At 65.9% G+C, this 55551-nt stretch carries 54 protein-coding genes, 1 tRNA gene and 1 pseudogene (2 of these 56 running past the window's edge); 22 read left to right on the forward strand and 34 right to left on the reverse strand.

The window, feature by feature from the left end; translation table 11 throughout:
• On the reverse strand, window positions 1–13 hold the 5' portion of the coding sequence (gene hemE / locus BUR94_RS18720) for a uroporphyrinogen decarboxylase (RefSeq protein ID WP_074257953.1). It extends 1022 nt beyond the left edge of the window; 13 of the gene's 1035 nt are visible here — the first part of the coding sequence; it begins with the start codon at window positions 11–13; its stop codon lies off the left edge, out of view.
• Between the two features lie 95 nt (window positions 14–108).
• On the opposite strand from hemE, the gene hemC reads away from it, so the two are divergent.
• Entirely contained in the window at window positions 109–1032 is a 924-nt protein-coding gene (gene hemC, locus BUR94_RS18725) for a hydroxymethylbilane synthase (RefSeq protein WP_074257954.1), read from the forward strand.
• A 3-nt stretch (window positions 1033–1035) separates the two neighbouring features.
• On the opposite strand, the gene BUR94_RS18730 is transcribed toward hemC, so the two are convergent.
• On the reverse strand, window positions 1036–1707 hold the full coding sequence (locus tag BUR94_RS18730; RefSeq protein ID WP_074257955.1) for an arylesterase: 672 nt from the start codon (window positions 1705–1707) through the stop codon (window positions 1036–1038).
• Between BUR94_RS18730 and BUR94_RS18735 the strand changes: the two genes are divergently transcribed.
• From BUR94_RS18735 to BUR94_RS18745, 3 genes are all read left to right on the forward strand, one after another.
• Window positions 1706–2401: an ABC transporter ATP-binding protein gene (locus BUR94_RS18735; protein WP_074257956.1), complete on the forward strand. Its 696-nt coding sequence runs from the start codon at window positions 1706–1708 to the stop codon at window positions 2399–2401. The two genes, BUR94_RS18730 and BUR94_RS18735, sit on opposite strands and share 2 nt — an antisense overlap.
• Window positions 2398–4920 (forward strand): ABC transporter permease, encoded by a 2523-nt coding sequence (locus BUR94_RS18740; protein ID WP_074257957.1) that lies wholly within the window; start codon window positions 2398–2400, stop codon window positions 4918–4920. Before BUR94_RS18735 ends, BUR94_RS18740 begins: the two co-directional genes overlap by 4 nt.
• Before the next feature lie 170 nt (window positions 4921–5090).
• On the forward strand, window positions 5091–5801 hold the full coding sequence (locus BUR94_RS18745) for a hypothetical protein (protein WP_074257958.1): 711 nt from the start codon (window positions 5091–5093) through the stop codon (window positions 5799–5801).
• A gap of 581 nt (window positions 5802–6382) precedes the next feature.
• Here the strand turns inward: BUR94_RS18745 and BUR94_RS18750 are convergent.
• The gene (locus BUR94_RS18750) at window positions 6383–7426 is read right to left on the reverse strand and encodes a serine protease (RefSeq protein WP_084193196.1); all 1044 of its coding nucleotides are present in this window, start codon (window positions 7424–7426) and stop codon (window positions 6383–6385) included.
• Window positions 7427–7442: 16 nt separating this feature from the next.
• Window positions 7443–9416: a caspase family protein gene (locus BUR94_RS18755; RefSeq protein ID WP_175570503.1), complete on the reverse strand. Its 1974-nt coding sequence runs from the start codon at window positions 9414–9416 to the stop codon at window positions 7443–7445.
• A 103-nt stretch (window positions 9417–9519) separates the two neighbouring features.
• On the opposite strand from BUR94_RS18755, the gene mnmH reads away from it, so the two are divergent.
• Window positions 9520–10560 carry a tRNA 2-selenouridine(34) synthase MnmH gene (gene mnmH, locus BUR94_RS18760; RefSeq protein ID WP_074257961.1) on the forward strand — a complete coding sequence of 347 codons (1041 nt, stop codon included), beginning with the start codon at window positions 9520–9522 and terminating at the stop codon, window positions 10558–10560.
• Here the strand turns inward: mnmH and selD are convergent.
• Window positions 10547–12700, reverse strand: coding sequence for a selenide, water dikinase SelD (gene selD, locus BUR94_RS18765; protein WP_074257962.1), 2154 nt, complete (start codon window positions 12698–12700; stop codon window positions 10547–10549). The genes mnmH and selD overlap by 14 nt on opposite strands.
• 197 nt (window positions 12701–12897) lie before the next feature.
• Between selD and BUR94_RS18770 the strand changes: the two genes are divergently transcribed.
• Window positions 12898–12974: transfer RNA gene (locus tag BUR94_RS18770), tRNA-Met, on the forward strand.
• A 57-nt stretch (window positions 12975–13031) separates the two neighbouring features.
• On the opposite strand, the gene BUR94_RS18775 is transcribed toward BUR94_RS18770, so the two are convergent.
• The 12 genes from BUR94_RS18775 to BUR94_RS20545 all read right to left on the reverse strand — a co-directional run bounded on the left by BUR94_RS18775 (window position 13032) and on the right by BUR94_RS20545 (window position 24441).
• Window positions 13032–13946 carry a tyrosine-type recombinase/integrase gene (locus BUR94_RS18775; protein ID WP_342745218.1) on the reverse strand — a complete coding sequence of 305 codons (915 nt, stop codon included), beginning with the start codon at window positions 13944–13946 and terminating at the stop codon, window positions 13032–13034.
• A gap of 125 nt (window positions 13947–14071) precedes the next feature.
• Window positions 14072–14287, reverse strand: coding sequence for a hypothetical protein (locus tag BUR94_RS18780; RefSeq protein WP_074257963.1), 216 nt, complete (start codon window positions 14285–14287; stop codon window positions 14072–14074).
• Window positions 14288–14493: 206 nt separating this feature from the next.
• The gene (locus tag BUR94_RS20965) at window positions 14494–16599 is read right to left on the reverse strand and encodes a DEAD/DEAH box helicase (RefSeq protein WP_074257964.1); all 2106 of its coding nucleotides are present in this window, start codon (window positions 16597–16599) and stop codon (window positions 14494–14496) included.
• Window positions 16600–17360: 761 nt separating this feature from the next.
• Window positions 17361–17648 carry a copper-binding protein gene (locus BUR94_RS18790; RefSeq protein WP_074257965.1) on the reverse strand — a complete coding sequence of 96 codons (288 nt, stop codon included), beginning with the start codon at window positions 17646–17648 and terminating at the stop codon, window positions 17361–17363.
• Between the two features lie 20 nt (window positions 17649–17668).
• Window positions 17669–18151, reverse strand: coding sequence for a cupredoxin domain-containing protein (locus tag BUR94_RS18795; protein WP_074257966.1), 483 nt, complete (start codon window positions 18149–18151; stop codon window positions 17669–17671).
• 30 nt (window positions 18152–18181) lie between these two features.
• Window positions 18182–19546 (reverse strand): multicopper oxidase family protein, encoded by a 1365-nt coding sequence (locus BUR94_RS18800; RefSeq protein WP_074257967.1) that lies wholly within the window; start codon window positions 19544–19546, stop codon window positions 18182–18184.
• Window positions 19543–20958, reverse strand: coding sequence for a TolC family protein (locus BUR94_RS18805; protein ID WP_074257968.1), 1416 nt, complete (start codon window positions 20956–20958; stop codon window positions 19543–19545). The genes BUR94_RS18800 and BUR94_RS18805 overlap by 4 nt, the downstream gene beginning before the upstream one ends.
• Window positions 20959–21234: 276 nt before the next feature.
• Window positions 21235–21621 carry a hypothetical protein gene (locus BUR94_RS20540; protein ID WP_139301358.1) on the reverse strand — a complete coding sequence of 129 codons (387 nt, stop codon included), beginning with the start codon at window positions 21619–21621 and terminating at the stop codon, window positions 21235–21237.
• Between the two features lie 125 nt (window positions 21622–21746).
• The gene (locus BUR94_RS18810; RefSeq protein WP_074257969.1) at window positions 21747–22181 is read right to left on the reverse strand and encodes a c-type cytochrome; all 435 of its coding nucleotides are present in this window, start codon (window positions 22179–22181) and stop codon (window positions 21747–21749) included.
• A gap of 39 nt (window positions 22182–22220) precedes the next feature.
• Complete coding sequence (locus BUR94_RS18815; protein ID WP_074257970.1) at window positions 22221–23615, reverse strand: multicopper oxidase family protein; 1395 nt, start codon at window positions 23613–23615, stop codon at window positions 22221–22223.
• Window position 23616: 1 nt separating this feature from the next.
• Window positions 23617–24051 (reverse strand): c-type cytochrome, encoded by a 435-nt coding sequence (locus BUR94_RS18820; RefSeq protein WP_074257971.1) that lies wholly within the window; start codon window positions 24049–24051, stop codon window positions 23617–23619.
• Between the two features lie 78 nt (window positions 24052–24129).
• Window positions 24130–24441 carry a hypothetical protein gene (locus BUR94_RS20545; RefSeq protein ID WP_139301359.1) on the reverse strand — a complete coding sequence of 104 codons (312 nt, stop codon included), beginning with the start codon at window positions 24439–24441 and terminating at the stop codon, window positions 24130–24132.
• 126 nt (window positions 24442–24567) lie between these two features.
• On the opposite strand from BUR94_RS20545, the pseudogene BUR94_RS18830 reads away from it, so the two are divergent.
• Window positions 24568–24831, forward strand: a pseudogene (locus BUR94_RS18830) (DUF305 domain-containing protein); the annotation flags it as partial.
• A gap of 46 nt (window positions 24832–24877) precedes the next feature.
• Here the strand turns inward: BUR94_RS18830 and BUR94_RS18835 are convergent.
• On the reverse strand, window positions 24878–27346 hold the full coding sequence (locus tag BUR94_RS18835) for a heavy metal translocating P-type ATPase (protein ID WP_074257974.1): 2469 nt from the start codon (window positions 27344–27346) through the stop codon (window positions 24878–24880).
• A gap of 64 nt (window positions 27347–27410) precedes the next feature.
• Window positions 27411–28055: a Crp/Fnr family transcriptional regulator gene (locus tag BUR94_RS18840; RefSeq protein ID WP_074257975.1), complete on the reverse strand. Its 645-nt coding sequence runs from the start codon at window positions 28053–28055 to the stop codon at window positions 27411–27413.
• Window positions 28056–28642: 587 nt separating this feature from the next.
• On the opposite strand from BUR94_RS18840, the gene BUR94_RS18845 reads away from it, so the two are divergent.
• The 7 genes from BUR94_RS18845 (at window position 28643) to BUR94_RS18875 (ending at window position 35353) form a co-directional block, all read left to right on the forward strand.
• Window positions 28643–29602: a DctP family TRAP transporter solute-binding subunit gene (locus BUR94_RS18845; RefSeq protein WP_074257976.1), complete on the forward strand. Its 960-nt coding sequence runs from the start codon at window positions 28643–28645 to the stop codon at window positions 29600–29602.
• A 90-nt stretch (window positions 29603–29692) separates the two neighbouring features.
• Complete coding sequence (locus BUR94_RS18850) at window positions 29693–30175, forward strand: TRAP transporter small permease (RefSeq protein WP_074257977.1); 483 nt, start codon at window positions 29693–29695, stop codon at window positions 30173–30175.
• Window positions 30172–31455 (forward strand): TRAP transporter large permease, encoded by a 1284-nt coding sequence (locus BUR94_RS18855; protein WP_074257978.1) that lies wholly within the window; start codon window positions 30172–30174, stop codon window positions 31453–31455. The genes BUR94_RS18850 and BUR94_RS18855 overlap by 4 nt, the downstream gene beginning before the upstream one ends.
• Window positions 31452–32510, forward strand: a complete 1059-nt coding sequence (locus BUR94_RS18860; protein ID WP_074257979.1) for an alcohol dehydrogenase catalytic domain-containing protein — start codon at window positions 31452–31454, stop codon at window positions 32508–32510. The genes BUR94_RS18855 and BUR94_RS18860 overlap by 4 nt, the downstream gene beginning before the upstream one ends.
• A gap of 12 nt (window positions 32511–32522) precedes the next feature.
• The gene (locus BUR94_RS18865; RefSeq protein WP_074257980.1) at window positions 32523–33539 is read left to right on the forward strand and encodes a LacI family DNA-binding transcriptional regulator; all 1017 of its coding nucleotides are present in this window, start codon (window positions 32523–32525) and stop codon (window positions 33537–33539) included.
• A complete protein-coding gene (locus BUR94_RS18870) occupies window positions 33536–34522 on the forward strand; it encodes a PfkB family carbohydrate kinase (RefSeq protein WP_074257981.1) in 987 nt (328 codons plus the stop codon). Before BUR94_RS18865 ends, BUR94_RS18870 begins: the two co-directional genes overlap by 4 nt.
• Before the next feature lie 3 nt (window positions 34523–34525).
• Complete coding sequence (locus BUR94_RS18875; protein ID WP_074257982.1) at window positions 34526–35353, forward strand: class II fructose-bisphosphate aldolase; 828 nt, start codon at window positions 34526–34528, stop codon at window positions 35351–35353.
• Window positions 35354–35441: 88 nt separating this feature from the next.
• Here BUR94_RS18875 and BUR94_RS21075 read toward each other — a convergent pair whose 3' ends face one another.
• Genes BUR94_RS21075 through BUR94_RS18890 form a run of 4 tightly spaced genes read right to left on the reverse strand, consistent with a single transcriptional unit; the run spans window position 35442 to window position 38478 of the window.
• Window positions 35442–35564 (reverse strand): hypothetical protein, encoded by a 123-nt coding sequence (locus tag BUR94_RS21075; protein WP_281249228.1) that lies wholly within the window; start codon window positions 35562–35564, stop codon window positions 35442–35444.
• A 13-nt stretch (window positions 35565–35577) separates the two neighbouring features.
• Window positions 35578–36885 carry a TRAP transporter large permease gene (locus BUR94_RS18880; RefSeq protein ID WP_074257983.1) on the reverse strand — a complete coding sequence of 436 codons (1308 nt, stop codon included), beginning with the start codon at window positions 36883–36885 and terminating at the stop codon, window positions 35578–35580.
• Complete coding sequence (locus BUR94_RS18885) at window positions 36885–37397, reverse strand: TRAP transporter small permease subunit (RefSeq protein WP_074257984.1); 513 nt, start codon at window positions 37395–37397, stop codon at window positions 36885–36887. The genes BUR94_RS18880 and BUR94_RS18885 overlap by 1 nt, the downstream gene beginning before the upstream one ends.
• Before the next feature lie 58 nt (window positions 37398–37455).
• A complete protein-coding gene (locus BUR94_RS18890; RefSeq protein WP_074257985.1) occupies window positions 37456–38478 on the reverse strand; it encodes a TRAP transporter substrate-binding protein in 1023 nt (340 codons plus the stop codon).
• A 162-nt stretch (window positions 38479–38640) separates the two neighbouring features.
• On the opposite strand from BUR94_RS18890, the gene BUR94_RS18895 reads away from it, so the two are divergent.
• From BUR94_RS18895 to BUR94_RS18905, 3 genes are all read left to right on the forward strand, one after another.
• The gene (locus tag BUR94_RS18895; protein WP_074257986.1) at window positions 38641–39312 is read left to right on the forward strand and encodes a GntR family transcriptional regulator; all 672 of its coding nucleotides are present in this window, start codon (window positions 38641–38643) and stop codon (window positions 39310–39312) included.
• A 16-nt stretch (window positions 39313–39328) separates the two neighbouring features.
• Window positions 39329–40423 (forward strand): isocitrate/isopropylmalate dehydrogenase family protein, encoded by a 1095-nt coding sequence (locus BUR94_RS18900; RefSeq protein ID WP_074257987.1) that lies wholly within the window; start codon window positions 39329–39331, stop codon window positions 40421–40423.
• A gap of 194 nt (window positions 40424–40617) precedes the next feature.
• The gene (locus tag BUR94_RS18905; protein ID WP_074257988.1) at window positions 40618–40920 is read left to right on the forward strand and encodes a putative quinol monooxygenase; all 303 of its coding nucleotides are present in this window, start codon (window positions 40618–40620) and stop codon (window positions 40918–40920) included.
• A gap of 271 nt (window positions 40921–41191) precedes the next feature.
• Here the strand turns inward: BUR94_RS18905 and BUR94_RS18910 are convergent, their stop codons facing one another.
• From BUR94_RS18910 to BUR94_RS18960, 11 genes are all read right to left on the reverse strand, one after another.
• Window positions 41192–41407, reverse strand: coding sequence for a hypothetical protein (locus BUR94_RS18910; protein WP_074257989.1), 216 nt, complete (start codon window positions 41405–41407; stop codon window positions 41192–41194).
• Window positions 41407–42684, reverse strand: a complete 1278-nt coding sequence (locus BUR94_RS18915) for a hypothetical protein (protein WP_074257990.1) — start codon at window positions 42682–42684, stop codon at window positions 41407–41409. Before BUR94_RS18915 ends, BUR94_RS18910 begins: the two co-directional genes overlap by 1 nt.
• The gene (locus BUR94_RS18920) at window positions 42681–43112 is read right to left on the reverse strand and encodes a hypothetical protein (protein ID WP_139301360.1); all 432 of its coding nucleotides are present in this window, start codon (window positions 43110–43112) and stop codon (window positions 42681–42683) included. Before BUR94_RS18920 ends, BUR94_RS18915 begins: the two co-directional genes overlap by 4 nt.
• Window positions 43113–43238: 126 nt before the next feature.
• Window positions 43239–44090: a bacteriophage T4 gp5 trimerisation domain-containing protein gene (locus BUR94_RS18925; RefSeq protein ID WP_139301361.1), complete on the reverse strand. Its 852-nt coding sequence runs from the start codon at window positions 44088–44090 to the stop codon at window positions 43239–43241.
• Window positions 44075–45064 carry a hypothetical protein gene (locus BUR94_RS18930; protein ID WP_074257993.1) on the reverse strand — a complete coding sequence of 330 codons (990 nt, stop codon included), beginning with the start codon at window positions 45062–45064 and terminating at the stop codon, window positions 44075–44077. Before BUR94_RS18930 ends, BUR94_RS18925 begins: the two co-directional genes overlap by 16 nt.
• On the reverse strand, window positions 45057–45722 hold the full coding sequence (locus BUR94_RS18935; RefSeq protein ID WP_074257994.1) for a hypothetical protein: 666 nt from the start codon (window positions 45720–45722) through the stop codon (window positions 45057–45059). Before BUR94_RS18935 ends, BUR94_RS18930 begins: the two co-directional genes overlap by 8 nt.
• On the reverse strand, window positions 45719–46810 hold the full coding sequence (locus BUR94_RS18940; protein WP_084193205.1) for a type VI secretion system tip protein TssI/VgrG: 1092 nt from the start codon (window positions 46808–46810) through the stop codon (window positions 45719–45721). The genes BUR94_RS18935 and BUR94_RS18940 overlap by 4 nt, the downstream gene beginning before the upstream one ends.
• Window positions 46785–47000, reverse strand: a complete 216-nt coding sequence (locus BUR94_RS18945; RefSeq protein WP_074257996.1) for a hypothetical protein — start codon at window positions 46998–47000, stop codon at window positions 46785–46787. Before BUR94_RS18945 ends, BUR94_RS18940 begins: the two co-directional genes overlap by 26 nt.
• A complete protein-coding gene (locus BUR94_RS18950) occupies window positions 47000–47953 on the reverse strand; it encodes a hypothetical protein (RefSeq protein ID WP_074257997.1) in 954 nt (317 codons plus the stop codon). Before BUR94_RS18950 ends, BUR94_RS18945 begins: the two co-directional genes overlap by 1 nt.
• A gap of 12 nt (window positions 47954–47965) precedes the next feature.
• Window positions 47966–50101, reverse strand: a complete 2136-nt coding sequence (locus BUR94_RS18955) for a type VI secretion system Vgr family protein (protein ID WP_074257998.1) — start codon at window positions 50099–50101, stop codon at window positions 47966–47968.
• Between the two features lie 164 nt (window positions 50102–50265).
• Complete coding sequence (locus BUR94_RS18960; RefSeq protein WP_074257999.1) at window positions 50266–51195, reverse strand: LysR family transcriptional regulator; 930 nt, start codon at window positions 51193–51195, stop codon at window positions 50266–50268.
• Between the two features lie 84 nt (window positions 51196–51279).
• Between BUR94_RS18960 and BUR94_RS18965 the strand changes: the two genes are divergently transcribed.
• The 5 genes in view from BUR94_RS18965 to BUR94_RS18985 are tightly spaced (at most 23 nt apart) and all read left to right on the forward strand, a layout consistent with a single transcriptional unit that may run on beyond the window.
• A complete protein-coding gene (locus BUR94_RS18965; protein WP_074258000.1) occupies window positions 51280–52464 on the forward strand; it encodes a CaiB/BaiF CoA transferase family protein in 1185 nt (394 codons plus the stop codon).
• Window positions 52461–53405, forward strand: coding sequence for a beta/alpha barrel domain-containing protein (locus tag BUR94_RS18970; protein WP_074258001.1), 945 nt, complete (start codon window positions 52461–52463; stop codon window positions 53403–53405). The genes BUR94_RS18965 and BUR94_RS18970 overlap by 4 nt, the downstream gene beginning before the upstream one ends.
• Before the next feature lie 23 nt (window positions 53406–53428).
• Window positions 53429–54409: a TRAP transporter substrate-binding protein DctP gene (gene dctP / locus BUR94_RS18975; RefSeq protein ID WP_074258002.1), complete on the forward strand. Its 981-nt coding sequence runs from the start codon at window positions 53429–53431 to the stop codon at window positions 54407–54409.
• 12 nt (window positions 54410–54421) lie between these two features.
• Window positions 54422–54955 (forward strand): TRAP transporter small permease, encoded by a 534-nt coding sequence (locus tag BUR94_RS18980; protein WP_074258003.1) that lies wholly within the window; start codon window positions 54422–54424, stop codon window positions 54953–54955.
• Window positions 54952–55551, forward strand: the 5' end (the start) of a protein-coding gene (locus BUR94_RS18985; RefSeq protein WP_074258004.1) for a TRAP transporter large permease. Its footprint extends 687 nt past the window's final position; only the first 600 of its 1287 coding nucleotides appear in the window; its start codon is at window positions 54952–54954; the stop codon falls past the right edge of the window. Before BUR94_RS18980 ends, BUR94_RS18985 begins: the two co-directional genes overlap by 4 nt.

The raw sequence follows: 55551 nt of genomic DNA on the forward strand, positions 1-55551 counted from the left end.
TGTTTTCGGCCATGCGCTGTCTCCTCGCTGGCCGTATGGGTCGCCGCGCCGCGCCCGAGTGTCAAGTGCCGCATTGTCACGCCGAGGTGCCCGCGCTATCCCGCGAGCATGACCAGCACGCTCAAGATCGGCACCCGTGGCAGCCCGCTCGCCCTCGCCCAGGCCCACGAAACCCGCGCCCGCCTCATGGCCGCCCATGGCATGAGCGAAGAAAGCATTGAAATCGTGGTGATTTCCACGACCGGCGACAGGGTGCAAAACCGCGCCCTGCGCGAGATCGGCGGCAAGGGCCTGTTCACCCGCGAGATCGAGGAGGCGATGCTGGCAGGCGAGATCGACATCGCCGTGCATTCCTCCAAGGACATGCCCACGCTCCAGCCGCAAGGCCTTGTTCTCGATTGCTTTCTTGAGCGCGAAGACCCGCGCGACGCCTTCATCACGCTGGACGGAACCGCCCTCGCCGACCTCCGCGAAGGCGCCGTCGTCGGCACCTCCTCGCTGCGCCGCAAGGCTCAGCTCCTGCACAAGCGCCCCGACCTCCAGGTGGTCGAATTCCGCGGCAACGTGCAGACCCGGATGAAAAAGCTGGCCGACGGCGTGGCCGAGGCCACCTTTCTCGCGCTCGCCGGACTCAACCGACTGAACGCGCAGCATATTTCGCGCCAGCCGGTCGAGCCTTCAGAGATGCTGCCCGCCATCGCCCAGGGCGCCATCGGCATCGAGCGCCGCGTCGACGACACGGCGACGGATGCGCTCCTCGCCCCCCTCCGCCACGCCGAAACCCACCACCGCGTCGCCGCCGAACGGGCCTTCCTCGCGGGCCTCGACGGCTCCTGCGAGACTCCCATCGCCGGGCTTGCCACGCTGGACGGCAACACCCTGACGCTGAAGGGAGAAATCCTGCGCACCGACGGCTCCGAAGTGCTCACCGGCAGCCGCACCGGCCCGACCGAACAGGCCGCCGAGATGGGCGCCAGCCTCGCTGTCGAACTGCTTGCCCAGACGACCGACGACTTCTTCGACTGGACGTAGCCGCTACTCGACCCGCTCGATCAGCTCCAGCACACGAGGCCCGATGTCTTGGACGATCAGCCGCACCCCCTCCGCCGAGGGGTGAATCCCGTCCCCCTGCATCAGCTCCCGCCGTGCCGCCGCCTGGTCTTCCCGGCCGGTCAGAACGGCAAAGAAATCGGGGTAGAGCAGGGTGCCATAGGTCTCCGCCAGCTCCGGGTACATCGCGTCGAAGGCGGCCTTGTAGTCGGGCCCGAAGTTGCCCGAGGCCGCCAGCCCCACCAGCAGCACCGGCAGGTCGCGCGCCTCCGCCGCCTTCAGGATTCCATCGAGATTTCCGCGGCTTGCCGCCGGATCCACCCCGCGCAGCATGTCGTTGCCGCCCAGTTCGACGATCAGCGCATCCACGTCCTCGGTCAGCGTCCATTCGACGCGGCTCAACCCGCCCGCCGTCGTGTCGCCGCTGACGCCCGCGTTGCGCAGCTCCACCTCAGCGCCCTGCTCTGAGAGCCAACCCTGCAACACAGGCACGAAGCCCTCCTCCTGCGGCAGCCCGTAGCCGGCCGTCAGGCTGTCTCCCAGCGCGGCCACCACGACAGGCTGGGCCGTGGCGACGGAAACCACAAAGAATGTCGTTAAAGCCTTGAGCGCCAGCAACCTGGCCCCATATCGGAATGAAACAAAAGGCGCCCGCATGACCGATCCGATCCTGTCCCTCCAAGATGTCACCTTCACGCTCGACGGCAACGCCGGCAAGGTCAACATCCTCAAGGGCATAAGCCTCGACGTTGCAAAGGGCGAAACGCTGGGGCTGATCGGGCCTTCGGGCTCTGGCAAAAGCTCTCTCCTCATGCTCATGGGCGGGCTCGACACCGCGACCTCCGGCACCGTCCGGGCGCTCGGCCACGATCTGACGGCGATGGGAGAAGACGCGCTGGCCCGCTTCCGCCTGTCTCATATGGGGGTGGTCTTCCAGTCCTTCCACCTTATCGGCACGATGACGGCGCTCGAAAACGTCGCCACCCCACTGGAACTCGCGGGATTGCCCGATGCCTACGACCGCGCCGAGGCCGAGCTCGATGCCGTGGGCCTGCATGACCGGGCGCACCATTACCCCTCGCAAATGTCCGGCGGCGAGCAGCAGCGCGTGGCGCTCGCCCGTGCTCTTGCCCCCCGGCCCGATATCCTTTTGGCCGACGAGCCCACCGGCAACCTCGATGCCGCCACCGGCGCCGCGGTGACCGACCTGCTCTTCGACCTCTCCGAGATGCACGGCGCCACGCTGGTGCTGGTCACCCACTCCCGCGCGCTCGCCGCCCGCTGCGGCCGGGTGGTGCGCCTCGCCGACGGGCTGATCTCGCCTGAAAAGCAAGCCGAGGCCGCCGAATGAGCCTTGCACAATCTGCCCGGATCGCCCGCCGCGAGCTGCGGGGCGGGCTGCGCGGCTTTCGCGTCTTCCTCGCCTGCCTCGCGCTCGGCGTGGCCGCCATCGCCGCCGTCGGTCTGGTGCGCGAGAGCCTCTCCGGCGGGCTGATGCGCGAGGGCGCCACCATGCTCGGCGGCGATGCCGAGCTGCGCTTCACCTACCGCGCGGCGGGCGAGGCGGAGCAGGCCTGGATGGCCGCCGAGGCCACCCGCGTGTCGGAGATCGTCGACTTCCGCTCCATGGCCCGCGCGGGAGAGAACACCGCGTTAACCCAGGTGAAGGGGGTGGATGATATCTATCCGCTCTATGGCGAGGTCCGGCTGGAGCCCGCCATGCCGCTCGATACGGCGCTCGCAGGCGCAAACGGGCTGCCCGGCGCGGTGATGGACCCCTCGCTGATGGCGCAGCTCGATCTCTCGGTGGGCGACACGTTTCAGCTCGGCACCGCGAGCTACCACCTCGCCGCCGCGCTCACGCTCGAGCCCGATGCCGCCGGCGCCGGGTTTTCGCTGGGGCCGCGCACGCTGCTTTACCGGGCCGATCTCGAGGGGTCGGGCCTGCTCGCCCCCGGCACGCTCTTTGAAACCAACTATCGCCTCGCCCTGCCGCAAGGCACCGACCTCGCCGCGATGCGCGAGGAGGCGCTGTCGCAGTTCTCCGATGCAGGCGTGCGCTGGCGCGACAGTCGCAACGGCGCGCCCGGCCTCAACCGCTTCGTCGACCGCATCAGCGCCTTCCTCGTGCTGGTCGGCCTTGCCGGTCTCGCCGTGGGCGGCGTCGGCGTGTCGGCGGCAGTCCGCGCCTACCTCGAGCGCAAGACAGCGGTGATCGCCACGCTGAAGACCCTGGGCGCCTCGCGCCGCACGATCCTCTGGGCCTACCTGCTCCAGATCGGCGTGCTCTCGGCGCTGGGCATCGCCATCGGCCTCGCGCTGGGGGCCGCCGCCGTGCTGGCGCTGGCGCCGGTGCTGGAGGCCCGCCTGCCGCTGCCCACCGAGTTCACCGTCTACCCCGGCCCGCTCGCCGAGGCCGCGCTCTACGGCGCGCTGACGGCGCTGATCTTCACCCTCTGGCCGGTCTCCCGCGCCGAGGAGATCCGCCCCGCCCAGCTCTTCCGCGCCCTGTCGGACACCCGCCGCCACCTGCCGCGCTGGCCGGTCATCGCCCTGACGCTGGCGCTGGCCGCGCTGCTCGTCGGCGCGGCGGCCTTCTTTTCGGGCCTCTGGGAGCTGACGATCTGGGCCGCGCTCGGAGTCTGTTTCGCGCTCCTCCTCCTCCTCGCCGCCGCCTGGGCCATCCGCCGCCTCGCCCGGCGGCTCTCCCGCGCCCGCCGGGTGCGCGGCTGGCCGGCGCTGCGGCTGGCCTTCGGCTCGGTCGGCGGGCCGGGGCAGGAGGCCTCCGCCGTGGTGCTCTCGCTCGGGCTCGGCCTCTCGGTGCTGGCGGCGGTCGGACAGGTCAGCTCCAACATGCGCGCCGCGATTCAGGGCGACTTGCCCGAGGTCGCGCCGTCCTTCTTCTTCATCGACATCCAGCCCGACCAGATCGACCCGCTCCTGGCCCGGCTGAACGGCGATCCCGCGGTGACAAAGATCGACACCGCGCCGATGCTGCGCGGCGTGATCACCCGCATCAACGACCGACCCGCCACCGAGGTCGCGCCCGACCACTGGGTGGTGCGCGGCGACCGTGGCCTGACCTATGCCGCCGCCCAGCCCGAGCGGGTGACGGTTTCGGAGGGCGCATGGTGGCCCGAGGATTACGCCGGCCCGCCCCTGATGAGCTTCGCGGCCGAGGAGGCCGCCGAGATCGGCCTGAAGATCGGCGATGCGGTCACCGTCAACGTGCTGGGCCGCGAGATCACCGCCACCATCGCCAGTTTCCGCGAGGTCGATTTCTCGACCATGGGCATCAACTTCGTGATGACCTTCAATGCCGCAGCCCTGCAAGGCGCCCCCCACAGCCACATCGCCACGGTCTATGCCGAAGCCGAGGCCGAGCCCGCGATCCTGCGCGACGTGTCGCAGACATGGCCCAACGTCACGGGTATCGGCGTGCGCGAGGCCATCGGCCGTGTGGCCGGGCTGCTGGAGGGCATCGCCGCGGCCATCACCTACGGCGCCCTGGCCTCGCTGGTCACCGGCGGCGTGGTGCTGATCGGCGCGGCGGCGGCCGGCCAGCCCGCCCGCGAGTTCGAGGCGGCGGTGCTCAAGACGCTTGGCGCCGTGCGGGGCAGGGTGCTCTCCTATCTGGTGCTCCGCGCGGCCCTGCTGGGCTTCGCCGCGGGGGCCGTGGCCATCCTTGCCGGCGGTCTCGCCGGATGGGCGGTGACCACCTTCGTGATGGAGGGCGACTACACCTTCGAGCCGGTCTCGGCGCTGGCCATCGTCACCGGCGGCGTGCTGGCCACCCTCGTGGCCGGCCTGGGCTTCGCCCTGCGCCCGCTCTCGCTTCCACCCGCACGTGTGCTGCGCAGCGCCGAATAGCGTCGCATGACATGCCGAGTTGCACCTAAGTGATTGGGAATGCAGGTCTAACGGCATTTGTCACCAAATACCTCCTTCCCTTGCGTCGCGGCATTTGCCACTGTCTGCACATGATTTCGGCTCCCGCCACCCTGGCGGGGCCGCCCATGTGAAGGGAAGGACGAAAGGCAATGATGACCAAATTCAAGACCCTCAGCGCCGTGCTTGCAACCACGGCCGTGGTGGCCCTCGGCAGCTCCGCCTGGGCGCAGGACCAGGAAGGCCCCAACGCCGCCGATGGTGCGGGTGACGGCGAGGCTGGTGCCGTCGCGCAGATGGCCATGGCGCAGGACCTCTACGCTTACGGCTCGGCCAACAAGGACGCGCTCGCCATCGCCACCGCCGCCAAGATCGCCATGTCGATCGAGGCCGAGGACGTGGAGCGCGAGAAGGAAACCTCCGACATCGAGGGCTTCGAGGGCGCCGAAGAGGGCGAGGGCGTCGATGCGCCCGTGACCCCCGAGATGATGCTGGCCGAGGCCGAGGAACTGGCCGGCGAGGACGAGGCGCTGAAGAGCATGATCGCCGACATCAAGGCCGAGGGCTCCCGCGGCCGCATCGGCGGGGCCTCCCGCACCCTGTCGCGGCTGCCCGCCGGCAAGACCGACGTGTTCAAGGTGCCGTTCTATGGCGGACGCCTGGCCGAGCTGGCCATCGTCGGTGACGGCGACGCCAACCTCGACCTCGTGGTGACCGACGAGGGCGGCAACGTGATCTGCCTCGACCGCAGCTACTCCGACAAGCTCTACTGCTCCTGGACCCCGCGCTGGGACGGCTACTTCTTCGTCGGCGTCCGCAACCAGGGCCGGATCCGCAACAGCTACTACATCCTGACCAACTGATCCCCCGGGACCAGTCTCCACACCACCGACGCCGCCGGCACCCCCGGCGGCGTTTTCTTGTTCGGCTCCGGTCAGCGGGCCGCGCCCGCCTGGGCATGTGCCCCGTCCTGCGCCTCCAATGCCCCAGCCGCTTCCTCCCGCCTCGGCCCGGGCCTCGAGCTCCCGCCGCGCTGCCGAACAGGCGCACCTGTCCCGTGGTCCCCTTTGGCGGGCGCGACAGGTGCGAGCGGCAGTGGGGGTCCAACCCCGAGGCTGCCCCGGCGGACCCGGGCAGCGCCCCACCGTCGGACCCGAGAGCCTCGGTTCCAAAGGGCGTACCCCGCCGCCGGGACGGTCCAGGACCAGCGGCAGCGGGGCATCTCCTTGGGCGGTCATCGGCTCCTCAGCCTGTACCGCACCCCCATCCTGCCCTGACCAGGGTTAACAAAGCCCTTCTGCCTCATCTTCTTGGCGCAAATACCTCACGGGGGGTGTGGGGGGCGTGAAGCCCCCCACCGGCCGGAGGGTGCAGCACGGCCGGACGGCATGAAAAAGGGCGGCGCGGGTTGCCCCGGCCGCCCTTCGATGCGGTGCCGCAGCCCTTACGGGTTGGCGGAGATGATGCCGTTCAGCCAGTCCACGTAGTTGGCGGTGCGGGTATAGGCCGAGAACTTGGCCTGCTCGTTGCAGCTCTTGCCGCCTTCGCCCGAGAGACCCCAGCTCACCACGCCGGCCTGGATGTAGAGGCCCTCGTCATTGACCTTCACCACCAGCGGGCCGCCCGAGTCGCCCGAACAGGCCGTCTTGCCGCCCTCGTAGGTGCCCGAGCAGATCATGTTCTCCGAGATCGGGATCGGCGCGCGGCTCACCAGCTCCTCCCAGGCACCCTGGGCATCTTCAGCCGTCAGGCCGAAGGTCTGGGCGGCAAAGACGAAGCCCTTGGCCGCCACCTCGGCGCGGGCCTCCATCAGCGCCTGGTTGCAGGCGTCGCGGGGCAGCATCTGGATATCGGCCTGGCGCATGTCCTCGGGGTGCTCGCCGCCGTCAATCAGGCCCCAGCCGGTGACCGTGGTGGTCACGCCCGGCTCCTCCAGCAGGTCGCCCAGCTCGGCATCGGGGATCTTCACCGTCTGGTAGGGCACCTGCGGCGCGCGGGCGAGCTTAAGCAGCGCGATGTCATTGTCGAAGACGCCGCCCACGTAGCCCGGAAAGCGGTAGAGCGCCGCCACGTCGATCAGGTCGCCCTGGCCTTCGGCAATCTGGTTGGTGCCCGCCAGCACCTGGATCGCCTGCGGGTTGATATCGCGATACTGGCCCTGCGGGTCCTGCATGTGCACGCAATGGGCCGCGGTCAGCACCCACTGGTCCAGCACCAGCGAGCCGCCGCAGAAATGGGCATCGGGGGTCACGCCCTTGCCCTTGATCATCAGCGCCACCTGCCAGGGCCAGGCCCCGTCTTCGGCCACTTCGCCGCCGATCACCCGGCCGGCGCTGTCGCCCTTGGCCATTTCTTCCATATGCGCCGCCTTCTCGCCGCTCTCGGCCCAGGCGAAGGGCGAGGCGGAGGGGGCATCTCCAAAATCCTGTGCCGTGGCCGTGCCGAGCCCGAGCCCGGCGAGCGCCACGCATACTGCTGCAAGTCTCATGTCCGTTGTCCTTCCTTCAGTCGTCCTTGGGTGTAATGCGCACCGGGATCCGGGTCACCGTAAGAGGGGCCGGTGCGGTCGAAAAGCTGAAATTCCGCGAGGATTCGCCCGGCGGCGCGGCGGCCGCGGTCAGGAATTCCTCCATGGGGTTGCCCGCGCCCCGGCTCTGCCCGTCATTGGCGAGCCCGGTGAGCGCGCTGCGCGGCGCGCCGTCTTCGGCCGGGGTGGAGAGCACGATCACCTCCTCCAGCGCCACGCCTTCGCCCTCGTTCAGCATCAGCATCCCCACCGGCACCGTCTCGTTGAAGTTGAGCCGGTTCGAGGTGCCGGATCCGGGGAAGATCGCGCTGATGGTGAAGCTCTTGTCGCGGTAGAGCACGGTCACGTCCTGCGCCTTGCTCGAGGTGTTGCGGATGTGGAGCCAGAGCTGGGCGCAATGCGGCACGGACTCCGGCGCAGGGCGGATGCCCGCCTGCGTGGTGCCGTCGCAATCCGCCGGGATCATCTCGGCCTCCACCTTCACCGGCGGGCCGGAGATGGAAAAGCCGCCCTTCGCCGCGCTCTCGGCCTGGGTCAGCGCGCCTTCGAGCCGCACCACCTGCCCGAGCCGTGGCAAGGCCTCCGCCAGGTCGGCGGCGCCAAAACGGGGCGAAGAGCCGGGCCCGTCCGGGTCGAGCACCCCGTCGGGGCCGGTCACGGCGAGCCTGCCGCCCGTCAGAACCAGGGCGCGGTCGGGCTGCTCCGCGTTCCACGCGACGCCATCGACAAGCCCCTCGGCCTGAAGCCGGGCCAGCTCTTCGGTAATCGCGGAGTAATCCGCGCCATCGGCAACCACCGGCGCGGAGAGCCTGAGCGGGGTCGCCTCGGCCGGCGCCAGCGATGTCACCTCGGCATACCGCGCGCCCTCGGGCAGGGCCGAAAGTGTGGCGTCCAGGGCGGTCAGCCCTGTGATGGTCGCCGTTCCGAGTGCCGCGCCGCCCACCGCTGCGGAATAGAAGGTCACCTCGCTGCCGAGCGTCAGCCCGGCCAGCAACCCGGCCTTCAGCCCGCCGTCGACCCGCAGCCTTGCCCCGGCCTCGGCTCCGCCAAACACCGGCGCGGCCATCAGGGTGCCTTCGCCGTCGGGCGTTTGGGTGGCGGTCGCCGTCTCCTTGCGCATCCCGTCCATCGTGGCGGCCAGCAGGCCCTCCCAGGTCAGGTCGGGCGTGGCGGCCATCACGCCGGTCAGCACGCGGGTGAACTCGCCGTACCAGCTTGCCGGGTCTTCCGGGTCGCCGTGTGGATATTCGAAACTGCGCTGGTCGGATTGCGACGAGTAGAGAAACGCGAAATCGCCTGCGAGGGCCGGGGCAGGGCGGCTCTCCGCGGCCTCCATCGCCTCCGGTATGCCCAGCATCACCGGCTCCACGTAACGCGCCACGCCCTTGCCCGGCATGGCCCGGAAGCCCGTGGCCGCGTGGCAGGCATCGAGCACCGCCACCAGCGCCGCGCCATCGGCCATGATCGACTCCGCCGCCGCGCGCAGCTCGTCATCGAGAATCGCGTTCTCGACCGCGCCGATCGCGCCCTTCCAGTCCTTCGCATCCGAGGGCAGCAGGATCTCGTCGTAGCCGCCCTGGTCGTCGCCATCTAGGTCGGGGGCCTGGCTGCCGTGGCCGGAGAAATAGAAGAACACCGTGTCGCCTTCGCCGGTCGCCTCCGCCGCCTCGGCCAGCCCGGCGAGGATCGCCTCGCGTCGGGGCACGCCCACGACCACGCCCTCAGGCAACAGGTCGGGCGCCGTGGTGAGCACGGTGATCGCCTCGGGGGCCACGCCACGCCCGATCAGCGTGCGGGCCACCAGCGCCACGTCGTTCACCGGGCCGCGCAGGTCTGCGTCGAGATACTCGTAATCGCCCACGCCGATCAGCAGAGCGCGGGTTTCAGCCGCCAGGGGCTGTGTCGTGGCCAGCGCGGCAAGCGCGGCCAGGGGGAGGTGTCGCAGCGTCATGGCCGCGATATTATTGGTCAATCGGCCCGTCGCAAGGCCGGTGACCCTCCATGACGGCAATTGACACACTTCCAACCTCGTCCCGCCTGCGCTACCCCGGCGCATGGCCTACACCCTGCCCGATCCGCTCTCCGGCACGCCGCTCCCGTTCGACACGGTGATCGACGTGCGCTCGCCCTCGGAATACGCCGAAGATCACCTGCCCGGCGCGATCTCGCTGCCGGTGTTCTCCGACGAGGAGCGGGCGCAAGTTGGCACCATCTACGTGCAGCAATCGCCCTTCCTCGCCCGCAAGGTCGGCGCGGCGATCCTGGCGCGCAACGCGGCGGCGCATCTGGAGGGGCCGCTGGCCGACAAGGACGGCAGCTGGAAGCCGCTGGTCTACTGCTGGCGCGGCGGGCAACGAAGCGGCGGCTTCGCCACCATCCTCGGCCAGATCGGCTGGCGGGTCGACAAGGTGGAGGGCGGCTACCAGAGCTATCGCCGCGCGGTGGTCAAGGCGCTCTACGAGAGCGACCTGCCGCACCGCGTCGTCCTGCTCGACGGCAACACCGGCACCGCCAAGACCGAGCTCTTGCACCTGGTCGCCGAGCGGGGCGGGCAGGTGCTCGATCTCGAGGGCCTCGCCAACCATCGCGGCTCGCTCCTGGGCAACCTCGGCCCGCAACCCGCGCAGAAGGGCTTCGAGACCGCGTTGTTGCAGGCGCTGGCGCGGCTCGATCCGGCCAGGCCCGTGCTGGTGGAGGCCGAAAGCTCCAAGGTCGGCGAGCTGCTGGTGCCGCCCGCGCTCTGGAAGCGGATGATCGCCGCGCCGCGCATCACCCTGGCCGCAACGCTCGAGGAGCGCGCCCGCTACCTTGCCCGGATCTACGCCGAGCTGGCCGCCGATGTGCCTTCCCTCACCGCGCTTCTGGCCCAGCTCACCCGCCTGCACGGGCGCGAGCGCATCGCCCGGTGGCAGGCCCTTGCCGGCGCGGGCGAGGTAGAGACCCTCGCCGCCGAACTCTGTGAGCACCACTACGATCCGCGCTACGCCAAGTCGCGCCGCTCCGAAACGCCGGAAACCCGGCTGGAGATCACGCTGGACGCGGCGGGCCTGAACCGCGCCGCCGACCGGATCGCCGCGCAGCTCACTGCACTCTGACAAACACCTCGCCCGCCATCACCTGCCCGATCCGAGCGGCGGTGAAGCCCGCAGCCTCCAGCTCCGCCAGCAGTTTCGAGGCCCGGCCCGGCGGCACGGCGGCCAGCAGGCCCCCGGCGGTCTGCGGGTCGAAGAGCAGGTCGGCCGCCGCCGGGGCCGGAGCGGGCAGGGCGATCCGGTCGGCCACGGCAAGCCGGTTCTCCTCCCAGAGCGTCGATCGCACGCCCTTTTCCGCCAGTTCGGCCGCCCCCGGCAGCAGCGGGATCGACGCCAGCTTCACCGAGGCCCCCAGCCCGCTCGCCTCGCAGATCGCCAGCAGGTGCCCCGCAAGGCCAAATCCGGTCACATCGGTCATGGCGTGGGAGGTCGACAGCAGCCGCGCCGCATCGCCCTGCGCCCGCGCCATCGAGGCCAGGGCAGCGGCAACCCACTCGGCCCGCGCCTGCCCGCGCATGTCTCCCGCCAGCACCGTGCCGGTGCCCAGCGGCTTGGTCAGGATCAGCGCATCGCCCACCTGCGCGCCGTCCAGCCCCACCGGAAACTCGGTGCGGAGCCCGGTCACGGTAAAGCCCAGCTGCACCTCGGCCCCCATCGACGAATGCCCGCCCACCAGCTCGGCCCCTTCGGCACGGAACACCGCGCTGGCGGCGGCCAGAACCTCGCGCATCGAGCGGGCCTGCATCGGCGGGGCCATGCGCGGCAGGGTGACCGAGGCCAGCGCCGCCTGTGGCCGCGCGCCCATGGCCCAGACATCGCCCAGGGCATGCACGGCCGCGATCCGCGTCATCAGCGCAAGGTCCTCGGTGAAGCCGCGCAGGTGATCGGTGGTGATCACCTGCCAGTCGCCCTCCATCGCCAGAATCGCGGCGTCGTCGCCGGGCAGGCTCACCACGTCGTCGCGGTCCGGTGTGGGCAGCTCGGCCAAGGCGGCCTTCAGCGCGCCGGGGGCGATCTTGGCCCCGCAGCCGGCGCAAAGCACCGGCTCGTCGTGCACGCCCTCCGCCGCCATCGCGGGATAGTCGGTGAACTTGCGCATGAACGCCCGGTCGATCCTGTCTTTCACCCGCCAGACCCAGTCGCCCGAGGCCACCAGCCCGAGTTTCTCGCCCAGGGCGGCCTTCTCGCCCAGCGAGATGAGCTTGAGGTAGTCGCGCTGCGGGCGGAACGGCTGCAACGGCGTCGTGCCGGCCACCTCCCGCCGCAGGTTCTCCTCCAGCACCGGCGCGGCCCGCACGGCATAAACCCCGGCCTTGGGTCGCGGGTCCGGCTCGAAATGCGCGCAATCGCCCACCGCAAAGATCGCCGGATCGCTCACGCTGCGCAGGTCCGCCCCCACCCGCACGAAACCGTCGTTCAGGGCCAGCCCGGTTGCGGCGAGCCAGTCCTGCGCCCGTGCCCCGCCCGCGCCGATGACGAAATCGGCAGCCAGGCTGCGGCCGTCGGCCAGCACCACCGCATCGGCCTCGACCCGCTCCACCCGCGCCTGCTCCACCAGCGCGATGCCCGACTTGCGCAGCTCTTCGAAGAGCCGCGCCCGCGCCGCGCCACCAAGCGCCGTCAGGGCGGCGCCCGCATCGACCAGCGTCACCCGAGGCGCCGCGCCACCAGCGGCCAGCCGGTGCCGGGCCGCCATCGCCAGCTCCACCCCCGCCACGCCTGCGCCGATCACCACCACCCGTGCCGCGCCCGGATCGGTGGCAAAGGCCTCCCAGCGGGCGGCAAAGGCGTCGAGCGGCTTGGCCGGGCTGGCGTGCTCGGAAAACCCGGGCAGGGCGGGCATGTCTGAGGTCACGCCCACGTCGAGCGACAGGATGTCATAGCCCAGCCGAAGCAGGCCCGCGCCGGTCTCCACCACCAGTTCCCGCGCCTCCCGGTCGATCGCGGTTGCCCGGCCGTCGATCAACCGCGCGCCGGCAAAGCGGCACAGGCGGTGCAAGTCGATCAGCAGCGTGTCGCGCTCGTAATGTCCGGCGATGTGCCCCGGCAGCATGCCCGAGTAGGGCGCCGTGGTGCCGGGGTTGACGAGGGTGAGCCGCGCACCTGCCAGCGGGGCCATCCCGAGCCGGCGCAGCACCAGCGCATGGGCATGGCCGCCACCGACCAGCACGATGTCTTTGCTCAGGCTGGGCAGGGCTTGCACGCGGGCGGTCTCCAGAGGCTTCGGCTCACGATACCGCCCCCGGACGCCGGGGCAAATGCCTCTCCGTCACCCTGCGGTTTCCATTGCCGCATCAAGCCCCGCCGAATGCGTCGATTGGCGGGGAAACAGCAACAATGCCCTGCGCCTTTTCCCTCTTGACGCCCCGACCCCCGCCCACTACATCGGCCCACGCTTCTGGCGGAGTAGCTCAGTTGGTTAGAGCAGCGGAATCATAATCCGCGTGTCGGGGGTTCAAGTCCCTCCTCCGCTACCAAGCCTTTCCTGACAGTTCGTGATGGTGCGCCCCGAGCAGGGTGCGCCGTTTGGGCGTTCATTTGGGAGAACCTGTTCCGGTTTCGTGCTCTTCGCGCTTGCGGATCGCGTTCAGAGCGAGCTTTGCGTCGCGGCTCAAGTAGTGTGCGTCAAGGATTGTCTCGACCTGCTTGAGACTGTGGCCGGTAATCGTGGCGATCTCCGGCGTGGTGCATCCGGCGAGGGCGAGGCGGGTGACTGCGGTGCCGCGAAGGTCATGAAAGGTGAGCCCTTCAACCTCTGCTGCCTTGCAAGCCGTCCGCCATGATGCCCGGAAGCCCGACTCTGTCCACGCGGTGTTGCGCAGGGTGGTGAGGATCGTAACCGCTGTCTTCTCGGTGGCATTCAGTGCCTCAAGGAGCGGCTTCCCGACCGGGATGGTGACCCTCACGCCGGTCTTGCTCTGTTTGAGGCGGATACACGCGCCATCGAAAGCGGACCACGTGAGACGCAGCAGATCGCCTTGGCGCTGCCCTGTCCAAAGCGCGAGCAGGAAGGCGAGACGAAGGTGGGGTGGAGCAACCTGCATGAAGCGCGCTTCATCTTCTTGTTGCCACACGCTCTCTACGCGACGCGAGCGATACGTGCGCCCCGGGCGCTCACACGGGTTGCTTGGCACGAGCCCACGGTCCTGTGCCCAAGAGAGAACCAGGGCGAGCACGGAGTAGGCATAGTCGGCCTGGCGGCGCGACTTGGTAGCCAGAGCGTCTCGCCACGTGAGGAACTCTCCCCTGGTCCGCCGGTCGGTCAGTGCGGCGATCGGAAAGGCCCCGTAGTCGGCCTCAATGCGACGAAGGTGCTTCTCGTAGTCGCGCCTTGTCCGCGGGGCGAGTTCTTCGAACCGTCGAGATCCGCGGTAGGCGGTCAACACGAACGCCAAAGTCTCGGACGGGGTCTCTAGTTTGGCCTCGACCGCCTTCTGATAGGCAGCCATGAACTCCGGGTCGCCGGGAGCGCCCGGCAGACGAGGCCCACCCTTCCATGCTTAGTAGTAGGTTCGATAGGTTCCGTCGGCGAGCTTGGACTTGACGGTGTTGAGCCCCTTCAGCCGGACGCGCATCAGTGTTTCTCGCGCGAGCTTCGCTGAGAATTCCACGTGTCGAACGCGTCCTCGGGGCCCGCAAGCGGCCCCTGAGCGGGGCGCTGTGCCGTGTCCACGGAGATGAAGCCTTGGGGCGTGATCGTCACGCCGAACACGGTCAATCCTGCGTTCATCGTCGCCTTGATGGCGCGCTGCACGTCGCTCTGCGTAAATTTGGTCTTTGCCCGAGGCATCTCAGTCTCCTGATTATGCGTCGGGTTATAGCGACGGGCCTGTAGGCTTGCGTGTAACAAAGATCACATGAGCGTGATGGGGCGGATATGGCGTGGTTGCGGTGCTCTAGCGAACAGTGCGCACGGATAGCCGGTTGGCCAAACCATTCCCGGCCTGGTCACATCCGAGATCTGCAGCTGTGCGAACTTTGACACGGCCGGGAGGATCAAGCCATGATGGCCGCGTGCATCTGCTCGCCCGGGCCCAAACCGTGTTTCACTTTCTCCACCATAAGATACACGTTCCCGGTCGTCTGAGCCCACAGTTTCCCGAGGATGTTCTTCTCGCGCGCCTCTGCGGCCGTGACCAAATGCTTCCCCTTGTATTCCACCACAAAGATACGCCCATCCCTTAGGCGCGCAATAAAGTCTGGGTAGTAGCGGTGGTTAAGTCGAGGGAGCCAGAATGAGGCAGGGTGCCGGGACACGTTGCGCACCCAGACCTCGACCTCAGAGAGGGCATTCAACTCGACCGCGCAGGTAAACTCGTCACCGCCGACATCGCTATCAAGTAGCGGCACGCGATCGGGGCCGAGGAGATGCTTGTCAAGCCTGACAGCACCGGTGGAGCGGGTGGGGACCGCGGAGTAGATCGAGGCATCAAAGCGGACCGCCTGCGAGGGGTCGCTGCGTGGGGCTGCGTCCTCGCTGAACAACGCGGTCTGTCGAGCTTGCACACGCTCCAGCGTAAGGATCTCGTCGAGCTTCCAGCGCAGTCGCGCTGCAATCTGGTGCTGCCACTCTATGAGGGTGCGGATATGGATGTCGCGGCGTGTCAACAGGTCGGCTACAACGGCGGAGATCCATGGGCGTAACTCGTCGGGCGTCACATGCTGAGTTCGGCATTCCCGTTCCAGCCACGCCACCAGATGTGCCTCCTGTTCGGCGTCGGGTGGCGCATCAAGACCCCTCAGGATGGGCTGCTCGCGCGAGGTCTGGGTGTAGACCAGCTTGTCGCCTTGAAGATCGATCTCGACCACGTTTTCGTCGCGGCGGAAGCTCAGCTCCTCCTCGGTCAGCCGGGCCGCATGCTTCGTTAGCGACCAGTCGATGCGTTCCATGATCCGGTCGGTCTCGGCCTCAAAAGTTTCTCCCTCCATCTCGACCAGGAGCAGAGGCACCTCGATCACCGCCCCGCGGTCGGCGGCGCTGCGTGTGGCCTCGACGCGGGCGCGGTGCTTCTCGACAGCCAACTTCAGCCCTGGCCGCGCCTCCTCCGGCACCAGGGCTTCAGCTGCAGCCAAGACGACAGGGGTCAACTCGCCCCTCACGCCCACCTTCAGGGTGCCGTCGTCCTGCGCTATGTAGTCGGCACCTTCGTCCTGAAATTGGTTGAGGGCTGCACGGGCCTCTGGTGTGTCCGGCACAGTGAACTGAAGCACTGGCTTGGGAGCCACCTCGTCAGGATCGAAGAGGTTGCCCTGCGCATCCTCGGCCACGCCGCGCGGCTTGAGGCTGGCGCGAACTTCCTCGTCAGTGAAGCCCATATCGATCAGTTTGTCGCGCAGCCGGTCTGCTGCTTCGTGGAAGCTGGGCTCCGACACATGGGCGTAGGCGACGTTGAGCGCGGCATCCTTGCGCCGTTCGGCATATGGCATCCGCAGCACACGGCCAAGAAGCTGCTCCACAGCAGTGGCGGCGGAGAGCCGCTGGGTCGCGCAGAGCACGTAGGCCGACGGGCAGTCCCATCCCTCCTTGAGCGCCTGCACGGTGATCACGTGCCGGGTCTGCTCGGCCGGGTCGCGCAGGTTGACCCCGTCCAGCTCGCGCTGCTCTCCGGTCGCGACCTTGATCCAGGCTTCCGGCGCCAACGCGTTCTCCACGAGGTAGGCCTTCAGCTCCTGCACCGTGGGATGGCCGTTCCTGGCTTGCGCCTGGTAGAGCGCGATAGGGCGGATGTGATCCTTGTCCGCCTTGGCCTTCTCCTCGAGCATGTTCCGGGTGGCGCAGGTGGCATTTACCGCCTCGCGCCAATCGCTGTGCGGACGAACCCGGATGGGCAGCTTGATCATCTCCTCGTCCTTCAACGCCGTGGCGGTGACGGAGTGGAGAATATTCTGCATGCCTCGAGGGGTCGCCGTGTAGATGCACTTCACCTGACCGGCGTAGAAGGGCAGCAGCGCCTTCAGGGCCTCCAGGTTGTCGCCCTGCACCAGCAGCCCCTCGGTGCCACCGGGCCGCGACAGCTCCGGCACCTCGTCGAGCAGCCGGTAGGGCACCCGGTCCGCCGCCCTCAAGTCGTCCTCACGCGTCAGCCAGTTGAGCAGCGGCATGCCCGTCCCCCTTGCACCTCTCCGGCTGTTTCGCCGGTTGGGGGCACCTTAGGGCGCGGGGCAGGGGAGGGGAAGGCGCCGGTGGTTCTGTCGCGGATTCCACCCTGAAAGGGTCAAAGCCGGCTTCCCCCAGTGCCCTTCGAGTCCACATAGGCAGATTTGCCCCGCCCAGCAGTCGCGGCGCCGAGACGCATCTGGATGGCAGCTCTCGGGAACTTCTAGGACTTCCAAGGGATCCACCGGGCGACCGAGGGAGCTAGATCCTTTCCTTGACCAGAACCAGACTGCTTGCGGATTGACAGTGAATGATTGGTGGCTGTCATTGTGCGGAGCAAGGCACCACTACATGTTGATGCAGCCCAGCATTCCGTGAGCTTTTACAGGAGTGTTTGCGGCCATAATTCGTGACGAAAGCGAGCACCGGAGCTCGACAATTTTGCCTGTGTGGTTGGTGGTGTCCTTCGCTGCGTGCGTCAGCAGTGAATTATTAAGAAATAAGGCGCGTAGGCACGCTGAGCTGGAAGCAGAGAGGTTGCCGATGTTTACCTAATGGGTCGAAAAAGTTTCCCACTAAAATGCTCAGGTAAACATAAATGTATCCCTCGATGTTTACCTCTCAGGCCTCGCGCAACCCCGAAAGTTGCCCTCGGAAACCCGCCACAGGCACTTCGCCTCGATCCACGCCGGGAGCACGGCAATCTACATCTTGTGTGCCCCAATAACGTCGCCGCGCGCCGGTCACCCGGCGCGCAGCCGTCACGTCACTCGACTTCGAGCTCGGTCACAGTGAGCTTGCCGTTCACCCGATCCGCCAGGAAGCGGATCTTCGTGCCCTCGCCCAAGCCCTGCAGCATCGCTGCATCGGCGACGACGAAGACCATCTTCATGGCGGGCATGTCGAGGTTCTCCAGCGGGCCGTGGTCGATGGTCAGCTTGTTCCACTGGCTGTCGACCTTGGTGACGGTGCCGGTGGCCATCGGGTGATCACCCTCGGCGAAGGCGGTGGTGGCGGCGAGCACGATTGCTGCGGTGATGGATGCGAGTTTCATGTGAGGTTTCTCCGTCAGAATCAGTTGATGGTCAGGGGGCCGTGCATCCCGGCCTCGTAGTGGCCGGGCAGGAGGCAGGCGAACTCGAAGGTGCCGGCCTCGCCGAAGGTCCAGATGATCTCTGCTTCCTCGCCGGGCTCGAGCCGGACGGCGTTGGGATCGTCGTGTTCCATCTCGGGGAACTTCTCCATGAGCGCCTTGTGCTCGGCATTGGCCTCGGCGGTGTCCATGACGAACTCGTGCACTTCCTCGCCTTCGTTGACGATGACGAGGCGGACGGTCTCGCCGGCCGAGAAGTTCAACTCTTTCTGGTCGAAAATGTAGACATTCTCGGCGTCGTAATCCTCCGTCATGACCACCTTGACGGTGCGCGTGGCCTGGCCGTGGCCTGGCTCTCCGAGCATCATCTTGTGGCCGCCTCCGTGGGTGCCGTCGGCCATGGCCGAGAGGGGCGCCAGGGCGCTGGCCAGAACGAGGGCGAGGATTGGTCGTATGGTCTTCATGAGCATATCTCCTTGTTGCTGCTCTTGGGGTCAGCCCCGGCGGACGTGGCTGCGCGGGGGGATTTGGGTTTCAGGTCCAGTCTTGCTGGCGTGGTCCGGCAGGCCGCCAGTCCATTCCCAGGCCTGGGTGCCGGGCGGGTTCTCGAACCAGCCGGGATCGGAATAGTCGCCGGGTGCGATGCCCTCGCGGACCTTCACCACGGAGAACATGCCGCCCATCTCGAGCGGCCCGTGCGGCCCCCAGCCGGCCATCATCGGAACGGTGTTGTCGGGGATCTCCATCGACATCTCGCCCATGTCGGCCATGCCGGCAGTGCCCATCGGCATGTAGGCGGGCTGCTGGCGCCGGATCATGCTGGTGAGGCGCCGTTTGTCGGCGCCGATGAATGTGGGGATCTCGTGGCCCATCGCGTTCATCGTGTGGTGCGACTTGTGGCAGTGAATTGCCCAGTCGCCCTCATGCACGGCGTCGAACTCATAGGCGCGCATCGCGCCCACCGGAATGTCGATGCTGACCTCCGGCCAGCGCGCGCTTTCCGGCACCCACCCGCCATCGGTGCAGGTGACCTGGAAGTCGTAACCATGCATGTGGATCGGATGGTTGGTCATCGTGAGGTTGCCGCAGCGCACGCGCACCCTGTCGCCCTTGGACACCACCAGAGGGTCGATGTCGGGGAAGATCCGGCTGTTCCAAGTCCAGAGATTGAAGTCTGTCATCTCCATAATCCGCGGCACGGCTGTGCCCGGGTCGATGTCGTAGGCGGCGAGGAGGAAGGCGAAGTCGCGGTCGACCGGCATAAAGGCCGGATCACGCGGATGGACGATGAACAGGCCCATCATGCCCATTGCCATCTGCACCATCTCGTCGGCGTGCGGGTGATACATGAAGGTGCCTGACTTCGTCAGATCGAACTCGTAGACGAAGGTCTTGCCGGGAGGGATGCCGGGGTGGGAAAGGCCGCCGACGCCGTCCATCCCGGACGGCAGGATCAGCCCGTGCCAGTGCACGCTGGTGTGCTCGGGCAGGCGGTTGGTGACGTAGATCCGCACACGCTCACCTTCGACCGCCTCGATGGTGGGTCCGGTGGACTGGCCGTTGTAGCCCCATAGCCTGGCAATCATGCCATCTGCCATGATCCGCTCGACGGGCTCCGCGACGAGGTGAAACTCCTTCACGTCACCGTTCATCCGCCACGGCAGCGACCAGCCGTTAAGGGTGACAACCGGGTTGTAGTCAAACCGATCCGTCGGCCGTGGCGGGACCTGGGTGTAGGGGCTGTCGGTGAAGGCGGCCTCAGGAAGGTCGCGGAAGCGCGTTTCGGCGTTTCCCGCCTTGGCAAGGATGGCGCCTGCGCCTGCGGTCAGGCCCGCCCCGAGAAGCTGTCTGCGGTTCATTCTTCTTCTCCTTCTTCATCACCACCTGCGCCGGGGGCGCTGCCCCAGATCGCGGCGGTCACTTCGGTTTCGGCGAGCCAGTAGTCGCGCTTCGCCTCTGCGGCGCCGAGCTGCGCCTCAAGTCCGTCTCGCGCGTCTTCCAGAAGCTCAAAGGTGGAGGAGATCATGCCGTTGTAGGCCTTGAGTGCCTCCGTATCGATGGTGCGGCGGAGCGGCAGGACAGCATCGCGCCAGTGCCGTGCCACGGCGTGCTTGCCGGTGACCGCCATATGAGCCATTCGTGCGTCGGCCCGGGCATCTGTGGCGGTCTGGGCGAGGCTGTTGGCTGCCTTGAGATAGGTCAGCGCGCCGCGCCGCGAGGTAAGCTTGGAGGTGTCGTAGAGCGGGATCTCGAATTCGACTTCGAGCACCGGGCTCACCTCGGTCTCGCCGCCGCCACGCTCCACTTCGGCGCCTGCCATGATGGCCACATCCGACACCGCCTTGGTCTGGCCCTTCAGGCGGTAATCTGCGGCGATGGCCTCCAGCTCGAGGCGGCCGGAGGCCAGGTCGAGCCGGTTCTGCAGAGCGAGGCGCTCGATGTCGTTGCGCGAGCGCGGGCTGCCCGGCAGGCCGGGAAGGGCGTCAGGGACGTAGAAGGTGACCTGCCCAAGCGACACACCCATCAGTCGCGCGAGGCGCTCCTTGGCGAGTTGCGCCTCGAGCCGCGCGTCGGCCAGTTCGGCGGCGATCTCGGCGGTGAACGCATGTTCGCGCGCCTGATCGGCGGCACCGAGCGCGCCGGTGCGCCCAAGTTCCGAGGCCAGCTCGGAGGCGGCATTGGCCGCGTTCTGGGTGCGGGCCGTCAGACTGGCGGCCTCGAAGGCTGCGACTGCCTCGATCCAGGCGCGCCGGGTTTCGACGGCGAGGGCGATGGTCTCGCCGGCGGCCGCGAGCTGGGCTTGCCGAAAGTGCAACCCGGCGACCTTGGTGCGCGGCTTTGCCGTCACGGCATCGAGCACTGCGGTGAGCAGGGCGGCCTCAAGTGTCCGGGTCACGTCTCCAGCCAGGCCGGATACGGAAACGCCCACGCTCGGGACCGGCCCGAGAGCAGTTTCCCATACATCAGCAGCCGCGAGCCCCAGCTCGGCGTAGGAAGCCTGAAGCCCCCGATTGTTCAACAGCGCCACCTTGACGGCCGTTTCCGCGCTGATGGTCTTGCCGGACAGGAGGCCCTTGCTCTGCGCCTCGGCAGCGGCGATCTCGGCAGCGCTCAGCTGCCAGGCCGGGGTGCCGATGTTGGCCTTCCCCGCCTGGGCCTGCACGGCGGCAAACCCTGCCCTGGGCGCGCTGACGCGCCCGATGGTGGCCGTGTCGGCGCAGGCCGCTAGCAGCCCGAGCACCGCAACGGGTGCAATCACTCTCACTTTCATGTTCAGTTCCCCGTCTGTGCGTCGTTGACGCCGCGCCAGTCTTCAGGCGGGCGGACCCGGTAGCCTGCCCAGCCGACTGTGGGGCCGGAAGGAGCGGGGGTGGTGACAGCGGTCGAGCCTGTCAGCTCGGCGCCTGCGGGTAGGGGCTCAAGCGGCGCACAGGCCGCAAGAGCGAGCGGCACGAGGGCCGCGAAGGACTTTTTCATGGATGGTATTTCCGCGCTTGTTTGTGATCATTCGGGCCGCTTCCTTGAGCCGGCCCATGACAGGGAATGATCAGGTGCGCGGTGGCCTGCGGAGCCCTTCTGGTGCGGATTGATCCACCAGTGAACCGGTAGGCACTGCCTGCTCGGTGCCGAGGAGGGTTAGCGATGCGGTCGCGCTGTGCTGAACGACGGACACGCCCACCACGCAGGAGTGGCTGGCGCAATGCCCCTCGGGGTGCGTGTGCGTGCTGCCGGAAGTGTCCGCGGCTTCTGTGTGGGCGGTATCACCGCGGGACGCGCCATGGCCGTGCGCCTCCGCGCTCACCTGGATAGAGGCATCCGGCGTATCACAGGCGATCATCACAGTGGCATTGGCCGGTGTCAGGAGGACTGACATCGCGACAAGAGCCACGAGGCAAGCTGCCAGAAATGTCCGCGCCAAATCGTTCATACCCATGCCATACCTTCGCACCCTATTACCGACAACTCTCAATCCCGTGAGCGGCCACAACAGGCCGCAAAGGTGCAAAAAAAAGCGACAAATTTCATCGACGCAGTTGCGCGGCCACAGGGAACCACCGCTCACTCTCTGTAGACCTCGTGGCACCCGCTGCAGGCTGCCGAGACGGCCTTCATCGCAGGTCGAAGGTCCGCAGGAGCAGAGATGCTACCTGACAGCTCGGCTGTGCTCCGTTCCAGCCCCAGAGCCTGCTGCTCGAAATCATCGAACTCTTCCCAGACCAACGGCAATGTCTCCGACTTCGGATCCTGCGCTTCGGTCTCGAAGAGCGCAGGAATCGACTCCGCTTCATCCGAGATGGCCTGGAGTGCGGCATTTGCGGCCGCTGCGTCGAACGCGGCCTCGCCCTTCATCATCCGGCCGATGACCTTCACTTGATCGGCGAGAGCGGTCATCCCCTCCATCCGGGCAAGCACGTCCTTGTTCTTCACCCCGCCGTGGGCCAGCGCGGTGGTTCCAATGGCGATCAGGGCGATCGCGATCTTGTATGTCTGCATCCTGTTGTCCTTCTGCTTGATTGCGTGTGGGTTGCGATCTCAGACGACCTCGATCCAGGTGGTCATCCCCGAGGCGGCGTGATCGAGCATGTGGCAGTGGAACAGCCACTTGCCGGGGTTGTCGGCGGTGAAGGCAATGTCGAGCGGTTGGTCGGGCAGGCTGAGCACCGTATCCCGCATCGGACCGAAGCCGCCGCCCTGCCGCACCTCGCGAAAGTGCATGCCATGCAGGTGCATCGCATGCGGGAAAGCGGTGTCGTTGGTGATCTTCATCCGCACCGTCGCGCCGCGCGACAGGCTGGCGAAGGGGCGTTCGGCCATGCCGACCTGACCGGCGAGTGACCAGAACTGACCGCGCCGCACGAGGTCGCGAAACCCGAGGTCGGCGCCTTCGAAGCGCGCACTGCGAAGCCCGCCCATGGCCCCGCCCGCCATGGGCATGTCGAGCACTTGCGCTTCTGCCAGGTTGGGCAGCTCCATTCCGGGGTTGGGTGGAAGCGCGGACGGAGCAGGACGCCGGGTGGTAGCGGAAGCGCCAACGACGGGGAAGAACGCCTGAGCGCGCCAGCTCTCGTCATCGTCAATCCGGAGAAGAATCGCCGTCTCCCCGACGCCCGCTGTGACATCGACGATGAGGTCGATCCGTTGCGCCGGGGCGAGGACAAGCTCACCGGTGACCGGCTCGGGTTCAGTCAAGGGCATGCCGTCCAGCGCAACGGTCCAGCCGGTCAACCCCTCGAGCCGCAACCCGAATATGCGCGCCGTGGCGCCGTTGATGAGACGCAGGCGGATCCGTTCGTTCTGTCGCACTTCGGCGGAAAAATCGAAGCGCCCGTTGGTGCCGATCAGGTTGCCGAACCGGCCGCCATGGCTGCGCAGCATCGGATGGTCGAACGGCTCCTGGAAGGCCCCTGTCTCGGGGTTCAGTAGCCAGTCCGCGAGCAGCAGCACCTCATCGCGGTCGATGTCGGGAGGCGTCGCCTCGTCCACGATCAAAGCGCCAGCGAGGCCGCGGGTGACCTGTTCGCTGGAGTTGGTGTGAGCGTGATACCAGTAGGTGCCCGCATCTGGCAGGTCGAAGGCGTAATCGAACTGTCCACCGGGTGGCACCGCCTCCTGCGTGAGCCCGGCGACGCCGTCCATCGTGTTGTCGATTCTGATGCCGTGCCAATGGATCGATGTCGGCACAGGAAGGCGGTTTTCGAGCCGCCGCACAAGGCGGCTCCCCTGGGGCTGTCGCAGCACCGGACCCGGAAGCTGGCCATCGTAGGTCCAGGCCTGGGTTGGGCCATAGCCCTCCGGCGCGAGTTGCAGCTCAGTGACCTCGGTGCTGAGCACCTCCGGCCCGGCAGCACGTGCCGGAGTGGCCACGGCCATGCCTGCGCCTGCGATCGCGGCGCAGAAGCTGCGGCGGGTCATCTTGTGCTTGCGCATGTCACTCGATCCCGTTGGCACGTTGCAGCTCGCGCACATAGGCCACGATCGAGAGCACATCAGCCCGGGTCAGCCCCTGCTGCATCGGCATGTCACCGAACGGCCAATGGTGGGCCCGGACGCCCTGCTGCACCGCGATGACGAAGGCCATGTCGCCATGGTGAGACGGCTCGTAGATCTTGTGCACAAGAGGCGGCCCAGAGCCCATCTTCCCAGACGCATTTTCACCATGGCAGGCCGCGCACGTCGCATCGAAGGCCCGTTTGCCCTGTGCGGCCTTGGGCGACAACTCGGCGGGCACTGCAACTTCGACGATGGCAGCGCCTGACGCGGGCTCGGCACGGTAGGCGGTGTCGTCCTCGCCCAACGCGAGCAGATACCACAGGCTACCTGCAACTACGGCGGCTGCAGCCGCAACCGGGAGGAGTTTGTTCATATTTGATATCCTGAAGGGCGCGATTTTTCATCGCGCAGTAACGCTGTGCAGGTCGAAATGGCCTGCTTTGCAGTTTTGTCAGGATTGGAGGCGGGGTGGCGGGAGATCCGTCTGAGGCGCGTGCGAAGGTGCCGTGACGCTGTCGGTCACTCGACCGGTCGACCCGGCGAGCTGCATGGGGGTCGGCGCTGCTGTCGAGCCCGTCAGATTGGCGGTGACTCCGTGGCTGCCATGATGGCATTGATGCTCGCCGCTGCCTTTGACGTCGGCCGACAGCCAAGCGCAGTCAGCGCACTCAACCCCATGTGCCATGTCGTGCGCATCGGCCGGGCTCGGCAGAGCCACGAGGCCCACCACCATCAGTGCCAACGCGATCAGGAAATGCCGCACGAAGTTGCCTCCTTCAGGGCTGGTATCATGCGGGCCGTGCACGCTCGGGTCAACCTTTGCTGAGGTATGAGCGCAGACGAGGTCGGGTAGACGGTGAACCGATCCATTCGAGTCGACGTTAGGCTGTCGATGTATCGCAGCAACGCCGCCAACATCGCGACTTTCGCCGGAGCGGCGAGCGTCTTTGCGCTGTCGCTCTGGCTGGTCCGGTCGCAGACGACCGTCGACGATGTCAGCTTCATGCGTGCAATGATCCCGCACCACTCGATTGCCATCATGACCTCCGGCCGCGCCAATCTCTTCGATCCGCGTGTTCGAGAGCTGGCCGACGGCATCATCGAGGCGCAGGAGCGGGAGATCGCAGAGATGAAGGCGATGCAAGAGGATCTGGAGGGCGAGCAGGCGGGGGAGTGACCGCCGCCTGCCGCAGGGCTTGTCAGAGGCGCGTCGCACGAAGGCGCAGCGCGTTGCCGATGACCGAGACGGAGGAAAGGCTCATCGCTGCCGCCGCCACGATGGGCGATAGCAGCACGCCCATCAGCGGGTAGAGCACCCCGGCCGCGAGCGGCACGCCGGCGGTGTTGTAGACAAAGGCGAAGAACAGGTTCTGGCGGATATTGCGCATAGTGGCCTCAGCCAGCCGCCGGGCGCGCACGATGCCGCCCAGGTCTCCCTTGACCAGCGTGATACCTGCGCTCTCCACCGCCACGTCAGCGCCGGTGCCCATGGCGATGCCCACATCGGCCTCGGCCAGGGCAGGCGCGTCGTTCACACCGTCGCCGGCCATGGCCACGGAGAAGCCCTCTTCCTTGAGGCGACGCACCAGGGCGTTCTTGTCCTCGGGGCTCACCTCGGCATGAACCTCGTCGATGCCGAGCTTGCCTGCCACGGCCTGGGCGGTTGCCTCGGCATCGCCGGTCGCCATGATGATCCGCAGCCCGAGGTCGTGGAGCGCCGCGATGGCCTCGGGCGTGGTCTCCTTGATCCGGTCGGCCACCGCCACCAGGCCTGCGAGCCTGTCATCGATGACCACGAACATCGCGGTCTTGCCTTCGCGTTGAAGGGCTTTGGCCCTGTCATCCAGCGGGCCGGGCTCGGCGCCGAGATCGGCCAGCATTGCTGCATTGCCCAAGGCGACCCGGCGGCCTTCGACCGTGCCGGTCACGCCCTTGCCGGTGATCGCCTCAAAGTCGCTGCTGCCGAGGCGTTCGGCCCCGCGCTCCTCGGCCCCGGTCACGATCGCCTCAGCCAGCGGGTGCTCGGAGCCGCGCTCCAGCGCCGCCGCCAGCGCGAGGATCTCGCCCTCTGACGCACCCTCGGCCACTTCCACGTCGGTCAGGGTCGGCTTGCCCTCGGTCAGCGTGCCGGTCTTGTCGACGATCAGCGCGGTGACCTTGGCAAAGCGTTCCAGCGCCTCGGCGTCACGGATGAGCACGCCGGCATTCGCCCCCCGCCCGGTGGCCACCATGATCGACATGGGCGTGGCCAGACCCAGCGCACAGGGACAAGCGATGATGAGCACCGAGACGGCGGCCACGAAGGCATAGGAAAGGGCCGGCGAGGGGCCGAGCACCCACCAGGCCAGAAAGGCCAGAACGGCGGCCGCCACGACGGCGGGCACGAACCAGGCCGAGACCCGGTCAGCCATCGCCTGGATCGGTGCACGCGAGCGCTGCGCGGAGGCGACCATGCGCACGATCCGCGCCAGCGTGGTGTCCTCGCCCACGCCCTGTGCCTCCATCAGGAAGCTTCCGGTCTTGTTCAGCGTGCCGCCCGTCACCTCTTCGCCCTCGACCTTCTCCACAGGCACCGGTTCTCCGGTGATCATGCTCTCATCGACGGACGAGCGGCCCTCGGTCACCACCCCATCCACCGGCACGGCCTCGCCGGGGCGGACCCGCAGGATGTCGCCGGTCGTCAGCGCGTCGAGTGGCACATCTTCCTCGGTGTCGCCGTTCACCCGGCGCGCAGTCTTGGGCGCGAGATCCATCAGGGCGCGGATCGCATCGCCGGTGCGTTCGCGGGCCGCAAGTTCCATGACCTGGCCGACCAGCACCAGCACCAGGATCACCGCGGTTGCTTCGAAATAGACCGGCGCCATACCCATGCCGTCGCGCACCTGCTCGGGAAGCAGGCCGGGAGCCAGCAGGGAGACGATGGAAAAAACGTAGGCCGCTCCGGTGCCGAGGGCAATCAGAGTCCACATGTTGGGCGAGCGGTTGACGATCGAGGCCCAGCCTCGCTTGAAGAACGGGCGACAGATCCAGACCACGGGCGTTGCGAGTGCGAACTGCACCCAGCCGAAGGCGCCATGGCCGATCCAGTCGGCGAAGGGCAGGCCGAGATGCGCGCCCATCTCCAACACGAAGACAGCCAGCGCCAGCGGTCCGGCGATCCACAGCCTGTGCTTGAAGTCCACGAACTCGGGGTTGGGGCCGGAGTCGGCGTTCGGTGTCATCGGCTCCAGGGCCATGCCGCATTTGGGGCAGTCGCCCGGATGATCCTGCACGATCTCGGGGTGCATGGGGCAGGTGTATTGCGTGCCCTCCGGCATGGCCGCAGGCGTCGGACGATCTCCGAGATAGGACTCCGGCTCCGCCTCGAACTTCTCCTGACAGCGCACCGAGCAGAAGTAGAACCGCTGCCCCTCGTGTTTTGCCATGTGCGCGGCACTCGCGCGCTCCACCGTCATGCCGCAGACAGGGTCCGTGGCTGTGCGGTAGGCCTCAGGGTCGGCGACGAACTTGGCGCGGCAGCCCTCGGAGCAGAAATGGTAGGTGTGGCCGTCGTGCTCCGTCGTGGGCTTCTCGGCTGCGGGGTCGACGGTCATGCCACAGACCGGATCGCGGGTAACGGCCTCGCGGTCTTGGTCATGGGCGTGAGCGTGTGTGTGAGAGCTGTCCATGGTGAGTCCCTTCCGGTGGACTTGCTGATGAACAGGACATGTAGTCCTTCCAGTGACTGGAAGGTCAAGAGGGAGCTTCGCTGCCCTTTTTTCGCTCGTTTAGAGCCAACCACACGACACCGCGCGCCGGGCGCTCGACCTTTCCTGAGGCCTCCAATGAACTGACCGCGCGGTATGTCGCTTCGGGGCTCGCGCCGATCTCGCGGGCGATGTCGACCATTCGCAGATCAGCGGGTAAATGCCCGTGGGGATCCGCCAGTTCGCTCAAACGAGCCAGCAGCCGTTCCGTCAGCGGCGTGATCGAGCGCAGTTCCACAAGGCGCCGTGCATCGCGAAGAGCCATCGAGAGATGCCGGACCAGGATCATGGCGAGGTCCGGCGTTCCTTGGCAGGCGGCGCGAACCGCGCCCAGGTCAAAGGCAATTGCCTGCAGGGGCTGGGTAGCGACCGCGTCACAGTGATAGGCCTCCGAGAAGAGCGAAGCCTCGGCAACCACCTCTCCTGCTAGAGCCGAGTGGAGCCGCACTGCGCTGCCCGCAGCGGTCCACCGCATCAGGTCCACCTGACCGGACTCGATCGCGTAGAGCCAGCTCGGGCGGTCGCCTTGTCGAAAGAGCAAGGCGCCGTCCTTCAGAGCCACCATCCGAGCGGCTGAGTCGGGGATCGAAGCGCGAAGGCTCTCAAGAAAAGACGACATGATCCCGATCATATCCCGGTGCCGCGACCGGAGATAGCCTGGGCATCCATGATGACAGGGAGATCCGCCATGAGGCTGCCAGCCACCGTTCTCGTTCTTCTACTTGCCAGCGCTCCGACTACGGCACAGATGAGCCATGACCACGCCATGCCATCCGCACCTTCGCTGCCCGGAGATGCGCCCCGTTTGGAGAAATTGTGCAGTGGTTTCATGAGGCAGAGCGGAATCATAATCCGCGTGTCGGGGGATCAAGTCCCTCCTCCGCTACCAAGCCTTTCCTGACAGGTCGTGATGTTGGGCTCCGAGCAGGCGCCGCCGGGCTGTAAGTGCGGCGACTGGAAAGGTTCCATACCCGGCTTCGATGCGGTTCAGGTGTCACTCGTAGTCGCGCCTCGTTCGGCTTGCGAGTCCTTCGAAGCGCTGGGACTCTCGATATGCGTTCAGGACGTGCGCCAAGGGTTTCCGGGCTGTTGGTGTCGGCCTGGGGCTCGCAGTCACGGGGCTGCTCGAGTGTGCAAATTTTGCACATACTCCCCATCAACTTCCTGATTGCAGGCCTCTACCAACCGATGCATGCACATTTTGCACAGGAGGAGACCATGAAGACACTCGCCACCCTCACAGCCGCTGTCGCCCTGACAGCCAGCCCCTTGCTGGCACAGGAGACGCTGAAATTCGCCCACGTCTACGAGGCGAACACCCTCTACAACGAAGCCGCCGAGTGGATCGCGGACGAGATCGAGAAGCGCACCGACGGCGCCTATGTCGTCGACGTGTTCCCCAGCTCGCAACTCGGCAACGAGGAAACCATCACCGAAGGCCTCCAGATCGGTTCGATCCAGATGGCCTACACTGGCCCCACCTTCCTCGGCCAGTTCCACAAGCCGATGGCGATCTCGGAAGCGCCCTTCATCTGGAAGGACTACGACCACTGGAAGTCCTACCAGGGCAGCGACATCTTCGAGGAGGTCAGCCAGGGCTACTTCGACAAGACCGGCAACAAGGTGACTTCGATCCTCTACTTCGGCTCGCGTCAGACCAGCTCGCAGGAAAAGATCGAGACGCCCGCCGACATGGAGGGCATGAAGATCTGCGTGGCGAACGCGCCGCTCTGGAAGATCTTCCCGACCGCCGTGGGTGCCAACCCGACGCCCATCTCCTTTGCCGAAGTCTATCTTGCGCTTCAGCAAGGCGTGGTGGAGGGGCAGGAAAACCCGATCACCATCATCGAGTCGAACAAGTTCTACGAGGTTCAGAACTACGTCGCCCGGACCAGCCACATCACCTCCTCGGTGGTGTCGGTCTTCGGCGGCCCGCTTTGGAGCCGGCTCTCCGACGAGGAAAAGGCGCTCTTCACCGAGATCACCCGCGAAGCCTCTGCCATGTTCAGCGACAAGATCGTGGCGCGTGAGGAAGAGCTCTTCGACAAGTTCCGCGCCGGTGATGACGTGGAGATCGTCGATGTCGACCGCGCGCCGTTCGCCGAGCTCGTGATCCCCGCCGTCAAGGCCGAGTGGGGTGAGGAGCTGGTCGACCGCGTGACCGCACTGGCCGACTGACCGGCCCGAGGGCGGGGTGTGTGCTCCGCCATGACAGACTGCCGGGCGGGCGAGCCTTCTCGCCGCCCGGTTCATCCGGGGGAGGACACCATGCTTGGCATCGCACGCAAGCTCACCAGCCTGATCGAGGAAAGCTGCCTGCTCGCCGCCTTCTGGGCGCTCGGAATCGCCGTCTTCGCCCAGTTCTTCTTTCGCTACTTCCTCAACATGCCCCTGGGCTGGACCGAGGAACTGGCGCGCTACCTGATGATCTCCGTGGCTTTCCTCGGGCTGCCGGTCGTGACCCGCCGGGGCGAGCACATTGCCATCGACATGTTTGTCGAGATGCTCCCCGAGCCGGCGCGGCCGTGGCTGGAAAGCATCGCGGAGCTGATCCAGTTGGCGATCATCGGCACGCTGGCCTGGCAGGCCTGGGCGCTGGCGCAGCTCTCTGGCCAGCAGATGAGCGCGATCCCGCTGCCCAAGTCGGTGATCTACTACATCGTGCTCACAGGCCTACTGCTCAACCTGGCAGCAACGCTGCTGCGCCTGTCCGACCGCCTGCGCGGCGTGTCGCAGGAGGCCCGCCCGTGACCATCCTCTTTGTCACCCTTGCCGTCCTGCTGGTGCTGCGCATCCCCGTGGGCCTCGCACTTGTTGGCGCCTCCATGGCCTACCTGCTGCTCACCGAGGGCCTCGGGACGCCGCAGGTGCTCTTTCGCATGATCAACGGGGTCGACAGCTTCACCCTGCTGGCCATTCCCTTCTTCGTCTTTGCCGGTGCAGTGATGAACGTGGGCGGGGTGACCGAGCGGATCTTCGGCTTCGCAAATGCCGTGGTCGGCTGGATGAAGGGCGGGCTGGGCCATGTGAACGTGGCCGCCAGCGTGCTCTTCTCGGGCATGTCCGGCTCGGCGGTGGCTGATGTCGGCGGGCTGGGCGCGATCGAAGTGAAGGCGATGCGCGAGGCAGGCTACGACGACGACTTCTCGATCGGCATCACCGGTGCCAGCTCGATCATCGGGCCGCTGATCCCGCCGTCTCTGCCGCTAATCATCTATGGCGTGGTGGCCTCGGAATCCATCGGCAGCCTGTTCCTTGCGGGCATCCTGCCAGGTGTCGTCCTCGCCCTTCTGATGAGCCTGATGATCTTCCTCATCTCCTGGCGTCGCGGCTACGAGCCGAGCTTGCCCTTCAGCATTCCAACCGTGGTGGACCGCGCCCGCCAGGCGATCTTTCCACTGCTGACTCCGGTGCTCATCATCGGCGGTATCATGACCGGCGTCTTCACCCCCACGGAGGCGGCCGTGGCGGCCTCCGCCTATGCGCTGCTGCTCAGCACGCTGGTGTTCCGCTCGCTGAGCCTGCGCGACTTCACCCGGATCAGCCGGGAGACGGCCACCACAAGCTGTTCGATCCTGATCATCGTGGCGGGCTCAGCGATCTTTTCCTGGCTGCTCACCGCCAACAACGTAGGCCGCCTCGTGCAGGACATGGTCACGGGAGTCACGGAGAACCCCTGGCTCTTCCTGCTGATCGTGGCCGCGGTAACCCTCGTTGTCGGCTGCTTCCTCGACATGATCGCCGCCATCACCATCCTGGTGCCAATCCTGCTGCCCACGGCCACCGCGTTGGGCATCGACCCGATCCATTTTGGCATCTTCTTCATGTTCAACCTGATGCTGGGTCTGCTCACCCCGCCCGTCGGCATGGTCATCTTCGTCCTGGCCAAGGTGGCCGACGTGACGCCGGGCTTTGTCAGCCGAAGCCTGCTGCTCTTCGCGGCACCGCTGCTGCTGACACTCCTGGCCTTGCTCTTCATCCCGGGGCTGAGCACAGCCCTGCCCAACATCCTGAATGGAGGCGCCCAGTGACCTCATCCGCGCCACTCGGGGCCGTGCTGCACGGCCCCAAGGACCTTCGGCTTCAGCCGGTCCCCGTCGAACCCCTCGGCCCGCGCGATGTGCGCGTGACCCTCGGCGCCGCAGGGATCTGCGGCTCCGACCAGCACTACTATCACAACGCCCGCATGGGAAACTTCGTGCTCAGGACACCCTTCGCCCTCGGTCACGAAATGAGCGGAGACATCTCCGAATGCGGTGCAGAGGTGGAGGGACTCGCCCCGGGTGATCGCGTGGTGGTCGATCCGGCGCTTACCTGCGGCCGGTGCCCGGCCTGTCGCGCCGGTCGCAACAACCTGTGCCACAACGTTCAGTTCATGGGATCCGCCAGCCATGACCCACATCTCGATGGCGGCTACCGCGAGAGCTTCGTGGTCGATGCGCGGCGCTGCGTCAAGGTGCCTGGCGACACGCCGCACTCGCTACTCTGCGTCACCGAGCCGCTCTCCGTCGCCGTGCACGCAGTCGAGCGTGCAGGGCCGGTGCTGGGCCGCGACGTCGTAGTTGCAGGGGCAGGCACCATCGGCTCACTCATAGCGGCAGTCGTGCGCGCGGCAGGGGCAGCGCGTGTCTGCGTCTCCGACCCAAGCGCCTTCCGCCGCGAGACCGCCCTCAGGATGGGGGCGACCGACGTGATGAATCCTGGCGTGGGCGATCTCGTGCCTGTAATCGACGCGCGGGGAGGCGCCTTCGACATCTCCTTCGAGGCCTCCGGGCACCCGTCAGCGTTTGTCGACATGGTGCGCATGACGCGGCGGGGTGGCCGGGCCGTGCTCGTGGGCATGATCCCCTCGCAGAGCTGCGAGGTGCCCTTCAACCAGATGACAGCCCGCGAGATCGACCTGATCTCGACCTTTCGTCAGAACAACGTGTTCGAACGCTCGGCGCGGATGCTGGTGGACGGCACGATCGACCCCGCGCCCATCGTGACAGGGCAGTTCCCGCTCGCCGAGGTGCTGGAGGCCTTCAGGGCCTCCTTCCGGGCCGAGCAGCACATCAAGGTGCTGCTCAGCGGCGCACAGGACTGACGGAGGCTTGGCGTGACGCAGAAGGTGACAGCCCTCGACATCGCCACCCGGCTGGATGTGTCGCGCTCCACCGTGTCGCGCGCCTTCGACCCGATGTCGCGGATCTCGCCCGATGTGCGCCGGCGCGTGCTGAAACTGGCCCACGAGCTTGGCTACCGCCCGACCACGGCAGCCCGGCTGATGATGCGGGAATACCCGCATGTGATCGCGGTGATCGTGCGGGATGTGACCAACCCGATGCGCGCAGGCATCATGACGCGGCTGATCCGGGAGCTCGAACGCGGTGGCAACCTGCCGCTGGTGTTCCAGGTGCCCAACGCACGCAGTGCGAGCGCGCGGATCGAGGCGATCCTGAGCCACCTGCCCTCGGCGGTGGTGATGACCGGTTTCATGCCCACCTCGAGCATGCTGACACTCTGCTCGCAACGCGGCACGCCCACGCTGATCCTCAACCGGGGCGGCATCAAGGGGTTGGCGGCCAACTACGTGACCAGCGATCACTTCGCCGGCGGGCGCATGGCCGCGGCAGAGCTTGTGGCGCGCGGGTGCCGCAACATCGGTTTTGTCTCCGGTCACGGCGGCAACGACCCCGATGCGAGCGCCGAGCGGCTGCGCGGCTTTCTTGCCGGGCTCGAGCAGGCCGGCGCGGTGGCGATGGCGGCCCATGACGGCGACCACACCTACGAGTCAGGCCGCCAGGCCGCGCGGGAGTTCTTCACCGCCCGCACCCGGCCCGACGGCGTGTTCTGCGGCAACGACCTGATGGCCATGGGCTTCAAGGACACGGCGGAGGAGGAGTTCCGCCTCACCGCGCCCGCCGACTTCCAGCTCATCGGCTACGACAACATCGAGACCGCCGGCTACCGGCCCTATCGGCTCAGCACCGTGGCGCAGGACATGGCCGCGGTGATCGCCGCCGCCGTTCGCGGCATCAACGAGCTGGTGGAGAGGCCGGACAAGTCGATCCGCGTCACGGTCCCGGTCGAATTCATCGCACGCAACACCACGGCAGAAAGAGGCCCAGAATGACCAACCCGAAGAGCCAGCTGCGGTTCATCGTCATTGGCCGGGCCGGCATGGATCTCTATCCCGAGCCCGCCGGCACGAAGACGGCCGAGGCCACGCGCTTCTCGGCCATGCTTGGCGGGTCCGCGGCCAATATCGCGGCAGGCCTGGCGCGTCTGGGGGCGCAGGTGGAGCTGATGACCGCACTTTCGGATGATCCGGTCGGGCGCTTTTGTGCCGCCCAGCTCGAGGCCTTCGGGATAGGGCAGGGGCTCGTCTCCACCTCCGGCCCCGACACGCGCACCTCCCTGGCCCTCTCCGAAAACCGCCTGGAAGACCATGAGACGGTGATCTACCGCAACGGTGCCGCCGACTTCGACCTCGCGGTTGATCTGCCGGACCGGATGGAGCTGGATGGCCTCGCCGCGCTGGTCGTGACCGGCACGGCGCTGGCCCGCGAGCCGTCGAGGGCCGTCACCCTGCACGCCATCGCCCGTGCGCAGGAGGCCCGGGTGCCGGTGGTGCTCGATCTCGACTATCGGCCCTACTCCTGGGCCAGCGCCCGGGACGCCAGTGAGGTTTACGCGGCCACGGCGCGCCGCAGCGACATCGTGGTGGGCAACGATCTCGAGTTCGCCATTCTGCAAGGCACGTCCGACCCAAGTCCCGACTACGCCCGTCAGCTCAGCAACGACGGGCCGGAAACCTGCATCTACAAGATGGGGCAGGACGGGGCGATCACCTTCCATGCCGGAGCGGAGAGCGCCAGCGGCATTTACCCGGTCACGGCACTCAAGCCCGTCGGCGCAGGCGATGCCTTTCTTGCATCCTTTCTCGCGGCGCGATTTTCCGGCGGCGAGATGTCCGAGGCGGTGCGGCGTGGCTCGGCGGCGGCCGCGCTGGTGGTGTCGCGTCCGGGCTGCTCCAATGCCATGCCCCTGGCCGAAGAGGTCACCGCGTTCATGTTGGCCAACATCATGACCGCGCCCGGCGCGGTGGAGGGCTGAGACATGCCGCTGGTGACCCTGAAAGACGCGATGGAGTGCCTCCCCGGCCACCGCGGCGCCCTTGCGGGCCTCGTCGTGCTCGGCTGGGAGGATGCACAGGCCTACATCGCTGCGGCCGAGCGCGTCGGCTGCCCGGCCATCCTTCAAGCTGGGCCGGGATGCCGGGCCCACACGCCCCTGACCGTGCTGGCCGAGATGTTTCGTGTTCTTGCGGCGCGTGCGCGCGTGCCTGTCGTGGCGCATCTCGACCACGGCAAGAGCCCGGAAGAGTGCCTGGCGGCCATCGAGGCAGGCTTCTCCTCGGTCATGTATGATGGCTCTGCCCTGCCGCTCGCGGAAAACATCGAGAACACGGGCAGGGTGCTGGAGGCCGCACGCCGCGCAGGAGTCAGTGTCGAGGCCGAGCTTGGCGTCGTCGGCTATGTGGGCGCGGCCCCCTCTGTTGGCACCGACCCGGAAGAGGCCCGCCGCTTCATCGCGGAGGTGCCAGTGGACGCCCTGGCCATCTCGGCCGGAAACACCCACCTGAGCACGTCCGACAGCGTGCCGGTGGACATTGCGGCCATCCGGGCGGTGGAGGCCGTCGTGCCGACGCCGCTGGTGCTCCACGGCGGCAGCGGCATTCCCCGCGCCCAGCGGCGGCAGTTGGCGCTCGAGACGCGGGTCATGAAGTTCAACATCGGCACCGAGTTGCGGCAGGCCTTCGGAGGTGCCCTGCGCGCCTTCCTCGAAGTGAACCCGACCATCTTCGACCGCAACGCCATTCTGGGCAGCATCATCGAACCTGTGGCCGATGCGACTGAAGAGACGCTGAAACACCTCCAGGCCTGAGCCCGGCTGTCCGGTAATCCTGGCTCTCTTCTTGATAGCAGTCTGTCCCCCGTCAGCACTTGGTCAAAACGGAGCCGGGCTCCGACACCTAGATTGCCCCACGTGCAAAGGTGATCAGTGCACAGACCAGCACAACCACACCGACCGCTCCCACGATCTCCGGCCACCAGCCGAACTCGTAGACCTCGTGATCTTCGTCGTTCGTATCCATAATGGCGTCCTTTCTATAGTCCGGGCAGCCAGAGCGCGATCTGCGGGAAGATCATGACGAGCGCCAGGCCAATGATCTGCAGGCCGATGAAGGGCATCACGGCGAGGAAGATCTCTTGTAGCGTCACATCCTTGGGTGCCACGCTCTTGAGGTAGAAGCAGGCCGGCCCAAAGGGGGGTGAGAGCATGTAGATCTGGATGTTCATGGCAAAGAGGATACCAAACCAGACCGGATCATAGCCCAGCTGCACCACCACGGGCGCAAAGACCGGCACAGTGATGAAGACGATGGCGATCCACTCCAGGAAAGTTCCCAGGAAGAAGATAATCAGCATCATCACGATGATTACCATGATCGGCGCCATGTCGAGGCCAGTGAGGATACCACTCAGAAAGCGGGTGCCGCCCATCAGGTTGTAAATCCCCACGAGGCTCACGGCTCCGATGATCAGCCACAGGATGGAGCCGGTCGTTAGAGTTGTGGCCCAAAGTGCTTCACGCACGCCCTTTGTGGTCAGCTCCCGCCGTGCGGCCGCCACAATGAGAGAGCCGACTGCGCCAATCGCGGCGGATTCCGTGACTGTCGCGATGCCGCCGTAGATCGAGCCGAGCACGCCGAAGATCAGCAGGAAGGGCAGGATCAACCCCTTGAGATATGCGAGCCGCTGAATCAGCGGCAGCTGGGTTTCGGGGCTGTCGTAGATGGGGCCGATGGCGGGGTTCAACCTCACCCGGAAGAGGACGTAGCCGATGTAGAGTCCGGCCAGTAGCATCCCGGGAACGACGCCGGCGGTAAAGAGGTCGCGCACCGAGACACCGGCTTCGGCGCCGTAGACGATCAGCACCACGCTAGGCGGTATCAACGTGGCCAGCGAGCCTGAGGCGCAGAGCACGCCGATGGAGAGTTTGCGGTCATACCCGAGCCGAAACATCTGCGGCAAGGCGATCAGTCCCAGCAGCACGATCTCGCCGCCGACAATACCCGACATGGCCGCCAGCACCACTGCCACAAGGCATGTCTGCACAGCCACGCCGCCACGCATGCGCCCACCTAAGATCGCCATGGAGTTGAACAGTTCCTTCGCAACTCCGGATCGCTCCATGATATTGGCCATGAAGACGAAGAAAGGCACCGCCACGAGGGTTTGCTTGTCCATCACCTTGGTGACGGCGGAGGTGACGAGGATAAAGCCGTTGCTGCCATAGGCTAGATAGGCGGTGGCGACTGAGATCAGCAAAGTGGAGGCGCCGAGCGGCACCCCGATTGCCATCAGGATGAAGAGCGCCGAAACGATATAGAGCGTGACGAGTTCAATGCCCATTATTCCACTCCCAGCCCTGCGGGCGTGTGGCGCTTGGTCGAGGGAGTAAGCAGGTTCGCCAGTAGCTGCAGGAAGTAGAGCACCGCTGAGCCGACAAGCATGGTCTTGACATAGGTTGGCGTATAGGGGTCGAAGGCGCTGCCCGTGGTCTGCGGCGCCTTGAGCACCTTCACCATCGGTTCCCAAAGCATGACGGTGAGCCCGGCCACGCCGACCATCGACAACAGGATCGCGAGCTTTTTCATCCGGCCCCACAGCTTTTCTCCGAGAAGGAGTTCCATGGTGGTCACGGTGATGTGGCGGCGCTGCTGGGTCACGGCACCCACGCAGAGCATCCATGCAGTGGCGACCAGCACCATGATTGTCTCGGAAGTCCATGAGGTCGGAGCGCCAAGCACGTAGCGCATGAAGACCTCGTAGAGCGATAGCGCAATGGCCGCGAGGTAGAATACCCCGCAGACCTTGCCGAGGAAGACCGACACCTTCCCCATGATCGTCACATATGCCTGCATTTTCCCCTCCCCGGTGGCCAGGAGGGGCGAGCGCCTTGGCCCTCCCCTCCCTGTTCCGCTACGGCTTCAGAAGGCCGATTTTCTTCATGAAGTCATAGTGGGCGTCGAGCGCCTTGCGGGCCTCAGGCGACTTTGCCGCCGTTTCTTCCCATGCTTCGGTGGCGAGCACGCGGAACTTGTCGCGCTCTTCCTGGCTCCAGTCGACCACGGTGATGTCCCCGGCGGCCTGATCGGCCTGCACCTGCTGCTTGTCCTGCAGGTCGAGCTGGCGGCGCAGGTCGTCATAGGCAGCATAGAACCACGTTTCCACCGCGAGCTTCTGGTCGTCCGACATGCCCTCCCAGACGCCCTTGTTCAGGACGAACTGGCGCACTGCCATGGAGTGGATGCCTGGGTAGAGCGGATACTTTGCAACCTGGTGGAAGCCGCTGGTGGAGTTGTTGATGTAGGCAGATGCGTCGGCCGCGTCGATCACTCCCTTCTCTAGCGAAGTGAAGACATCGCTGATCGACATCGACACCGGCGCGGCTCCGGCCTTCTGGAACACCGTGGCTGCGAGACCCGAGGGCGAGCGGATCTTGACCCCTTCGAGGTCGGCGACACCACGGATTTCGACGGTCGAGACCAGCGCCTCCTTGGAGACCGCGCCGCAGCCGACAACATGCATCGCGTCTGGCAGCACCGAGTCCCACAACTCCTGAAGCGCTTCGCGCCCGCCGCCGTGGCGGCAGAAAGTTTGCACCTGTTCAGGAGAATCATAGCCGGCGATCAGGTCGCCCATGATCGCGAAGGCCGGGTTGCGGCCAGTGAAATAGGCGACCGAGTTCAAGTCGCCGCTAAGCACACCGGCCATGACCGCCTCGGGGGTTTCGTTGCGATCGACGATGGCATTGATCGGGAAAAACTCCACGGTCACTTCACCCCCCGTCATCGCCGAGAGGCGCTTGCCCCATTCGTCTTCCAGGTAACTGTATTCATAGGCGCCGCTCTGCGCTGACGACTGGATCTTGAGAACTGTTTCCGAACTGGCCACCGTGGCAGCTAGCGACACTGCCGCTGCCGTCAGAATCATCCGTTTCATCTTTCCTCCTCACACCCACCGGATGGGCGGTTTCTAGGCCGGCGCACCGGCAAGTTCGCATACTAAGGCATTTTGCTTTGCATCCGTCAATGTATGCATTAATTTATTTGACGGCTTGGACGTGAGGTGCAATTGTGGCCGAAACAAAAGGGATCAGGCCGGATGGCAGAGGCTGCCAAGTCAACACGTGTCGAAGCCGCTTATGAGCGGTTGAAGGACGAGATCCGGACCAACCGGATGCCGCCCGGCTTTCAGGCGCCTGAGCCCGAGATCGCGCTTCGACTTGGTATGAGCCGCACACCTGTGCGCGAGGCCCTGATCCGCCTTGAAGCGGAGGGGTTGGTCGAGTTGATCCCCCGCCGGGGTGTGCGGGTCCTGCCAATCCGTGCCGAGGATATGCGCGAGATCTACCAGATTCTGACCTCGCTGGAGCCTGACGCCGCCGCCCGCTACGCCGAAACGCATCCCAGTGATCAAGAACTCGCCCCATTGGAGCGCGCTACCGCCGACATGGAGGCCGCGCTGGAAAGCGAGGATCTCGACACCTGGGCCGAAGCCGATGATCGCTTTCATCAGATCTTGCTCGACCTGCAAGGGAACCGGCGCCTGAAGGAATTTGTCCGCGCGCTCTACGATCAGGCCCATCGGGCGCGGGTCGTGACCATGCGGATGCGCGGCCCTCCCCACCGCTCCACTCAAGAGCACCGCGATATCCTGAACTACCTGAGAGCCGGCGACGGGGACTCCGTGCGGCGCCTGTTCAAACAGCACCGCACAAGGTCCGCCGAAGAACTGCTGGCCATTCTGGAAAAATACAAGTTGGGCCAGCTCTAGGCCGGAAGGAAGCATCATGTCAGAGAAGCTGAGCATCGCCCTCATTCGGGGCGACGGGATAGGTGTGGACGTAGCGAATGCGGCGCTTGCAGTGGTCGATGCCGCCGTGGCCAAGGTCGGGCTGCCTGCATTGTCCTACGAGGAGATCACCGCAGGCGCGGCCTACTACAAGGAAACCGGGCGCGACATCGAGCCTGGTGGTGAGAAACGGGCAGGCGAACTGGATGCGATCTTTCTTGGCGCCATCGGACTGCCTTCGGTGCGCCACGACGATGGCACCGAGATTGCCCCGCACCTGCGCTTGCGTGACCGCTATGGCCTCTATGCCGGCGTTCGCCCAGTCAAGGCTTATCCGAATGCTCCACAACGGTTGGCTGACCCACGCGCCGCGGAGATCGACATGGTCATCCTGCGCGAATCCACCGAAGGCCTGTTCTTCTCCGCCGCAACCCACGGCCGCCCGAACTTTGCCAGCGATCACGAAGTGCGCGACACGCTCCGCATCACGCGTCCGACCACCGAAAAGCTATTTCACTTCGGCTTCCGCCTCGCCGAGAAGCGGAAGGCCCGTGGTCGACCCGGCAAACTCACCTGCGTCGACAAGGCCAATGTGTTCAACTCCATGGCCTTCTTCCGAAAGATCTTCGATGAGATCTCGCCGCAATACCCGGAGGTCGAGGCCACGCACAATTACGTCGACGCCCAGGCGCTGGACCTGATCCGCAAGCCTTGGGAATTCGACGTGATGGTGATGGAGAACATGTTCGGCGACATCCTCTCCGACCTCGGCGGTGGCCTTGTCGGGGGCATGGGCATGGCGGCCTGCGCCGAGATCGGCGACGAGGTCGGCCTCTTCCAACCCGCCCACGGCTCAGCGCCGGACATCATGGGGCAAGACAAGGCCAATCCGCTGGCGGCTGTGCTCTCGGGTTCCCTGATGCTCGACTACTTGGCGGAACGCACCGGCAATCACCGCTGGACCGAAGCGGCTGAACTGGTCGAAACCGCGGTACAAAGCGGCTTCGAGGCCAACCGCCTCCGCCCGATGGAATTTGGCGGCGACATGGGGACCCTCGCGGTCACGAAAGAGCTGCTGGAGCTTCTGGGCTGAGCCATGGCCATCACGATTGGTGCGCCCTCCGTTTCCGGCCGCCCCCTCGCCTCGGCCATCGGTGCAAGTAAGGAACTCGAGCCAACGGCACGGGTCTTCGTCACGCCTCTGTCACTGTCCATCTGCGCGTTGGACGCAGAGCAGGCTACCAGTTTCGTTCAACGATTTCCGAACGCCGTGAGAAAGGAATAGGCATGTATGTCGTCACAGTCGTTTTCGAACCCCATGTCGGCCAGTTGGAGGCCTTCTTGCCGCTCATGCTGGAGAATGCCCGCCGCTCCCTGGAGGACGAGCCCGGGTGCCACAGATTTGACGTTTGCCTCTCCGCGGACCGCAGGAGCGTCTTCCTATACGAGATCTACGAAGATGAGACCGCCTTCGCGGCACATGTCGAGACCGCGCATTTTAAGTCCTTTGATGACGCGATAGTTGACTTGGTGCGGCAGAAAACCGTCAAGACCTACGCGTTGCTTGAGGCAGATGTTCGTCCGTCCTGATCTCGGGTTGGCACTTGGCGGTGCCGACAAGGATAAAGGCACGTCAAGCGGCACAAGTGTCACCAGATCGAAAGAGCCACAGAGGTCTGGTCTCAGCGAGCGCCTGGACCAGCAGGGGACGGGACTGCGGCCCTTCGTCGATCTGCGGCCCACCCTATCGCCCTCCCGGCAGAAGGCCTGCGGCCCCTGCAAGAAAGGCTGAAGGCTGGCACGGCCTTCCTTGCGTCTCCAGCCACCCGGACCTTGATCATGGCCGTTTCGATCCGCGACCTCACTCGGAGTCGGGCGCGAGGCCAAGCTTCAAACCAACTCTTGAACGAAACACAAAGCCAACCACGACGATGCCTGTCAGCGTCAGAAAAGCAATCACTGCAGGGATTGGCCCAACCATGAGCATAAGGATCGAAACAGGGATCACGGCGGCCCCAGGCAAATAGATCGCGACCAGCTGATAGAGATGAAAGAGAGATGTCCGAACAGCGCTCATTACAGCCGATCCTGATAGAAGGTCATGAACGCATCCAACGCGTAGGCCCCGAACAGCCGGTCGCCCTCCTTCAGCTGCGGGCGCTTGCGGTTGTCCTCATCCTCCGCCGCCGGGTTCGGCCCCGCCAGCGCCCGCCATTCTGCCTCGGGAATCGGGATCGAGGCCACGATCACCGTGCTGCCCTCGGAGAGCAGCGGCTCGTCCACGCAGAGGGTCAGATGGCTCCGCAACATGGCGTCCCGCCTCTCGGTGTCGGCCCGGTAAGCGTGCAGGATTGAAAGACATGGACCGCAAGGATCACGGCGCCGATCACGCCGACGGCGGCCGAAATGATCTGGATGATGCGTATCAACTGAGCTTGATCCCTTGTGGCTCGAAGTGGCTCGTTGCGCGCTGCTCCACCTGGCCGGGTTCCATCGCGCGCACGGGCCACAGGGCATGGAGCTTCCGGCTCGGCCGGGCGCGTAGGTGGGGACAACATCCTGGCTCCGGCGCAGGAAACCGCCGCGTGCATCGCGGTTCGTGTGCATGCTGTTCCAGGCCGACACGCTCGAGGGGTCTTGTCCGGTTTCCTCCAGCACATCGACCTGCGCCCCGGCCACGGTTGCGTAGTCGAGGCACCAGTGCACATCGATGCCAGAACCAAACCTGTCCTGCGCGAAATCGACCTCCGCCGCCGAGGAGGCCATTACAATCCTGCGGTCGCCGCGCAGCTGATGGAGTGCCGAACCGATCCGGCGGTGGGTCGCCAGCATGAGCACGTTCTGCGCACTGTCCACCAGCAGGGCCTCCGCGTTGGTAAAGCCGTCACCCACCATCCGGAAGGCAAAGCTCAGCTTCTCTTCGTCCCGGTCGATCTCGAGATGAAGGCTGCAGGTCACATCCAGACCGGGCACGACCGCGTCATACCCACCCTTGAACGTCTGCACGAAGGGCATTGCGAAGTTCTGGCCGGTGTAGCCCACCATGGCTTGCAACCCCTGGTCGCCATCCTCGCGGTATGCGTCGATCTGGGCGCCATCCGAGGTGGCATGCGGGCGCGTGTTGGCGGCAGAATAGTCCTGCTCCATCCCGAAAGGGTGCGAACTGACGTCCGATGCGACAACCGACGGCGTGGCACTCGCGGCGGCCAGGTCGAAGGTCTTGCGCAACCGGATGCGCGACGTCACCGAGAGCGATTGGCTGAAGCCACGGTTATCCCCGTGAAAAAGCAACCCGCTCGGTCCGAAGTTGGCAAGCGGATGGAACGACCGGACATGGAGCGTCAGGGTGCTCATGGCTTGGCGCCGCCCTCCATCACGCTGGACGTGTCGCAGATCTGCAGGTTTGCGTGCTCCACACAGCTGTAGGCAGACCTGTCGTGCAGGTTGACGAGCGCGGATATGCGGCGGCTGTCCGAGACCGTCCAGCCGGATTGCGCATCGACGTGATGCTCGAGCACCTCGGCGTCGGGCTTGCCCTCTCCCTGTCGGAAGCTGCCAACCGCAAATCTGTCCGTGGTGATGCCGGACTTGCTCTTGGTGCGGAAACGGTAGGCCATTTCGGCGCCTTTCGGCAGGTCCACGATGACAAGGTTGGATCTGGCAGCGAGGTGAATGTCCACCTCGGTCTCATCGTTCTCGGAGGCCTCGCCGGGCCGGAACACGAGCGTCACCAGGCCGCCCTTGTCCTGCAACTCGCCTTCGATGACAAACGTAATATCCAAGGTATCCTCTTTCATTGGCGTTTCTGCCCGCATTCCGGGGGCAAGGACGAACGCGACCGCGCCGACAGCCGCAGCGGCGATGGCCGTCACAAGAATTCTGGTTGCTCTTGGCACTGCCACTCTCCGTCAGTTGAGGTCGATCCGGCCAGACTTCATCTTGATCGTCGACGCGGCGTCCACGTCGAAATCGAGACACCGGATCTTGACCAGGCCGTCCGGCGTGAGCCGGATTTCCGATTTGCCGCAGCGCAGGACGAGTTCCTTGTGGGCGTCGATCACCTTGCGCCCGCTCACGGCTTCCTTGAAGTCCTGGCCCACCGAAATCCGGAACGACTGGCCCACGTTGGTCGCCTTGTTCTTGCCGATACGCTCGTGCGCATGGGCCTCGGCGTCCACGGAAAAGGACCCGCCCGCATCGAGGGTCACATTGCGTTCGGCCTGGAGCGAGAAACTGCCCTGCCCCCCCGCCGAGCCCCGGCTGAGCCTGTGACCGGCAGGCCTGAGGCCGAACGGGTCCATCCGCTCTTCGCCCCCGATCAGGGCTCCGCCCGCCCCTCCGCCAACGCTGATCGAAAAGCTCTTCCCGACGGTATCAGTGCGCGACAGCTCGACCTCGGTGAGCGCATGGCCCCCGACCGAGCGCACATCGTTCTCGTCGATCCGGGCCGTCGCGTGTTGGTCGACCTTCACGGTGACATCGCGCTGGGCCCGCAGAAAGACCTCTTCCCGGCCCTTTTCGTCCTCGAAACTCAACTCGTTGAAGTCATGTGCCCCGCCGGTCTGATGGCTGTCGCTCCGGAAGACCGACTTGGTCTTGTTCGCCGGCAGCTCATAGGGCACCTCGTTCTTGCCGTTGTAGACGCAGCCGGTGACCAGCGGCTTGTCGGGGTCGCCCTCCAGGAACTCGACCACCACCTCCATGCCGATCCGCGGGATCACCATGCCGCCCCAGCCATTGCAGACTATTCCCACAACCATTCGTAGTTGCGCGGCGAAGGGATCGGAAGGTGATCCTGGATGTTCCGGAGCAGGTTGCCGGTCGCCGCTCGACCCAGATGGGCCCGGTTCAGGGCTACGCGGCTCATTTCGCCCTCGGCCACCTCGGTGGTGCTGAACGACATGTAGTCGAAGACGGCGTTGGCGGTGAGGTTGCTGCCAAGGGTATCCTGCGCTGTCCAGTCCACATCGGACAGCTGGGTCATGCACATCCGGATCGCGCGGCCACCCGGAAGCTGGGTTATGGCGGTGCCGGTCCGGATATGGGTCGCCAAGCCGAGCGTATCGCCTCCAGCGATAATGAAGCTCTCCGCGTTCGGGAAGCCATCTCCGGTCATGGTCATCTGAACCTGTGCCTTTCCGTTCGCACGGTCGAGATGGAGGAAGAGTTGATTGGTCACGTCGAGATCGGGCACCACGCCATTGTAGGGGATCCAGCCGTCGTCGGCGCTGCCGACATCGTCGCGCGCTTCGTTGGAGTTCGGGCCGCCGAGGATATCATGCCCGATGTCGGTATCGGCGAAGTAGAAGGCAAAGTTCTTGCCGGCGTATTTGATAGTGATGTTGGCTGTCTGGTCGCCGTCCTCGGTGTAGGCGGTGATCGAATAGTGCTCCTCATGGCGCGGCTTCTTGCGCGGCTCGGAGTAATCGTTCGCCATGGGAGGAGCATCGGGCACAGTAATGTCTGGAAGAGGCGTGTTCTGAGTGATCACCTCGACAGCGTCGCCCGGGGCGTTCAGGACCCGATGTGCGATTGCATTGGCAGAAGGGTAGGAGTCGCAGTCCAGCCCGACGACCTGGCCAGCCTGAAGATCGATTTCCACCCAGTGAAATATCCGCGAAGAATCGCCGGTTGCGAAGGAGAAGTCTCGGTCGTCTCCCTCGAACCCCAAGCCGCCGGCACCGAAGTTGGCATCTGGATGAAACGACCGGGTATGAAAGAAGATATTACTCACTGTACTCTCCAGATGTAGCCTCCAGTACTTGCGCCATTGTCGGCTCGTAGACGGTGACCCCTTCGTACCGCGTGACGCTGCTGGCCTGCTTTTTCACTTCACGTCCATACACCCTGATCAAGCGCGCGTTGTCGCTGCTCGCTTTCGGCCCGCGCACGACAAGAGTCGAGGCGTCGTAGGAGACCCACTCCCCGCTTTCGGGATCCAGCGATTTGCCCGAGCCCACTCCAATGCGTTCGCTCTCGAGCGGCTTTGCCTTGCTCAGGCGTGGGTCGGACACCAGGTCGAACCCGTACGTGCCGCCCTCGGGGTAATACATCTCGACGAAATTGACCCGCCCGTTCAGATAGGCGCCGAACAGCCGGTCGCCTTCCTTCAACTGTGGGCGCTTGCGGTTGTCTTCATCCTCCGCCGCAGGGTTTGGCCCCTCCAGCGCCCGCCATTCCTCCTCGGGGATCGGGATCGACGCCACGATCACCGTGCCACCCTCGGTGAGCAGCGGCTCCCCGATATAAAGCGTCAGATGGCTCCTCAGCATATTCGCCCTTCTCTCTGAATTCTCCATGGAAAACTTCACGATCTGAAAGATGTAGATCGCAAGGATCACGGCCCCGACAACGCCGATGGCGGCCGAAATGATCTGGATGATGCGTATCAATTCAAATCGATCCTCTGTCCCTTGAGCCCTATCTTGCCGCCCGAGGTGACCGAGGTGTCTCCACTCAGCATTGCCGTAAGGTCCTTTCCGTTGATGATGATCGTGCCATCCGCCTTGAGCCGGATTTCTGCCGCACCGGACCTCAGGTGTATCTCCTCATGGGCATCGAGCCGGTACTTGGCGCCGACCACATGCGAATGATCCTTGCCGGTATTCTCCCGCACATTGTCGCGCACGGTCTGCGACAGGTTCCGGCCATAAGTCATGCTGGCTTGCCCATCGACATTCTGCGACCAGTTCGCCCCTGCCGAAAGCGCGATCGTAGATGTCGCATTCACGGTGAAATTGCCCTTGCCCGACAGGTCGGGAAAGGACTTTTCGAAATTGTAGGCGGCAACACGAATGCCCTGCGAATTTCCCGTGAGCGGCGCGCGCACAAAGCTTCCATGTGGTCCGGTGCCGACATTGAAAGTCATGTCCATGCCGACATTGTGCACATCCACAAGCCGCACCTCTCGCAGGCTGGCGGCACCGATGGATTCTACCTTTGTACGATCCACACGGGTGGTCTGGTGATTGAGCACCTTGGTGTTGTGATCAAGCTGCGCATGAACGAAGATCTCCTCCCGCCCCTTCTCATCCTCGAACCGTAGCTCGTTGAACCCGCGGCCCTGGTGGGTGTCGCTCTTGAACGTGCTCCGCGTCTTGTGCTTGGGCAGCTCGTAGGGCACCTCGTTCTTCCCGTTATACACGCAGCCGGTGACCAGCGGCTTGTCGGGGTCGCCCTCCAGGAACTCCACCACCACCTCCATGCCGATCCGCGGGATCACCATGCCGCCCCAGCCCTTGCCGGCCCAGCTCTGGCTTACCCTGCAGCGCATCGAGTAGGCGTCGGCGAGGTCCCAGTGGAAGCGCACCAGGATGCGGCCATATTCGTCGCAGTCGATCTCGCCCTCCCGGCAGAAGGCCTGCGGCCCCTGCAAGAAAGGCTGAAGGCTGGCACGGTCTTGCTTGCGGCTCCAGCCGCCCGGACCTTGATCATGGCCGTCTCGATCCAGGACCTCACTCGGAGTCGGGCGCGAGGCCAAGCTTCAACGCAACTCTTGAACGAAACACAAAGCCAACCACGACGATGCCTGTCAGCGTCAGAAAAGCAATCACTGCAGGGATTGGCCCAACCATGAGCATAAGGATCGAAACAGGGATCACGGCGGCCCCAGGCAAATAGATCGCGACCAGCTGATAGAGATGAAAGAGAGATGTCCGAACAGCGCTCATTACAGCCGATCCTGATAAAAGGTCATAAACGCATCCAACGAGTAGGCAAACGCGTCAACTTCGGCTTGAAGGTCATCTGGAAGAGTCTCGCACGCATCGGCAATTCGCTGCAAATCGCGGATCTCTTCACTCGTGACAGAAAGCGCACGTCGGTCCCCGAAAATCGCGGCGCTGTAAAGCTCCAGGGGCGAGGGTGGGCGCCCCATTTGCCATGATGTGGCATATTGGGTTCGGGTTTCGCGAATCTCGGTCATGTTGATGTAGGTGCGAAGCATGCCGCCCCATCCCGCCAGGATAAAGTTCATCGTCATCTTTGCAGCAAACTCGCTGCCAATCGCAGACCAACGAACCGGAGCCGGTGTGCCGGTGAGATACTTTCTGGGAATGCGCACTCGACGCAGGGAAAACCCCACGAAGGCGCCTCCCGCCACCCTCTGCCCCATCGTTTGCACCGCGTTCCCGAACTGATGGTCAATCAGCTGGTTCAACTCACGGAACCGCGCAAGCTCGTCCGGGTCCGAACTGAGGCATTCTTCGATTTCGGCTTCGTGCTCATCTAACCCCAGAGCAATCCGCGCCATTTGACGAAGCAACAGGTAGGCCGCTCGCTTGTTTTGCCATAGCAGCGAGAAACCCTCATGGATCGCGTCGCCAGCCTCGGTCACGTTGCGTCTGGCGACCGACCCGAGCAGCCCCATTCGTGCGGGCCTGTAAAGAATTCCGAGCCACCAATCTTTCCCGTAGTTGGCAAAAAGCGCCTCATCAAAGTCGAAACGCTCGTACCAATGCTCTTCAAGGAATTCGATCGGCTGGACCTCTGCGCAGTTGATGATGTCACCGTTCCGATCCATTCCGCAAATGATCTGGTCGGCAAGGTCGTCCTCTCTGTTGCCCATGACGACATATCGTCCATCCGCGGTCAGACCCTCGTCGGGCAACCCGTCCTGTGGCATTCGTGTTCTCCGTCAGTTCAGGTCAATTCTTTTCGCGACGAACTTGATGAAGTTCTTCACCAACCCGCGCAGCGTTCCTGCGCGTAGTTCCATCGCCTCACTCCCGTGGATCGCCACCTTTGTGCCGCGCAACACGATCTCGCCGCTTTTCTTCAGTGAAAAACTGCTCCGCCCGCAGACAAAGTGAATAGCATCTGCAGCGCGGACAAATTTCTTGCCACCCACCGCTTCCGAAAAGCTGTCCGTGGTTGATATCTCGAGGCCGTCGGACACGTTGATCGACATATCCTCATCACTATTGATGGTGATCGACTTTTCCGAAGAAACAACGATGTTGTTCTTTGCCTCAAAGAACTGGTTCCCTTCGGTCCTTACAGAATAGTTGCCCTTCGGCTTCATTCGGCTGCCGCGTTCCCCGATCCGATAACCGTAAACGCCAATGCCTTGATCGTTCCACCTCAAGCCCGGCGACACGGGGCCATCACTGTCTTCAGAGCCAATCCGAATAGAGTAATTGCCTCCGACGAACGTCTGTTTTGCATACTCGACTTCCTGAACAAACACGTGCCCGACCGACAGTACCTGGTTGTTATCAGTCCGTGTGGTGTGGTTGTGCAGCGTCTTTTCGTTCACGTCCTTTTCGGCATGGATGAAGATCTCTTCCTCGGCGTCTTTGTCCTCGAACCGGACCTCGTTGTAGCCCTTGCCCTGATGCGTATCCGTCCTGAACGTGCTCCGCGTCTTGTGCTTGGGCAGCTCATATGGCACCTCGTTCTTGCCGTTATACACGCAGCCGGTGACCAGCGGCTTGTCGGGGTCGCCCTCCAGGAACTCCACCACCACCTCCATGCCGATCCGCGGGATCACCATGCCGCCCCAGCCCTTGCCGGCCCAGCTCTGGCTTACCCGGCAGCGCATCGAGTAGGCGTCGGCGAGGTCCCAGTGGAAGCGCACCAGGATGCGGCCGTATTCGTCGCAGTCGATCTCGCCCTCTCCCACCACCCGGGCGGTCTGCGGGCCGTGGATCCGCGGCTGCGCGGTCTTGCGCGGCGGCGCCCAGGGCGCGGAGACCGGGGTCAGCAGGTAGCTGCCCTTGTACTCGGCCTGCGCGCTGTCCGCGCCCGCGCCCGCCGAGCGGTAGAGCTCGCTGGTGTAGCTGTGCCGCGCCTCCAGGCAGAGGTGCGCCTCGCCCTCGGTGAAGGCGGCGTTCGGCCCGTCGGCCACGCAGCGCATGCCCGCCTTCAGGCTCTTCACGTCGCCCGCGGCATGGGTGCGAAGGTCGCCCGCCCGCTCCTGCGTTGTGCGCAGCCCGACCACGCCGCGCCCCGCCTCGGCATCGGGGTAGACGCCGGGGTAGTCGTAGCTCTCGATCTCGCCATGGGCATGGGCCGCGTCGCCGACCTGCTCGGTCAGCAGGTTCGCCACCGGGGTCTTGAAGTTGTAGTCGGTCAGCCTGACCTTGCCGGTGGTCATGCCGCGCGCCTCGCGCCACTCCCAGAAGTGCTCCGCGTCCTTGCGGATGAAGGTGCCGGTGTCGCGGTACTCGCGGCTGCGGCCGGGCAGCTCGTCCATCGCCTCGTGGCTGTCGGTGAGCACCATGCAGTGGTTGCCGGCCTCGTGGCGGAAGTGAAAGCTGATCCCGAAGCGCTCCATCATCCGGCAGGCGAAGGCGAGGTCGCTCTCGCCGTATTGCACGGTGTATTCCAGTTTGGGGTAGCTCTGGGCCAGGTCCAGCCGATGGGTCTGCGCGCCCGCGCCCGACCAGGCGCCCAGCACCTCCTCGAGGATCTCGTCGACCGACTGTTCGTGAAAGATCCGCTGCTGCCGCCGCAGCCCGGCAAGCCAGAACCAGGGACGCAGGGTCAGCGCGTATTCGTCGCCGGCATCGCCCAGCCGCTTCCACTCGATCTCGGTCACCACCCCGTCGAAGGCGACCTCGTCATGCCCCAGCGTGGCCAGCATCACCGTTGCATGGGTGCCCATCAGCGCATCGGTCTCCAGCCCCCGCGGCGCCCGCACCGCGACCGAATAGCAGAACAGATCGCTGACCCGTTCGGTCCCCTCCAGAGACACCAGAAGCAGATGATCCTTGCCCAGCACGGTCTCGATCCGACCGACGTTGTGATCTTGGGTGAGCGCACCGTCCATGAAACAAACCTTTGAAACGCGTGGCGAAAATTGCCGGATAAAGGACGGTAATCAGGTTAAAGAATACACACCCGAAGATGCACGTTTCCCATGAGGGTGCAACCCCGGGGCGGCCAGTTTCTTGGCGCACTGGTCCATAGGTGCACCGGGGCCCGCCGCCTGCCTCAACCCACCAGTTGCGCCTCCCACCGGCCCGAGGCGACCGCCTCGCGCACGTGCGCGAGCAGCAGCGCGCGGATCGCCTCGGAGGCGAAGGTCGCCGGTCGGGAGGCGAGCCGGGTGAGGTGAAGGGTGCGCGACAGCTCCGGCGCCACGATCGGGCGGGCGGTGATGGTGCCGCGCTCCAGTTCGTCCTGCATGAACAGCCGGGTGCCGATGGCGCAGCCGAGCCCGGCCACCAGCGAGCCGGCAATCGCCTGCACCGAGTTCATCTGCAGCCGGGCGCGCGCTTCCAGCTTCTTCAGCAGCGCCGTGTCATCGAGGATCGCGCGGGCCGAGATGCCCTGCCGCAGCAGGATGATTGGCAGGTCGAGCAGCGCATTGAACTGGATCGGGGCCGTGGTGTCGCCGATGATCTCGGGCCGCCCGACACAGACCAGCGGCTCCTCAAGCACCGGCTCGGAGCTGAACATCGGGTCGTCGGGCGTGTTGTAGATCAGCGCCATGTCCACCTCGGAGGCCATGAGCGTGGGCAGCGCCACCCCCGAGAGGCTCTCGGTGAGGGCAAGCTGCACCGCCGGAAAGTCGCGCACCACCTGCGCGATGAAGGGCACGCCGATCGCCTTCACCGCCGAATAGCTCATGCCCACCGAGACCGGCCCCGAGACCTTGCCCTCGTGGTCCATCATGTCGGTTTCCGCCGAGGCCATGGCCCGCAGGATCCCGCGCGCGTGCTCGTGCAGCCGCCGCCCGGCCGCCGTGGGCTCCATCCCCCGCGGCTTGCGCTCGAACAACGGCTGGCCGAAGCGCGCCTCCAGCTGGGCGAGGTGATGGCTCAGCGCCGAGGCCGCCACGTTGAGATGCGCCGAGGCCCGCGCAAGCGAGCCATGCTCGACGATGGCGACGAAGTACTGGAGCTGGCGTGTGTCGAGCATTCTGGTTTCCAGAAAGGAGGGGTCGAAACACTATAGTATTCCGTTCGCAGCACCTTGGCTATCCTTCCGCTCGGGAGGACTGCCATGACCGAAGACCTGAGGCCGCTCGCCGGGCTGCGCGTTGTCGAGATGACCCACATGATCATGGGGCCATCCTGCGGCATGTTCCTCGGGCTGCTCGGCGCCGAGGTGATCAAGGTCGAGCCGCCCGAGGGCGACAAGACCCGCGCCCTCACCGGCATGGGACGGGGCTTCTACCCCACCTTCAACCGCGGCAAGAAGAGCATCACGCTCGATCTGAAGTCGGAGGCCGGCGTCGCTGCGCTGCACCGGCTGCTGGCGGATGCCGATGTCTTCGTCGAGAACTTCCGCGACCAGTCGCTGGCCAGGATGGGCCTCGCGCCCGAGGTGTTGCGCGAGAAATACCCCGAGCTCATCGTCTCCTCCCTGAAGGGCTTCCTGAACGGCCCCTACGAGAATCGCACCGCGATGGACGAGGTGGTGCAGATGATGACCGGAATGGCCTACATGACCGGCCCCACCGGCCGCCCGCTGCGCATCGGCTCTTCGGCCAATGACATCATGGGCGGCCTCTTCGGTGCCTTCGCGGTGCTCGCGGCGCTCCTCCAGCGCGGAAAAGACGGCAAGGGCCGCACCCTGCGCACCGGGCTCTTCGAGAACTGCCTCTTTCTCGTCGCCCAGCACATGGTGCAATTCGACATCGAGGGCCGCGAGGCCCCGCCGATGCCCGAGCGCGAGTTCTCCTGGCCGGTCTACGACATCTTCGAGACCGCTGACGCCCGCCAGATCTTCATCGGCGCGGTGACCGAGGGCCAGTGGGTCACCCTGTGCAATCTCCTCGGGCTCGAGAGCCTGCGCAACGACCCCCGCCTGCAAAAGCGGATGGACCAGATCGAGGCGCGCGACTGGACCATCCCGATCGTGGCCGAGGCCGTGCGCACCCGTCGCTTCTCCGAGCTGCTGGAGGCCTTCGAGCCCGCCGGCATTCCCTTCTCGCCCATCCACCGGCCCGCGGAAATGTATGACGATCCCCACGTCACCCGCCCCGGCGGTCTCTTCACTTCGCGGCTGCCCGAGGGCCAGACCTACCGCGCGCCGATCATGCCCTTCGAGATCGACGGCATGCCGCTGCATGGGCCCTCGCTCGACATTGCCGCCATCGGGGCGGATACCCGCGCGGTCCTGAGGGACGCGGGCCTCTCCGACGAAGAGATTACCCGTGCCAGCGGCATGGAGGCCACGGCATGAGCCTCGAGGCCATCTATCCCGCCGACCGTGTGACCCTGCGCGAGGTCGGCCTGCGCGACGGGCTGCAACTGGCCAAGGCCGTGCCTTCGACCGAGGCCAAGCGCGCCTGGCTGAAGGCCGAGGCCGCCGCCGGGGTGCGGCACTACGAGGTTGGCTCCTTTCTCCCCGCTGCCCGCTTTCCGCAGTTCGCCGATATCCACGAGATCATCTCGGCCAGCGGGGCGCTGGGGCTCCACTCCGCCGGGCTCACGCTCAACGAGCGCGGGGCAGAGGCCGCCATCGCCACGGCCATCCGCGAGATGGTTTGCGTTGTCTCCGCCACCGAGGCGCACAGCGAGGCCAACGCCCGCCGCTCCCGCGCCGCTGCCGTCGAGCTGGTCGGCAAGGTGGCCGCACTGCGCAACGAGCGGGCGCCGGACAAGCTGGTGAACGCCGGCATCGCCATGGCCTTCGGCTGCTCCCTCTCGGGCAACGTCGACCCGGCCGAGGTGCTCCGCCTCGCCGAGGCCTGCCTCGCGGCCGGGGCCGACATCGTCGGCCTTGCCGATACCGTGGGCTATGCCGGGCCAAGGGCCGTGGGCGCGCTTTGCGCCCAGATGCACCGGCTCTGCGGCAACCGGCCCTTCATCATCCACCTGCACGACACGCGCGGCCTGGGGCTGGCCAATGCCGCCGCAGCGCTGGACAACGGCGCGCGGGTGGTGGACGCTTCGCTCGGCGGGCTCGGGGGCTGTCCCTTCGCGCCTGGTGCCACCGGCAATGTCGTGTTCGAAGACGTGGTCTTCCTGGCCGAATCCATGGGCTTTCCCACGGGTATCGACCTGGAGGCCCTCACGCCCGCCCGGGCCATCGCGGAGGAGGCGCTGCCGGGCGAGTCCTTTCATGGCGCCCTGCACCGCGCAGGCCCGCCGACAAATGCAAATTGGCAGGCCACGGCCTGACCGCACCACAGGGAGGAAACCCAATGAAACACATCGCAACCGCCACGCTCGGCGCAGCCCTGCTCGCCGCGCCCGCCGCCCAGGCCGCCACCGAGATGCGCTGCAGCCACCAGCTGCCGCCCGCGCACCACATCGCCAAGGTCGTCGACCGCTGGGCCGAAGAGGTCGAAACCCTCTCGAACGGCGAGATCGACGTGCAGGTCTTCGGTGCCGACAGCCTCGTGGGCGCGAATGACAACATCGTCGCCACCGCCAAGGGCGACATCGAATGTGCCTTCTCGCTGAACTTCCAGTGGGGCAAGACCCTCCCGATGATGAACGTCACCGTCGCGCCCTTCGCCTTCGGTGACATCGCGATCTGGGAAAAATGGCCCGAATCCGAGGCCGCGGCCTTCCTCGAGGAGAAGCTGCTGGAGAAGGGCGTCAAGAACGTCGTCTGGATGTTCCAGACCAACAGCTCGGTCTTCACCACCAACGGCGAGCCGCTGGTCGCGCCCGAGGATTTCGCAGGCCTCAAGTTCCGCGGCCTGACCCCGCCCTTCGATGCCGGCCTCGCCGCGCTGGGCGCCACGCCCACCGCCATGCCCGGCTCCGAGGTCTACCAGGCGCTGGCGACCGGCGTGATCGACGGCGCGGTGACCGACGTGGCCGCCGCCGTGTCGCGCAAGTACTACGAGGTGCAGGATGCCTTCACCGTTGTGCCGGTGCTCTCGGCCTACCTCCACGGCTACCTGAACCCCGAGTTCTACGACGGCCTCTCCGACGCCTCCAAGGCCGCCCTTGCCGAGGCCGGAGCCAAGGCGTCCGCCTGGGCCATCGAGGCCTCGGTCGAGGCCGGCGCCGCCGGGCCGGACCAGCTCAAGGAGAAGGGCGTGAAGGTGCATATCGCCACCCAGGAGGAGATCGACGCGCTGGAAGCGGTCATGCGCCCGGCCTTCGACAAGGCCTTCGGCGAGGGCGATGCCGACAGCGCCAAGCTGATCGAACTCCTCGGCAAGATGTGACCTGACAGGCCGATGCACGAGCAATCGAGGGAGGAGGCGCAACCCGCCTTCTCCCGCCTTCCCCTCTTTCCCGACCGGATCGTTACCGGCCTCGTCCGGCTCTGCGGCGCCGTCTCGACGCTGCTGATCCTCTATATCTTCGGCCAGATCTGCGTGGCCGTGGTGCGCCGCTACGTCTTCGACGCGCCGCTGCAATGGAACGACCAGATGGCCGGATACCTTCTGGTGGCCGTGGTCATGCTGGGCGCCGCCGAGGCGCTGCGCCGGGGCGATCACATCGGGATCGACCTGCTGGCCTCCCGCCTGTCGCCCGCGCGCGCCCGTGTGCAGGCCGCCGTGGCCAACCTCGCCGTCATGGGCTTCGCCGCCGTGGTCGGCCTCTCGATCTGGGAAAGTATCGCCTTTGCCCGCCGCTTCGGCTCCTACTCCATCGGTTACATCGAAGTTCAAACCTGGATCCCGCAGGTGCCGGTGGTGCTCGGCGCAGGGCTGCTCTTTCTCGCCGCCGCGCTCCGGCTCTGGCGCACGCTGAGGCCGCTGCCATGACCCTCGCCCTCGTCTTTCTCGGGCTGATCCTGCTGCTGCTCGCGGGCATCCCGATCTTCGCAGCACTCGGCCTCACCGCCACCGCGATCCTCGTTCTCGTCGAGGGTGACATCGACGGGCTGGGCGACGCCGTCTTCGCGCATCTCAACAAGCCGGTGCTGGCCACCATCCCGCTCTTCGTCTTCATGGCCCAGGTGATGATCCGCGCCAAGGTGATCGACGATCTCTATTCCTTCGCCCACACGTTGATCGGCCATATCAAGGGCGGGCTCGGCGTGGCCACGGTCATGGCCTGCACCATCTTCGCCGCCATTTCCGGCTCTTCCGTCGCCACAGCCCTCTCCATCGGTTCCAGCGCCATCCCCCAGATGAAGCGCTACGGCTATGCCGAGCGCGACGCGCTGGGCGTGGTCGCGGCGGGCGGCACGCTGGGCATCCTGATCCCGCCGTCCGGGCCGATGATCCTCTATGCCATCGTGTCGGAGGCCTCCATCGGCGGGCTCTTTCTCGCCGGCATCATCCCCGGCCTGCTGCTGGCACTGATGTTCTCCGGCTGGTGCATGGTCCAGGCCCGCAGCCGCCGCGGTGTGGATGCC

The sequence above is a fragment of the Vannielia litorea genome (assembly GCF_900142295.1).
Classification (GTDB): domain Bacteria; phylum Pseudomonadota; class Alphaproteobacteria; order Rhodobacterales; family Rhodobacteraceae; genus Vannielia; species Vannielia litorea.

Bases quoted from the DNA above. Each gene is read 5' to 3' on its own strand.
- hemC (WP_074257954.1), top strand. From the start codon at position 109: ATGACCAGCACGCTCAAGATCGGCACCCGTGGCAGCCCGCTCGCCCTC.
- BUR94_RS18735 (WP_074257956.1), top strand. From the start codon at position 1,706: ATGACCGATCCGATCCTGTCCCTCCAAGATGTCACCTTCACGCTCGAC.
- BUR94_RS18730 (WP_074257955.1), bottom strand. From the start codon at position 1,707: ATGCGGGCGCCTTTTGTTTCATTCCGATATGGGGCCAGGTTGCTGGCG.
- BUR94_RS18740 (WP_074257957.1), top strand. From the start codon at position 2,398: ATGAGCCTTGCACAATCTGCCCGGATCGCCCGCCGCGAGCTGCGGGGC.
- BUR94_RS18745 (WP_074257958.1), top strand. From the start codon at position 5,091: ATGATGACCAAATTCAAGACCCTCAGCGCCGTGCTTGCAACCACGGCC.
- BUR94_RS18750 (WP_084193196.1), bottom strand. From the start codon at position 7,426: ATGAGACTTGCAGCAGTATGCGTGGCGCTCGCCGGGCTCGGGCTCGGC.
- BUR94_RS18755 (WP_175570503.1), bottom strand. From the start codon at position 9,416: ATGACGCTGCGACACCTCCCCCTGGCCGCGCTTGCCGCGCTGGCCACG.
- mnmH (WP_074257961.1), top strand. From the start codon at position 9,520: ATGGCCTACACCCTGCCCGATCCGCTCTCCGGCACGCCGCTCCCGTTC.
- BUR94_RS18775 (WP_342745218.1), bottom strand. From the start codon at position 13,946: ATGGCTGCCTATCAGAAGGCGGTCGAGGCCAAACTAGAGACCCCGTCC.
- BUR94_RS18780 (WP_074257963.1), bottom strand. From the start codon at position 14,287: ATGCCTCGGGCAAAGACCAAATTTACGCAGAGCGACGTGCAGCGCGCC.
- BUR94_RS20965 (WP_074257964.1), bottom strand. From the start codon at position 16,599: ATGCCGCTGCTCAACTGGCTGACGCGTGAGGACGACTTGAGGGCGGCG.
- BUR94_RS18790 (WP_074257965.1), bottom strand. From the start codon at position 17,648: ATGAAACTCGCATCCATCACCGCAGCAATCGTGCTCGCCGCCACCACC.
- BUR94_RS18795 (WP_074257966.1), bottom strand. From the start codon at position 18,151: ATGAAGACCATACGACCAATCCTCGCCCTCGTTCTGGCCAGCGCCCTG.
- BUR94_RS18800 (WP_074257967.1), bottom strand. From the start codon at position 19,546: ATGAACCGCAGACAGCTTCTCGGGGCGGGCCTGACCGCAGGCGCAGGC.
- BUR94_RS18805 (WP_074257968.1), bottom strand. From the start codon at position 20,958: ATGAAAGTGAGAGTGATTGCACCCGTTGCGGTGCTCGGGCTGCTAGCG.
- BUR94_RS20540 (WP_139301358.1), bottom strand. From the start codon at position 21,621: ATGGGTATGAACGATTTGGCGCGGACATTTCTGGCAGCTTGCCTCGTG.
- BUR94_RS18810 (WP_074257969.1), bottom strand. From the start codon at position 22,181: ATGCAGACATACAAGATCGCGATCGCCCTGATCGCCATTGGAACCACC.
- BUR94_RS18815 (WP_074257970.1), bottom strand. From the start codon at position 23,615: ATGCGCAAGCACAAGATGACCCGCCGCAGCTTCTGCGCCGCGATCGCA.
- BUR94_RS18820 (WP_074257971.1), bottom strand. From the start codon at position 24,051: ATGAACAAACTCCTCCCGGTTGCGGCTGCAGCCGCCGTAGTTGCAGGT.
- BUR94_RS18835 (WP_074257974.1), bottom strand. From the start codon at position 27,346: ATGGACAGCTCTCACACACACGCTCACGCCCATGACCAAGACCGCGAG.
- BUR94_RS18840 (WP_074257975.1), bottom strand. From the start codon at position 28,055: ATGATCGGGATCATGTCGTCTTTTCTTGAGAGCCTTCGCGCTTCGATC.
- BUR94_RS18845 (WP_074257976.1), top strand. From the start codon at position 28,643: ATGAAGACACTCGCCACCCTCACAGCCGCTGTCGCCCTGACAGCCAGC.
- BUR94_RS18850 (WP_074257977.1), top strand. From the start codon at position 29,693: ATGCTTGGCATCGCACGCAAGCTCACCAGCCTGATCGAGGAAAGCTGC.
- BUR94_RS18870 (WP_074257981.1), top strand. From the start codon at position 33,536: ATGACCAACCCGAAGAGCCAGCTGCGGTTCATCGTCATTGGCCGGGCC.
- BUR94_RS18875 (WP_074257982.1), top strand. From the start codon at position 34,526: ATGCCGCTGGTGACCCTGAAAGACGCGATGGAGTGCCTCCCCGGCCAC.
- BUR94_RS21075 (WP_281249228.1), bottom strand. From the start codon at position 35,564: ATGGATACGAACGACGAAGATCACGAGGTCTACGAGTTCGGCTGGTGG.
- BUR94_RS18880 (WP_074257983.1), bottom strand. From the start codon at position 36,885: ATGGGCATTGAACTCGTCACGCTCTATATCGTTTCGGCGCTCTTCATC.
- BUR94_RS18885 (WP_074257984.1), bottom strand. From the start codon at position 37,397: ATGCAGGCATATGTGACGATCATGGGGAAGGTGTCGGTCTTCCTCGGC.
- BUR94_RS18890 (WP_074257985.1), bottom strand. From the start codon at position 38,478: ATGAAACGGATGATTCTGACGGCAGCGGCAGTGTCGCTAGCTGCCACG.
- BUR94_RS18895 (WP_074257986.1), top strand. From the start codon at position 38,641: ATGGCAGAGGCTGCCAAGTCAACACGTGTCGAAGCCGCTTATGAGCGG.
- BUR94_RS18900 (WP_074257987.1), top strand. From the start codon at position 39,329: ATGTCAGAGAAGCTGAGCATCGCCCTCATTCGGGGCGACGGGATAGGT.
- BUR94_RS18905 (WP_074257988.1), top strand. From the start codon at position 40,618: ATGTATGTCGTCACAGTCGTTTTCGAACCCCATGTCGGCCAGTTGGAG.
- BUR94_RS18910 (WP_074257989.1), bottom strand. From the start codon at position 41,407: ATGAGCGCTGTTCGGACATCTCTCTTTCATCTCTATCAGCTGGTCGCG.
- BUR94_RS18915 (WP_074257990.1), bottom strand. From the start codon at position 42,684: ATGAGCACCCTGACGCTCCATGTCCGGTCGTTCCATCCGCTTGCCAAC.
- BUR94_RS18925 (WP_139301361.1), bottom strand. From the start codon at position 44,090: ATGGTTGTGGGAATAGTCTGCAATGGCTGGGGCGGCATGGTGATCCCG.
- BUR94_RS18945 (WP_074257996.1), bottom strand. From the start codon at position 47,000: ATGAGCGCTGTTCGGACATCTCTCTTTCATCTCTATCAGCTGGTCGCG.
- BUR94_RS18950 (WP_074257997.1), bottom strand. From the start codon at position 47,953: ATGCCACAGGACGGGTTGCCCGACGAGGGTCTGACCGCGGATGGACGA.
- BUR94_RS18955 (WP_074257998.1), bottom strand. From the start codon at position 50,101: ATGGACGGTGCGCTCACCCAAGATCACAACGTCGGTCGGATCGAGACC.
- BUR94_RS18960 (WP_074257999.1), bottom strand. From the start codon at position 51,195: ATGCTCGACACACGCCAGCTCCAGTACTTCGTCGCCATCGTCGAGCAT.
- BUR94_RS18965 (WP_074258000.1), top strand. From the start codon at position 51,280: ATGACCGAAGACCTGAGGCCGCTCGCCGGGCTGCGCGTTGTCGAGATG.
- BUR94_RS18970 (WP_074258001.1), top strand. From the start codon at position 52,461: ATGAGCCTCGAGGCCATCTATCCCGCCGACCGTGTGACCCTGCGCGAG.
- dctP (WP_074258002.1), top strand. From the start codon at position 53,429: ATGAAACACATCGCAACCGCCACGCTCGGCGCAGCCCTGCTCGCCGCG.
- BUR94_RS18980 (WP_074258003.1), top strand. From the start codon at position 54,422: ATGCACGAGCAATCGAGGGAGGAGGCGCAACCCGCCTTCTCCCGCCTT.